The sequence below is a fragment of the Kitasatospora sp. NPDC047058 genome, from assembly GCF_040643935.1.
Taxonomy (GTDB): domain Bacteria; phylum Actinomycetota; class Actinomycetes; order Streptomycetales; family Streptomycetaceae; genus Kitasatospora.
Genome location: NZ_JBEYVJ010000018.1, coordinates 1 through 53,010 on the forward strand (window position 1 = coordinate 1; position 53,010 = coordinate 53,010).

The window sequence follows — 53,010 nt, forward strand, 5'->3', positions numbered from 1 at the left end:
GAGGACGCCCGGGCCGGCCGCTGGTCCGGCTCCGGCAAGACCGAGTGCGGCATCCACCTCTGACCCGCCCCGACCACCCTTCCGATCTCCAGGAGACCCCGTGACGACCACCACCCCGGCCGCCGGCGGAGCCGCAGAGGCGGCCCCCGCGGCCGCCCCCTGCGAGCGCGGCGCCACCGTGTGGCTGACCGGGCTGCCGAGCGCCGGCAAGACCACGCTCGCCTTCGCCCTGGCCGAGCGGCTGCGCGCCGAGGGCCACAAGGTCGAGGTCCTGGACGGCGACGAGATCCGCGAGTTCCTCTCCAAGGGCCTCGGCTTCACCCGCGAGGACCGGCACACCAACGTCACCCGGATCGGCTTCGTCGCCGAGAAGCTCGCCGCCAACGGCGTCAAGGTGCTCGCCCCGGTGATCGCCCCCTACGCGGACTCCCGCGCCGCCGTGCGCGAGCGGCACGACGCCCGCGGCACCGGGTTCCTGGAGATCCACGTCGCCACCCCCGTCGAGCTCTGCGCCGAGCGCGACGTCAAGGGCCTCTACGCCAAGCAGGCGGCCGGTCAACTCTCCGGCCTGACCGGCGTCGACGACCCGTACGAGGCCCCCGCCGACCCGGAGCTGCGCCTGCAGACCCAGGGCCGCGAGGTGGCCGAGAGCGCCGCCGAACTGCACGCCTTCCTGACCGAGAGGGGCCTCGCGTGACCACCGCGACCGACAACCTGGTCGACACCGACGACCCCGGCCAGAACCCGGGGGGACCCTTCGCGCTGTCCCACCTGGACGCGCTGGAGGCCGAGTCGGTGCACATCTTCCGCGAGGTCGCGGGGGAGTTCGAGCGCCCGGTGATCCTGTTCTCCGGCGGCAAGGACTCCATCGTCATGCTGCACCTGGCGCTGAAGGCCTTCGCCCCGGCGCCGGTCCCGTTCTCGCTGCTGCACGTCGACACCGGCCACAACTTCCCCGAGGTCATCGCCTACCGCGACCGCGTCGTGGCCGAGCACAACCTGCGCCTGCACGTCGCCCACGTCCAGGACTTCATCGACGACGGCCGGCTGCGCGAGCGCCCCGACGGCACCCGCAACCCGCTGCAGACCGTCCCGCTGCTGGACGCCATCGAGACCAACCGCTTCGACGCCGTCTTCGGCGGCGGCCGCCGCGACGAGGAGAAGGCCCGCGCCAAGGAGCGCGTCTTCTCCCTGCGCGACGAGTTCGGCGCCTGGGACCCGCGCCGCCAGCGCCCCGAGCTGTGGTCGCTGTACAACGGCCGGCACGCCGTCGGCGAGCACGTGCGCGTCTTCCCGCTCTCCAACTGGACCGAGCTGGACGTCTGGCAGTACATCGAGCGCGAGGGCATCGAGCTCCCCGGGATCTACTACGCGCACGAGCGCGACGTCTTCTCCCGCAACGGCATGTGGCTGACCGCCGGCGAGTGGGGCGGCCCCAAGGACAACGAGCCGGTCCAGCGCCGCCTGATCCGCTACCGCACGGTCGGCGACATGTCCTGCACCGGTGCCGTCGACTCCGACGCCACCGACATCCGGGCCGTCATCGCCGAGATCGCCGCCAGCCGCCTCACCGAGCGCGGCGCCACCCGCGCCGACGACAAGCTCTCCGAGGCCGCGATGGAAGACCGCAAGCGCGAGGGATACTTCTAAATGAGCACCACCACCGAGACCAGCGCCACCTCCCTGCTGCGCTTCGCCACCGCCGGCTCCGTCGACGACGGCAAGTCCACCCTGGTCGGCCGCCTGCTGCACGACTCCAAGTCCGTGCTGGCCGACCAGCTGGAGGCCGTCGAGCACGCCTCCCGCAGCCGCGGCCAGGACGCGCCCGACCTCGCGCTGCTCACCGACGGCCTGCGCGCCGAGCGCGAGCAGGGCATCACCATCGACGTCGCGTACCGCTACTTCGCCACCCCGCGGCGGCGGTTCATCCTCGCCGACACCCCCGGGCACGTGCAGTACACCCGGAACATGGTCACCGGCGCCTCCACCGCCGAGCTCGCCGTCGTCCTGGTCGACGCCCGCAACGGCGTGGTCGAGCAGACCCGCCGGCACGCCGCGGTCGCCGCACTGCTGCGCGTCCCGCACGTGGTGCTGGCCGTCAACAAGATGGACCTGGTCGACTACGCCGAGCCCGTCTTCGCCGCCATCGCCGAGGAGTTCACCGCCTACGCCGCCTCACTCGGCGTGGGCGACGTGGTGGCCGTCCCGATCTCCGCGCTGGCCGGCGACAACGTCGTCGAGCCGTCCGCGCACATGGACTGGTACGGCGGCCCCACCCTGCTGGAGCACCTGGAGACGGTGCCGGTCGGCAGCGACCCGAGCGCCGAGCCGACCCGCTTCCCGGTCCAGTACGTGATCCGCCCGCAGACCGAGGAGCACCCCGACTACCGCGGCTACGCCGGCCAGCTGGCCTCCGGCGTACTGCGGGTCGGCGACCCCGTCACGGTGCTGCCCTCCGGCCACACCAGCACCGTCGCCGGCATCGACGCACTCGGCCGGGAGACGGACATCGCCTGGGCCCCCCAGTCCGTCACCGTCCGCCTCGCCGACGACATCGACATCTCCCGCGGCGACCTGATCGCGGCCGGCCCGGCCCCGGCGCCCACCAAGGACATCGAGGCCACCGTCAGCCACCTCAACGAGCGCCCGCTGCGCGCCGGCGACAAGGTGCTGCTCAAGCACACCACCCGCACCGTGCGCGCGCTGGTCAAGGAGATCTCCTACCGGATCGACATCACCGCGCCGGTCGGCGGGGGCGGCCTCGTCCAGCGCCCCGCCCCCGAGGGCCTGGCCGTCAACGACATCGGCCACGTGGTGCTGCGCACCGCCGAGCCGCTGGCGCTCGACGCCTACACCGACAACCGCCGGACCGGCTCGTTCCTGCTGATCGACCCGGCCGACGGCACCACCCTCACCGCCGGCATGGCGGGCGAGGCCTTCGACACCGTACGCACCACCGACGCTTCCGCAGAGGAGGACTGGGTCTGATGCCCAGCGAGGCGTTCTCGGGCATGGACAAGGAAGGCGGCCGCATCGGCAGCGGCGCCCTCGGTAGCGGCCAGGGCGGCCTGACCCGATGTGGAGGCTGACAGGAGCACCGTCTCCTGTCACCGGGCCGTCCCTCCCCCGACAGCCCGGCCTGCCCGGCAGTCCGATGCCGCGAGCACCACTTCCGCACTTCCTTCCCATGAACAGGACGACTCCATGGCGGTCAACCCCGGGTTCCCCCATACCTCCGAGCGCCCCGACGGCGGCCGGATCAGACGCGCGGCCGCCGCGGCCGCCGCCGTGATCACCGCCGCCGGGCTGCTCTCGGCCTGCGGCTACGGCTCGAAGGCCAACGACAGCGCCCCGGCCGCTCCGGCCGGCGGCACGGCCGCGGGCTCCTCCGGCGCCTCCGGCGCGAAGCTCTCCGCCGACACGGTCAGGATCGGCTACTTCGCCAACCTGACCCACGGCACCCCGCTGGTCGGGCTCCAGGAGGGCATCTTCCAGAAGGAGCTGGGCGCCACCCAGGTCAAGACCCAGGTCTTCAACGCGGGCCCGGCCGAGATCGAGGCGCTGAACGCGGGCTCCATCGACATCGGCTGGATCGGTCCCTCCCCCGCGATCAACGGCTACACCAAGTCCGAGGGCAAGTCGCTGAAGATCATCGGCGGTTCGGCCTCCGGCGGCGTCAAGCTGGTGGTCAACCCGGACAAGGTCGCCTCGCTGGACGACCTCAAGGGCAAGAAGATCGCCACCCCGCAGCTGGGCAACACCCAGGACGTGGCGCTGCTCAACTACCTGGCGGGCAAGGGCTACAAGGTCGACGCCCAGTCCGGCGCCGGCGACGTGAGCGTGGTCCGCACGGACAACAAGGTCACCCCGGACGCCTACAAGCAGGGTTCCGTCGACGGCGCCTGGGTGCCCGAGCCGACCGCCTCCAAGCTGGTCACCCTCGGCGCGAAGGTCCTGCTCAACGAGAAGGACCTCTGGCCGGACAAGAAGTTCGTGATCACCAACATCATCGTCTCGCAGAAGTTCCTCAAGGAGCACCCGGACGTGGTGGAGGCCGTGCTGCGCGGCTCGGTGAACACCAACGCCTTCATCAAGGCCAACCCGGACAAGGCCAAGGCCGACGCCAACGAGGCCATCAAGAAGGAGGCCGGCAACGCGCTGGAGCCGGCCGTCCTCGACCCGGCCTGGCAGGACATCGACTTCCTGGACGACCCGCTGGCCACCACCCTGCAGGCCGAGGCCGACCACGCCGTCACCGCGGGTCTGCTCAAGAAGCCGAACCTCAACGGCATCTACGACCTGACCCTGCTCGACAAGGTGCTCGCGGCCCAGGGCCAGGGCGCCGTGGCGGACGCCGGACTCGGCACCAAGTAGCGCCCGGCAGCCACCCCGCAGCGCCCCCAGGCTCCGCGGTCCGGATCCCCGCCCGCCCCGTCGATGCCCCCAGCACAGGACGGGCGGGGCCGGACCCCGGCTCCCACGTCGCTCTCATCCCTCCTCGCCCACCGACGGGCGGGAGGGGCCCATGACCGCCTTCCCGGCCCCGGCCGGGAAGTGCCCCCAGAAGCAGGAGGTGCCCGATGACGCCGGCACTGACCACCTCGGCGGACGCCACCGGTGCCGCCGCCGACGGCACCGCGCCCGCCGTCCGGATCTCGCACGTGCACAAGTCCTTCGGCCGCCCCGGCGCGCAGACGCACGTCCTGGACGACATCACCCTCGACGTCGCGCCCGGCGAGTTCGTCACGCTGCTCGGCGCCTCGGGCTGCGGCAAGTCCACCCTGCTCAACCTGGTCGCCGACCTCGACAAGCCCACCCGCGGCACGATCGAGGTGACCGGCGGCCGCCCCGCGCTGATGTTCCAGGAGCACGCGCTGTTCCCCTGGCTCACCGCCGGCAAGAACATCGAACTCGCCCTCAAGCTCGCCGGCGTCCCCCGCCCCGAGCGCACCGCCGAAGCCGAGCGGCTGCTCGAACTGGTCCGCCTCCGGGGCTCGTACGGCAAGCGCGTGCACGAGCTGTCCGGCGGCATGCGCCAGCGCGTCGCGATGGCCCGCGCGCTCGCCCAGGGCGGCTCGGTGCTGCTCATGGACGAGCCGTTCGCCGCCCTCGACGCCATCACCCGGGACGTCCTGCACGACGAGATCACCCGGATCTGGGCCGAGCGCAAGCTCTCCGTCCTGTTCGTCACGCACAACGTGCGCGAGGCCGTCCGGCTCGCCCAGCGCGTCGTGCTGCTCTCCTCCCGCCCCGGCCGGGTCGCCCGCGAGTGGCGGATCGACCTGCCGCAGCCGCGCCGGATCGAGTCCGCCGGCGTCGCCGACCTGTCCATCGAGATCACCGAAGAACTGCGTGGGGAGATCCGTCGCCATGGCCAGCACTGACACCGCCCCGATCCTGGACAAGGCGCCCGCCTCCGACACCGCCGACGTCGGCGCCGGGCTGGACGCCCTGGACTCGGTCGCCGCACAGCGCAGTTCGCTCGGCGAGACGCTCCGTCAGAAGGCGCTGCCGCCGCTGCTCGGCGTCGTCCTGGTGCTCGCCCTCTGGCAGGGCGCCTACAGCCTGCACCTCACCAGCGCGTACAAGCTGCCCAGCCCCGCCGACGTCTGGAACGCCGCCGGCGACCTCTGGACGGCCGGCACGCTGTTCTCGATCATCTGGACCAGCGTCTGGCGCGGCCTCTCCGGCTTCCTGGTCGCGCTCGCCATCGGCACCCCGATCGGCCTGCTGGTCGCCCGGGTCAAGCCGGTGCGGGCCGCACTCGGCCCCGTCCTGTCCGGCCTCCAGTCGCTGCCCTCGGTCGCCTGGGTCCCGGCCGCGGTCATCTGGCTCGGCATCAACGACTCGATGATGTACGCGGTCATCCTGCTCGGCGCCGTCCCCTCCATCGCCAACGGCCTGGTGGCCGGCATCGACCAGGTGCCGCCGCTGTTCCTGCGGGCCGGGCGCACCATCGGCGCCACCGGCCTCGCCGGCGCCCGGCACATCCTGCTGCCGGCCGCGCTGCCCGGCTACCTGGCCGGCCTCAAGCAGGGCTGGGCGTTCTCCTGGCGCTCCCTGATGGCCGCCGAACTGGTCGCCTCCTCCCCCGACCTGGGCCTCGGCCTCGGCCGGTACCTGGAGAACCAGCGCGAGTTCTCCGACATGGCGGGCGTGCTGCTCGGCATCATCCTCATCCTCTTCGTCGGCATCGCCATCGAGCTGCTGGTGTTCACCCCGGTCGAGCGCCGGGTGCTGCGCAACCGCGGCCTGCTGGCCACCGTCAAGTAAGGCGCCCCCCATGCACGAAGGCCGGCCGTCCGCCGCCCCCGCCACCCCGGTGGCGGCGGGCGGCCCCGCCCTGCTGCTGATCGCCCACGGCAGCCGCGACCCCCGGCACGCCGCGACCGTCGCCGCACTGGTCGAGGAGGCCCGGGCGCTGCGCCCCGGACTGGAGGTCGCCACCGCCTACCTGGACCACTGCGCGCCGCGGATCCCGCAGGTCGTCTCCCGGCTCGACGCGGCCGTGGCCGTCCCGCTGCTGCTCAACCGGGCCTTCCACGCCAAGCACGACATCCCCGCGGCCCTGCGCGCCGCGGGCGGCGACCTGCCGGTCGCGGACGTGCTCGGGCCCTCCCCGCTGCTGCTCGACGCCCTCGACCGGCGGCTGGCCGAGGCCGCGCCCGAGCTCGGCTCCCCCGCCGTGCGGGCCCGCACCGGCGTCGTCCTGGCCGCCGCCGGCTCCTCCGACCCGGCCGCCGACGCCGCGACCCGGGCCGTCGCCGCCGAGTGGCGCCGCACCCGCGGCTGGGCCGCGGTCGAGGTCGCCTACGCCTCCGCCGCCGGCCCGCGCGTCCCCGACGCCGTCGCGGCCCTGCGCGCCGCCGGCGCCGACCGCATCGCCGTCGCCCCCTACCTGCTCGCCCCCGGCCGCCTCCCCGACCGCATCGCCGAGGCCGCCGCCGGCGCCGACCTGCTCGCCGACGTCCTCGGCCCGGCCCCGGAACTCGCCGCCCTGCTGCTGGAGCGCTACGACGCGGCGCGGTCCGCGGCGGCGCGGACCGTCACGGCGCTCACCGCCTGAGGCCGGAGCCCCGCGGGCCGCTCAGGCGTGGTCCAGGATGCTGTACTCGCTGAGATCGGGGGCGTGGCGGGCCACGGTCCGGTAGTCCGCGTCGTCGTGAAGAACGGTGAGCCCGTGGTGGGCGGCCGTCGCCGCGATCATGAGATCGACCGCGGAGGCGCTCCGGTGCTGACCGGCCAGGGCCATCCGCCGCTGCACCGTGTCGATCCACCGCCCCGCGCTCTTGGGCGGCGAGACATCGGGGTAGAGCTCGGCGAACATCTCGGAGATCTCGTCATACTCCCGGCCGTCGCGCGCGCTGTAGAGGAACTCGGCGCGCTGCGGATAGCACGACGCGATCGACCCCGCGTCGATCGCGTCGTACCAGGCGCTCTGCAACTTCGGATCGCGAAGCAGCCGGACCAGCGCGGAGGTGTCGAGCAGATAGATCACCGGGCGTCCTTCTCCGACCGGTGCATCCGCTCGGCGTGCTCGACGGCCCCCCAGCGCTGCGCCCGCTCGAAGTGGCGGCTAATCCGGGCGGCCCGTTCCTGCTGCTCGGCATAGAAGCGCAGGGCCAGGTTGACGGCCTCCTTCTTGGTCCTCACACCGGCCAGTGCCATCGCACGCGCCAGCGTCTCCTCATCGATGTCGATCTGCGTAACGGTCATCCGGCGCCTCCGTCGATCGATGTTGGTGATGTACATAGCAGCGTATCCGACCAACATGAGCCGACGCCCGGGAGCGGGTTTGTGATCGGCGGCTCGCGCCGGTCGCCGTCGGCCTGTTCACCCGGTATGCAGTGCCCGGCCGGGGGTGCCCCCGAACGGCGGACGGCCCGGCTCCCCACCTGCGGGGAACCGGGCCGTCCGTTCGTCACGGGCCGTCAGTCGGCCTTGCGGCGCTGGCGGCCGGTGCCGTAGTTGGAGCCGGACTTGGAGCCCGAGCCGGGCTGGGGCCGGCCGGAGGAACGGCCGATGAAGCCGGCCGCCTGGCGGCGCCCGCCGCTCTCGCCGCCACCGGCGCCGAGACGCTGCTTGGGGCGGGGGCGGCGCGGGTTGCCGTTCATGTCGACGTCGGTGGGCAGCCCGGAGCGCTTGCCGGGGCGGCGGCGCGAGGAGGAGCCGGCGGGCTTGGCGTCGCTCCTGGCCTCGGCGGCCGGGGCCGCCACCGGCACGGCGAGCGTGACGGGCACGCCGCTGGGGGTGCGGGCGCCGGTGATCCGGGCCAGCTCGGCGTCGCCCGGGCGGATCTTGGTGGTGGTCGGGCGGATGCCGGCCACCGTCATCAGCCGGTTGACCTCGCGTCGCTGCTCGGGCAGGACCAGGGTGACCACGGTGCCGGACTCGCCGGCCCGGGCGGTGCGGCCGCCGCGGTGCAGGTAGTCCTTGTGGTCGATCGGCGGGTCGACGTTGACGACCAGGTCGAGGCCGTCGATGTGGATGCCGCGGGCGGCGACGTTGGTGGCGATCAGCGCGGTCACGTGGCCGTCGCGGAACTGGTCGAGCACCCGGTTGCGCTGCGGCTGGGACTTGCCGCCGTGCAGCGCGGCCGCCTTCACGCCGTTGGCGAGCAGCTGCTTGGCGAGGCGGTCGGCACCGTGCTTGGTGTGCACGAACATGATCAGCCGGCCGTCGCGGGAGGCGATGTGCGCGGTGGCGGACGCCTTGTCGGCGGGCTCCAGCTGGAGCAGGTGGTGGTCCATGGTGGTGACCGCGCCGGCCGAGGGGTCGACCGAGTGGGTCACCGGGTCGGACAGGAAGCGCTTGACCAGCCGGTCGACGTTGCGGTCCAGGGTGGCGGAGAACAGCATCCGCTGCCCGCCCTCGGCGACCTGCTCCAGCAGCTTGGTGACCTGCGGCAGGAAGCCCATGTCGGCCATCTGGTCGGCCTCGTCCAGGACGGTGACGGCCACGTCCGAGAGCACGACGTCGCCCCGGTTGATCAGGTCGTCCAGTCGGCCCGGGGTGGCCACCAGCACCTCGGCCCCACGGCGCACCGCGTTGGCCTGCCGGGTGATGGACATGCCGCCGACGACGGTGGCGATCCGCAGGTTGACGGCGGTCGCGTAGGGCGTGAGCGCCTCGGTGACCTGCTGGGCCAGCTCGCGGGTGGGCGTCAGGATGAGCGCCAGCGGGTGCCGGGAGTCGGCGCGCTTGCCGGCGGTGCGGGCGAGCACCGACAGGCCGAAGGCGAGCGTCTTGCCGGAGCCGGTGCGGCCGCGGCCGAGCACGTCGCGGCCGGCGATGGAGTCCGGCAGGGTGGCGGCCTGGATCGGGAACGGCTCGGTGACGCCCTCGCGGGTGAGCGCGCTCAGGATGCCCTTGGGCAGCTCCAGCTCGGCGAAGCTGGCCGCCGGGGGCCGGGCCGGGGTGCCCTCGACGACGGTGAAGTCGGCGGGCGCCTGGGTCGCGGCGCGCGGGGCGTTGCGGCGCTGGCCGCGGGGGCCGTCGGTACGGGCGCCACCGGTGGAACGGGCGGCGCCGCCGTTGCGGCTGCGGGGCTTGCGGGTGCGGTCACCGTCGCGCGGCGAGCGGGCAGGGGTGGTCACGGAGTCTCCGTCCGGTGGGAGGCACAGCCCGTGCGGGGCTGGTCGGCCGTAGGGAAGGAGTTCGCCGCCCCGGCCGTTCGGCGGCATGGGCGAGGGCCCGCACCGTGCGGTACGGGCCCTCGCTACGCGAGATCGCGAGTCAGCTGGAGGCTGACGTCAGATGACGCGGATGTTCTCGGCCTGCGGGCCCTTCTGGCCCTGGGTGACGTCGAACTCGACCTTCTGGCCCTCGATGAGCTCACGGAAGCCCTGAGCGCTGATGTTCGAGTAGTGGGCGAACACGTCAGCGCCGCCACCGTCCTGCTCGATGAAGCCGAAGCCCTTTTCGCTGTTGAACCACTTCACGGTGCCGGTAGCCATAACCGTCTCCTCATAAAACTGGGGCATCAGGGCCCACACGTCGTGGACCCCAAGTAGCCGCGATCCCCATCCGGAGACTGAAACACCGGACAAAACAAATGCGCCTGTTGAGTGGAACCAGCAGGCGCACACAAACGTTCATGGGAACCAAAACTGCAACTGCTTCGACTGTAGCACGGCGGCACCCCGACTGACCGGGGACTTTTTGCCCAGCACGTCACGTTTGGCGCCGCATGCCGAAGGGCAGACGGACGGCGCCCGCCGGAGCGGACGCCGCCTGCCTGCCGTGGAACGGGGACGGTCAGTGCCGTCCGGCCGGCTCCGGCACGCCGTGCGAGCCGGCCACCGGGGCCGGGCCGTCGCTGTGGCCGGCGGTGTCCCCGTGACCGGGCCACCAGGCGGCACGGCCGACCAGCGCGGTGAGCGCCGGGGTGAAGAACATCGCCATCACGAAGGCCGCCAGGAAGATGCCGAAGGCCATCGCGAAGCCGAACTCCAGCATGAAGATGTTGCCCGCGAGCATGAAGGTCGCGAACGACACCGCCAGGATGAAGCCGGCCGCGGCGACGGTCGGACCGCCGTGGCGCACGGCCTCGCGGGCCGCCTCACGCGGGTTGCGGCCCGCGCGGGCCTCCTCGCGCAGACGGGCGATGATCAGGATGTTGTAGTCGGTGCCGATCGCCACCACGAAGAGGTAGATGAGGATCGGCAGCATGAACATCATGCCGTGCTCGCCCTTGATGTTCTGGAACAGCAGGGTCGAGGAGCCGAGGGTGGCGCTGAAGCCGAGGCCGACCGAGGCCATCAGGTACCAGGGGGCGACCACGCTGCGCAGCTGGAGGCCCAGGATGAGCAGGATCAGCAGACCTGCGACCGGGAACACCAGCTTGTAGTCGTGGCTCATCGCCAGGTTGATGTCCTTGTAGATCGCGGTCAGACCGCCGACCTTGGCCTCGGTACCGGCCGGCGCCTGCGCGTGGGCGACCTCGCGCAGCTCGGTGACGGTGTCGATGGCGTCGTTGCTGGACGGCTCGTTCTTGAGCAGGACGGTGAAGTCGGCGGTCGAGCCGTCCTGGCTGACCTGCGGCTTCGGCGCCGCGCTGGCCACGCCGGGGACGGCGCCGAGCTTGGCGACGAAACCGTCGAACTTGCCCTCGTCGAGCTTGCCGCCGCCGGTGGCGGACAGGTAGACGTGCGTCGGGTCGGCGGCGCCCGCGGAGAAGCCGTTGACCAGCCTGTCCTGGACGACCATCGACTCCTTGTCCTTGGGCATGGAGCTGCCCGCGAGGTCGAAGGTGCCGTTGTAGCCGAGCGCGCCGGCGGTCAGGGCGACCAGCACACCGCCGGAGGCGATGGCGACCATGGCGGGGCGCTTCTGGACCATGCGGCCGAGCGCGCCGAAGCGGGCGTTGTCGGGCTCCCTCATCCACTTCTTGCCGGGCCAGAAGACGCCGCGCGCCGGGATGACCGCGAGGACGGCCGGGGCCAGGGTGACCGAGGCGAACGCCGTGACGACGACCGCGATGGCCAGCGCCGGGCCGAGCGCCTTGAACATGCCGAGGCTGGAGAGGATCAGCGCCGCGAAGGCGACGGTGACCGCGCCGGCGGCGGAGGCGATCGCCTCGCCGACCCGGCCGACCGCGTTGGCCACGGCCTCCTTGCGGTCGTCACCCGCGCGCAGCCGCTCGCGGTAGCGGAACGCCAGGAAGAGGAAGTAGTCGGTGCCGACACCGAGCACGACGACGATCAGGATGGCCGACAGGATCGGCGTGCTCTCCAGGTCGAAGGCCTTGGTGGCGTAGGCGATCAGGCCGTTGGACGTCGGCATGGCGACGACCAGCGAGAGCAGGACCGGCAGGAGGCCGGCGAGGACGCTCCTGAAGATGATGCCGACGATGATCGCGACCAGCAGCACGCTGCTGAGCGCGATGATGGCGTCGGCCGCGCCGGAGGCCTCCTTCTGGTCCAGCGCCTGGGCGGCGGCGCCACCGAGCTGGAACTTCAGGTCGGTGCCCGAGGTGAGCGCCTTGCCCTCCTCGCGGAGGTGCTTGGCGGTCTCGCCGAAGGCGTCGGACTGCTGGGTCGTCTTGTCGATGGCGATCGGCGCCAGCGCGTACTTGCCGTCCTTGGACGTCGTCTGCTCGCCAACCGGAATGATCTTCTCGACGTGCTCGATCTTCTTGTCCGTGAGGCCCTGGACGATCTTGGCCATCGCGGTCTTGTCGGCGTCGCTCATCGGCGCGCCGTCGTTGCGCTCGAACAGGGCGAGCGCCGAGGGCGTGAAGCTGGCCGGGAAGGCCTTCTCCTGGACCTGCGCGGCCTGGATCGACTCGTAGTGCTTGGGAAGGAAGGCGGCCTCGTCGGTCTGCGCGGCGATCTTCGGCGCGCTCGCGGCGATCGCGATCATCGCGACGACCCACGCCGCGATCACCCACCAGGCGCGGCGGACGACGAAGTGTCCTAGTCGGTGGAACATGCTCGTGATGCCTCCTGGGCATGGTTCACCGCAGCCCTTGGGGGACGGGACATCGGGCGACGGAGGACCGGCAGGGCATGGCGAAGAAGCCCGCCCCTAGCCGGTCGGCAGGTAAGTGTTCAGAGGACATCATCCTACGAGAACTTGCTAGCCGACCGGCAAGCAGCCCCCGTGATCGAACCCCCTCCAAGGGACACCGCGAGGTGGCCCCGCACCATCTTGACCCGCCGACAGGCCGATTGACCTCGTGCTCCGGGTGGAGACCGCTCCCCCTCAGGGTGGAGTTCGCACCCGCCGCAGGGAGGAGAAATCAGGGTTCCCCGGTAGGGAAAACCCCACCCCCGCCCCCGAGGAAGACCCCCGGGGCAACTCCCCCGCCAGCCGGATACCCCGTCAACCTGCCGTTTTCTACTGTCGGTTGGGACGCCGGGCACGCGACCGGCACCCGGCGCCGGCGGCCGGCCGCCGCCCGCTCCCGCACCTCCCACCGCCACCTCTCACCCGGCGACGACCGCCGCTCTCCCAGGGGGACATCCGTGAAGACCAAGCTCGGCACCGCTGCCGCCATGGGCGCCTGGAGCGCCCGGCACAGAAAGACCGCCGTCTTCGGCTGGCTGGTCTTCGTCGTCCTCGCCGCCTTCCTCGGCGGCCTGCACGGCAGCACCGAGGTCAAACCGTCCGAGGCGATGCCCGGCCAGGTCTCCCGGGCGGCCCGGATCCTGGACGACGCCGGGCTGAAGACCCCCTCCAGCGAGACCGTCCTGGTCCAGAGCGCCACGCTCGCCGCCGACGCCCCGGCCTTCCGGGCCGCCGTCGACCAGGTGATCGCCGGCGTCAACGCCACCGGCAAGGCCACCGACGTCCGCTCCCCCTACGACACCAGGGCGGTCTCGGCGGACGGCCACTCCGCCCTGGTCCTGCTGAACGTCAAGGGCGACGACAAGGAGGCGCTGGAGAACGTCCCCGCCGTACTGGACGCGGTCGCCGCCGTGCAGCAGCGGCACCCCGAGCTGACCGTGGTCGAGCTCGGCGACGCCAGCTCCGGCAAGTGGATCGAGGACCAGTTCTCGGACGACTTCACCCGCGCCGAGTGGACCGCCGTCCCGCTCGCCCTCGGCATCCTGCTGGTCGCCTTCGGCGCACTGGTCGCCGCGGTCCTCCCGGTGGTGCTCGCCGTCACCGCCTTCGTCGCGGCCGGCGGACTGGTCGCGCTCAGCAGCGGCTTCCTGCACACCAGCAACAGCGCGAGCTCGGTGATGCTGCTGGTCGGCCTCGCCGTCGGCGTCGACTACTGCCTCTTCTACCTGCGCCGCGAGCGCGAGGAGCGGGCCGCCGGGCACGACGCGGACACCGCGCTGCGGATCGCCGCCGCCACCAGCGGCCGGGCCGTGCTGGTCTCCGGCGTCACCGTGGTGGTCGCCATGGCCGGCATGTTCCTCACCGGCATCGCCGAGTTCCAGGCGATGTCCTACGCCACCATCGTCGTCGTGATCACCGCCGTGCTCGGCTCGCTCACCGTGCTGCCCGCGCTGCTGTCGATGCTCGGCGACAAGGTCGGGAAGGGCCGCGTCCCGTTCCTGGCCCGGCGCCGCCGCCCCGACGCCGCCGCCACCGGCGGCCGGGTCTGGAACGCCGTCCTCACCCCGGTGCTGCGCCGCCCGCTCGCCGCCACCGTGCTCGCCGGCGCCCTGCTGGTCGGGCTGGCCGCGCCGCTGGTCACCATGCACACCGCCAACCTGACCTTCCGGCAGCAGCTGCCGGAGGGCAACCGGCTGGTCGCCGTCTCGCAGAAGATCGAGGCGGCCTTCCCCGGCAGCCCCGCCCCGGCCAGCGTGGTGATCAAGGCCGTCGACATCGACTCCCCGGCGATGACCGCCGCCATCGCCGACCTCAAGGCGAGGGCGCTGGCCAGCGGCCGGATGCACGGACCGGTGGACGTCACCGTCCACCCGGACAAGAACGTCGCCACCGTCGACATCCCGCTCAACGGCACCGGCAACGACTCCGTCAGCAACGACGCGCTCAGGACCCTGCGCACCGAGCTCGTCCCGGCCACCGTGCTCAAGGTGCCCGGCACCGAGGCCCCGGTCACCGGGCGCACCGCCGGGTCGTACGACTTCAACCAGAAGATGACCGGCTCGATGCCGCTGGTCTTCGGCTTCGTGGTGGCCTTCGCCTTCGTGCTGATGCTCACGTCGTTCCGCTCGCTGGCCGTCGCCGCCACCGCCGTGGTGCTCAACCTGCTCTCGGTCGGCGCCGCGTACGGGGTGCTGACGCTGGTCTTCCAGCACGGCGTGGGCGCCTCGCTGCTGGGCACCGCCGGGGTCGGCGCGGTCGAGTCCTGGGTGCCGCTCTTCCTCTTCGTGATCCTCTTCGGCCTCTCGATGGACTACCACGTCTTCGTGGTCTCCCGGATCAAGGAGGGCCGGGACCGGGGCCTGCCGACCCGGGCCGCCATCGCGCACGGCATCCGCTCCACGGCCGGGGTGGTCACCAGCGCCGCGGTGATCATGGTGGCGGTGTTCGCGGTCTTCGGCACCCTCTCGATGCAGGCGATGAAGCAGATGGGCGTCGGCCTCGCGGTCGCGGTGCTGATCGACGCGACGGTCATCCGCGCGGTGCTGCTGCCCTCGGTGATGACCCTGCTCGGTGAGCGCAACTGGTACCTGCCGTCCTGGCTGCGCTGGCTGCCCGACCTCTCGCACGGCGAGTCCTTCCCGCCGGCCGCCGCCCCCGGCCCGGTGGCCGCCCTTGCCCCGGCCCCGGCCCCCGACGGCGCCCGGCACCGCCGGATCGGGGTCTGACGCCCCGGCAGTCCCGCACACACCCGCCGGGCCCCGCATCGCGCGGGGCCCGGCCCGCGTGCGCCATGATGATCACCGTCCCGGTCGCCGCACGGAACGGACTCCCCCATGATCCCCTTCGACGAGGGCCGCGCCCGGCTGCTGCTCGCCCACGCCTGCGAGTCCGCCGGCCTGCCCGGCCCCGGCGACGCCCGGCTGCTCGCACTCGGCGAGAACGCCGTCTTCGACCTCGGCGACCCGGCCGTGGTCGCCAAGGTCGGCCGCGGCCCCGAGCTGTACGACCGGGCGCACCGCGAACTCACCGTCGCCCACTGGCTGGCCGCCCGCGGCGTCCCGGCCGTCCGCGCCTACGACGGCGTGCCGCCCGAGCCGCAGCTCGCCCACGGACACCCCGTCACCTTCTGGCACCGGCTCGCGCCCGCCGTCCGCCCGGCCCGGCCCGCCGACCTCGCCCCGCTGCTGCGCGCCCTGCACCGGCTGCCGCTGCCGCCGTTCCCGCTCGACCGGCGTGACCTGCTCGCCCCGGTCGAGCGCTGGCTCGCCTCCGCCGAGGGGTACGTCGACCCGGCCGACGTCGCCTTCCTGCGGCACCGGCGGGACGCCTTCGCCGCCGCGCTGCCCGACCTCACCCCGCACCTGCCGGCCGGGGTCATCCACGGCGACGCGCTGCCGCGCAACGTCCACGTCGGCCCGGACGGGCCCGTCCTGCTCGACCTGGAGAACGTCTCGCACGACCTGCGCGAGCACGACCTGGTGGTGCTGGCGCTCAGCCACGACCGGTACGGCGTCCCGGCCGAGGAGTACCGGGCGTTCACCGACGCCTACGGCTGGGACGTGCGGGACTGGCCCGGCTTCGCGGTGCTGCGCGGGGCCCGGGAGACGGCCAGCGCCTCCTGGGTCGCGCAGCAGGCGGCGGGGAATCCGGCCGCGCCGGCCGAGTTCCGCCGCCGGGTGGAGTCGCTGCGCGCCGGCGCGACCGACGTGCGCTGGTACCCGTTCTGAGGCCTGTTCGGCTCTTGGCCCCGCGCAACCGGATGTGGTCGGATCGGCGTCCTATCCGACAGTCGGACTGAACTCGGCCCGGGCTCAGTCCGCTTCAAGGACCGGCACCCACCTCCGCACCCGAGGAGCCGCAGCCATGTCCGTGCACGCCGCCTCGCAGCGCACCTCGCAGCTCCCCCCGCCGCCGCCCGCCCGGCGCCGCCGACGCGCTCTGGCCGCGGGCTGCGCCGCGGTGGTCGCCGCGCTGGGCCTGGCCGCCTGCGGCACCGCCAACGGTGCGCTCCAGCCGCAGCCGAGCGTCACCACCGCCACCCCGGCCACCCCCGACAGCCCGGCGCCGTCGGCCGCTTCGCCGTCCTCGCCCGCGCCGTCCTCGCCGTCCTCGGCGGCCGCGTCGCCCGGCACGCCCTCCCCGCCCGGCCCCGCCACCACGGCGGCGCCCGGCACCACGACGCCGGCCGGACCGAAGCCCGCCACGCCCAAGCCCCCGCCGCCGAGCGCCACGAAGCCCCCGGCACACCCGCCCGGCACCCCGCCGGCCACCCCGCCGCCCACGGCGACTCCGGCCCCGGCCCCGCCACCCCCGCCGCCCGCCGGCGGGGTGTCCACCGCGATCGTCCGCTCCACCGCCTCCGGTGGCCGCACGGTGGCGCTGACCTTCGACGACGGCCCCGGCCCGGCGACCGGCCAGGTGCTCGACCTGCTCGCCCAGTACGGCGTCAAGGCGACGTTCTGCCAGATCGGCAACCAGGCCGCCGCCAACCCGGCGATGGTCCGGCGGATCGTCGCGGCCGGCCACCGGCTCTGCGACCACAGCGTGGACCACCCGCAGCCGTTCGCCGCGCTCTCGCACGACCGGGCGGCGTACGAGATCTCCCACGCCGAGGACCAGATCGTCCAAGCCGGCGGGCCGGGCACCAAGGTGACCTGGTTCCGCGCCCCCGGCGGCGGGTTCACCGCCGACAACCAGCGGACGGCCGCCGGCCTCGGCCTGCGCCCGCTCGGCTGGTCGGTCGACCCGCGCGACTGGTCCCGCCCCGGCGTCGCGTCCATCGTGTCCACCGTGCAGAGCCAGCTCAGGCCCGGCGGCGTGGTGCTGCTGCACGACGGCGGGGGCGACCGCAGCCAGACCGTCGCCGCGCTGAAGCAGCTGCTGCCCTGGCTGGCCGCCCAGGGCTACCGCGTCGACTTCCCCGCGGCCTGAGCTCAGCCCGTCCGGACCCGGCCGAGCCGGCGGTAGGTGAGGTACGCCTGCACGACGGCCGCCGGTGCCAGGGCCGGCAGGAAGCCCCCCGGCACGCCCCGGAAGATGAGCAGGGCCGAGAGCAGGACGGGAAGGACGGCGCACAGGGAGACGGCGATGCGGATGCGGCTGGTCACGGGAACTCCTCGGGAGGGCGGTTGCTGGTAACGGGCGGTCACGCGCCGGCGCGGGCACGGTCGAGGTAGGCGGTCAGGTCGTGCCAGGCGTCGGCCGGGGCCGCCGGATCGCCGGACATCGCGGCCGGATCGTCGTGCCAGGCCGCCCGCACCCCGGCGGAGAGGGTCGTGTCACCCCCGCTGAACTGCCGGCTCAGCTCGTCCATCCGCGCCACCAGCCGCCGCACCTCCGGGGCCGTCGGCTCCACGCCGGCGGCCCGCAGCGCCTCGGCCCTGCGGTAGAGCTCGGGCCACTCGACCTCCAGCAGGTAGTGGGCGGCCGGGCCGAGCGCCGCCGCCCGCTCCTGCAAGGCCTGGAGCTGCTCGTCGTCGAGGTGGCGGCGCAGCGCCTGTTCGCCCTCCGGGCCGGTGCCGCCCATGGCCTGCAGCACGCCGATCAACGTGGCCGTTCCGGGCGCCCGTTCGGCGGCCAGCTCGTCGTGGACGTGGGCCAGCCGCCGCCGCAGCGCCTCCAGCGAGGCGATGGCGGTCTCCACGCCGGCCAGGTGCTCGCCCACCAGCCGGACCGGGTCGACCCCGACGTCCAGGCAGGTGGCGATGGTCTCCAGGCCCAGTCCGAGCCGCCGCAGCGCGAGGATCTGGTAGAGGCGGACGACGTCCTGCCCGGTGTACTCGCGGTGTCCGGCGGCGGTGCGCCGGGACGGGCCGAGCAGCCCGATCTGGTCCCAGTGGTGCAGTGTGCGGACGGTCAGGCCGCTCGTCGCCGCGAGCGCCCCGACCTTCCAGGTCCGGTCGTTGGTCATGACACCGATGGTGCGCCCTGACGTCGCGTGAGGTGCAAGTCCGGGGGCCCGGCCGCCTGGCGGGGGCGGCTGCCGGGGTTCAGCGGAGCGGCCAGCGCGGGTCGATGACGGCCTGCGGGTCCTTGCCGCGGCGCAGCCAGGCCTGGAGGCCCTCGGCCCAGTCGCGGTACCAGCCGACCTGGCGGGCGTGCAGGTCGGCGAGCGGGACGGCGCCGACCTCGGCGGGGTAGCGCTCGGCGAGGGCGACGGCGACCCGGACGGCGGCCAGGGCGTCGCTGCCGGCCTCGTGGGCGTCGGTCAGCTCGACGCCGTAGACCTCGCAGACCCGCTGGAGCGTCCGCGACCCCTTGCGGTACTTGTCGACGGCCCGGTCGATGACGAGGGCGTCGAGCACCGGGGCGACCGGCCCGCCGAGCCGCTCGGCGAGCGGGGCCAGGCCGTGCCGGTGCAGCTCGGCGTCGAGCAGCGAGAGGTCGAAGGGGGCGTTGAAGGCGACGACGGGCCGGCCGGCGGCGAGCCGCTCGCAGAGGGCGGCGGCTATCTCGTCCACCGCCTCCTTGGCCGGGCGGCCCTTGCTGCGGGCGAGGTCGTCACCGATGCCGTGGATCGCGGCGGCCTCGGCGGGGATCGGGACGCCCGGGTCGAGGAGCCAGCCGGTGACGCCCAGCCGGCGGGCTCCGACGGTGTCCACGAGGGCGGCCGTGACGATGCGGTCCACGGCCGGGTCGGTGCCCGTGGTCTCCAGGTCGAAGCCGACCAGTGGCTGCTGCCACCAGCTCATAGGGGTGTGTCCTTCCGTCCTGCTGGTCGAAACAGCCCCTATCATCACCCGCCCCACCGACAACCCCGGCCGGTGGGGCGTTGCGGGCCCCCGGGGAGGCCCGGGCCCGGGGCGGCGGTCCCGCTGCGGCGGCCGGGCGCGGCGCCGTCCCGTCCGGCTACCCGCCGGGTGCCGTCCGTTGTGCCGCGGGCGGCCCGGCCGGGCGGACCATGACCACGTCGATCCGATCCTCGGACTCCCGGACGAAACCGTGCCGCTCGTAGAGGCGGCGGGCCGCGCTGCCCTGGACGACGACCAGCCGGACCGGCTCGCCCGCCGCGTCCGCCTCCGCCAGCACCTGCCGCAGCACGGCCGAGCCGAGGCCGCGGCCCTGCTGCCCGGCGGCGAGGTAGAAGTGCTCCAGCAGCCGGCCGCCCCGCCCGTCGGGCCGGACGGTGACGGAGCCGGCGAGGGCGCCGTCGACCTCGACCACCGAGGTGTACCGGCCGGAGCAGGTGTCCCGGAACCGCTGCCGGACCCGGTGCTCGTCGTAGCGGCCGAGCCGGACGAGGTCGGGGCGCATCACCTCGGCGCGCAGCTCGGCGATCGGCTCGACGTCGGCGGCCCCGACGGGCCGCAAAGTCCAGGTGGGGCTGGTCATCCGGGCAGTCTGTCAATCCGTCCGGCGGGCGGACCAGTGGATTTCCCGGACCGGCGGGGGTCAGGAGACCGGCCGGGAGTCCCCCCAGACCCCCTCGAACTCCTCGCGGTAGACCTCCAGCAGCCCGGCCTCGGTGCCGCCCGGCTGCTGGCCGGCGCCGCCGCGCAGCACCAGGGCGGGCGACTCCATGCCGCGGGAGCGGCGCAGGTAGGGCTGGACGACGCCGAGGTCGCGGGTCTGCCGGCGGGGGCCGCCGGTCTGGCCCGCCGGGCGCGGGCCCTCGACCAGGTAGGCGGTGAAGCGCGGGGTCTCGTCGAAGACGCGGATCTCGAAGCCGCCCTGGTCGCGCAGCCGGGCCCGGACCCGCCGCACGTGCATGATGTTCATCTCGATCGAGCGGGCCAGTTCACCGCGGCCGAGGCCGAGTTCGCGTTCGCGGCGGCGGACGGCGCTGCTGGCCGGGTTGAGGAAGAGCAGGCGGACCCGGCAGCCGTCGCCGGCGAGCCGGACGAGCCGCTTGCCGGTGTAGTTCTGGCAGAGCATGCCGAGGCCGATGCCGAGCGCGTCGAGCCGCCGGGCGCCGTCGAGGAGGTCCTCGACCGGCAGGTCGCGCTGGAGCCGGACCCGGTCGGCGTGCACGGCGACCACGTCGGCGTACCGGCCGGCCACCAGGGACTCAACCACGTCGGCGGGGACGCCGCCGCTGCCGCCGTCGAGCAGGGCGAGCAGCCGGGCGGCGGCGCGCTCGGTCTGGGCGAGGACGGTCTGGGTGAGGACGCGGTTGCGGGAGACGACGTGCCGGGCGACCTCCAGCTCGTCGAGGGCCAGCTCGATGTCCCGCCGGTCGGCCAGGTAGGGCTCGAAGCACGGCCAGTGCTGGACCATCAGCTCGCGCAGCTGGGGCAGGGTGAGGAAGACCAGCGGGTCGTCGTCGGCGGGGTCGAGCAGGTAGCCCTTGCGGCGGCTGACCTCGCGGACGGCGCCGGCCCGGTGGGCCCACTCCTCGCCGGCCGGGCCGGCCGCGGCGGTGACCCAGTCCTCGCCGTGCGCGGGCGCGTAGATGGGGTGCAGGACCTCGTCGACGAGGGAGCGCAGCCGCTGCTCGACCAGGTTGAGCCAGACGTACGCCCGCCCGGTGAGCCGGACCCGCTGGTAGGCGTCCTCCCATTCGGCGCCGGACCAGGCGAGGGCCGGTACCTCGACCGGGCCGCCCTGGGCGGGCACCAGCGCCCCGCGACCGGTCAGGGTGGGGCGCATGACGACCGTCGGGGCCTCGCTGCGGGCGCCGCCCCGGTCGGGGCCGCCGGGCCCTCCGCCACGGCCGCCGGCGGGGAACACCATGCGCCACCTCACCTGGTTCCTGATGGAGCTCTTGCTGTCTTGTCTTCTGATGGATCGCCACGAGCGCGGGGGCGGCCGGACGATCAAGGGTACTGCCCGCCGCGAGCAACCCGCAGCCGGTTGACCGAGGGGACGTGCGCATCGCCCCTCGTACCCCGGGTGTCCCGCCCGTCCCGGGAGACCCGCCGGACACCCGTTCGGGCGAACACACGCCGAATGGCCCCGCTGTCGGGGAAAGCGTCGGGGAGTATGCGGACTGTGCCGTGCATCACGGCGCGCGACCGCCGCACATGCCCGGCCGCCCCGCCGGGAAGAGAGCGTCGGGGTCCGGGCTGATTGTCGGACTACCTGTCAGTTTCCCTTCTAGCCAAGGAAGTTGAGAACCCATGCAGGTATGGCCAGGGACGCCCTACCCCCTCGGTGCCACCTACGACGGGGCCGGCACCAACTTCGCGGTGTTCTCGGAGAGCGCCGACCGGATCGAACTCTGCCTGCTCGACGAGGACGGTTCGGAGACCGCCGTCGAACTCCGCGAGACGGACGCCTTCGTCCGGCACGCCTACCTGCCCGGCATCCAGCCCGGCCAGCGGTACGGCTTCCGCGTCCACGGCCCGCACAACCCGGGCCTCGGCCAGCGGCACAACAGCGCCAAACTGCTGCTGGACCCGTACGCCAAGGCGATGAGCGGCCACATCGACTGGGACGAGTCCGTCTACGGCTACCACTTCGGCGCCCCCGAGCGCCGCAACGACCTGGACTCCGCCCCGCACACCATGCACTCGGTGGTGATCAACCCGTACTTCGACTGGGGCACCGACCGGCCGCCGCGCACCGACTACCACCGCACCGTGGTCTACGAGGCCCACGTGAAGGGCCTGACCAGACTCCACCCGGGCATCCCCGAGGAGATCCGGGGCACGTACGCGGGCCTGGCCCACCCGGCCGTGATCGAGCACCTGGCCAAGCTCGGCGTCACCGCGATCGAGCTGATGCCGGTCCACCAGTTCGTCCGCGACCACCGGCTGCGCGACCTCGGCCTCGCCAACTACTGGGGCTACAACACCATCGGCTTCTTCGCCCCGCACTCCTCCTACTCCTCCACCGGCGACCGGGGCCAGCAGGTGCAGGAGTTCAAGTCGATGGTGAAGGCGCTGCACGCGGCCGGCATCGAGGTGATCCTGGACGTCGTCTACAACCACACCGCCGAGGGCAACCACCTGGGCCCCACGCTCTCGCTGCGCGGCCTGGACAACGTCTCCTACTACCGGCTCGCCCAGGACCAGCGGTTCTACGAGGACACCACCGGCACCGGCAACAGCCTGCTGATGCGCAGCCCGCACGTGCTCCAGCTGATCATGGACTCGCTGCGCTACTGGGTCACCGAGATGCACGTGGACGGCTTCCGCTTCGACCTCGCCGCCACCCTGGCCCGGCAGTTCCACGAGGTGGACCGGCTCTCGTCCTTCTTCGACCTGGTCCAGCAGGACCCGGTGGTCTCCCAGGCCAAGCTGATCGCCGAGCCCTGGGACCTCGGCGAGGGCGGCTACCAGGTGGGCAACTTCCCGCCGCTGTGGACGGAGTGGAACGGCATGTACCGGGACACCGTCCGCGACCTGTGGCGCGGCGAGAACGCCACCCTCGCCGAGTTCGGCTCCCGGCTCACCGGCTCCTCCGACCTCTACCAGGACGACGGCCGCCGGCCGATCGCCTCGATCAACTTCGTCACCTGCCACGACGGTTTCACCCTGCGCGACCTGGTGTCGTACAACGAGAAGCGCAACGCGGCCAACGGCGAGGACAACCGCGACGGCGAATCGTTCAACCGCTCCTGGAACTGCGGCGCCGAGGGCCCCACCGACGACCCGGCCGTCGAGGAGCTCCGGGCCCGCCAGCAGCGGAACCTCATCGCCACCCTGATGCTCTCCCAGGGCGTGCCGATGCTGTCGCACGGCGACGAACTCGGCCGCAGCCAGCAGGGCAACAACAACTCCTACTGCCAGGACAACGAACTCACCTGGGTGCACTGGCCCGAGGAGGACGGCCCGGCGGCCCGGCTGCTGGAGTTCACCCAGGGCATGATCTGGCTCCGCCGCGACCACCCCGTCTTCCGGCGCCGCCGCTTCTTCCACGGCCGCCCGGTCTCCGGCCGTCCCGCCGGCCCGCACGCATCCGCCGGCGGCTACGAGGACCTCACCGACATCGCCTGGTTCACCCCCGGCGGGGAGGAGATGACCAAGCGCAACTGGGGCGCCAGCTACGCCAAGTCGCTCACCGTCTTCCTCAACGGCTACGCCATCTCGGAACCGGACCGGCGCGGCGGGCGGATCGTCGACGACTCCTTCCTGCTGATGTTCAACGCGCACTTCGAGCCGCTGGAGTTCATGGTCCCGGCCGGCCACGGGCAGGAGTGGCAGGTCGTCGTCGACACCGTCCTGCCCCGGCTGCCCGCCCCCGGCACCGGCACCCGGGTCAAGGCCGGCGACGCGCTCTGGCTCGCCGACCGCTCCCTGATGGTGCTGCAACGGCCGGCGTAGGCCGCGGCGGCCCGCCCCCGCCGCCCCGGTCACCTGTTCGGATCAGCAACGGGTCTTGGCGGCGGGCTCGCGCGGGTACTCATGGACACATGACCTCCGCCGCCGAGCCCGCGCTGCCCCGCCCGGCCGCTACCACCTCCACACCCGCCCCCGCGTCCGCCCCCGGGTCCGCCCCCGCGTCCCTCCCCACCGCCAGCTACCGGCTCCAGCTCCAGCCCGGCTTCACCCTCCGCGACGCCACCGCCGCCGTGCCCTACCTCGCCGCCCTCGGCGTCTCGCACCTGCACCTCTCGCCGCTGCTGGAGGCCGCCCCCGGCTCCACCCACGGGTACGACACCGTCGACCACGCCCGGATCAGCGAACAGCTCGGCGGCGAACCCGCGCTGCGCGCACTGGCCGCCGAGGCCCGCCGGCACGGCCTGCGGCTGATCGCCGACGTGGTGCCCAACCACATGGCCGTCCCCGTCCCCGAACAGCTCAACCAGCCGCTCTGGAACGTGCTGCGGGACGGCCCCGACTCGCCGTACGCGCGCTGGTTCGACATCGACTGGACCGCCCAGCCGGGGCCCGCCGACGACCCCGGGCGCGGCCGGGTGCTGCTGCCGCTGCTCGGCGACCGGCTCGGCGCCGAACTCGGGCGGCTCGTCGTGGACGGCGAGGTGCTGCGCTACCACGACCACGCCCTGCCGCTGCGCCCCGGCACCGCCGGCATGCCGCTGCCCGAGCTGCTCGCCCGGCAGTGGTACCGGCTCGCCTGGTGGCGGCTGGCCCGGACCGAGCTCAACTACCGCCGGTTCTTCACCGTCAACGAGCTGATCGCCGTCCGGGTCGAGATCCCCGAGGTCTTCGAGGCCACCCACGGCGTGCTGCTGCGGCTGCACCGGGACGGCGTGCTCGACGGCTTCCGGATCGACCACCCCGACGGCCTCGCCGACCCGCGCGGCTACCTGCAGCGGCTCGCCGACGCCACCGGCGGCGCCTACACGGTGGTCGAGAAGATCCTCACCGGCGAGGAACGGCTGCCCGCCGACTGGCCCTGCGCCGGCACCACCGGGTACGACGCGCTGCGCCGGATCGACGGCGTGCTCACCGACCAGGCGGGCGCCCGGCGGCTGGCGGAGCGCTACGAGCACTTCGTCGGCGCGCCCGCCGGCCCGGACCCGGTCGGCACGGCCGCCCGGCGCGGGCGGGCCGACATGACCGGGCCGCGCGGCGAGCTGGCCGCCGAGGTCGCGCGGCTGGTCCGGCTCGCCCTCCGGATCGGCGCCGCCGAACCCGCGCACGCCGACCACGCGCCCTGGCAGCTGCGCGACGCCCTGCAGCGGCTGCTCACCGGCTACCCCGCGTACCGCCCCTACGCCCGGGCCGGCGAGCCGGTGCCGGCGGTCTCCGCGGAGCAGCTGCGGGCCGCGCTCGGCGACGGCTCCGCCGACCCCACCGAGCGGCTGGTCGCCGAACTGGCCCTCGGCCGCCTCGGCCGCAGCCCCGAGAAGGACGAGTTCTGCGTGCGGTTCGCCCAGACCGCCGCCGCCGTCGCCGCCAAGGGCGTCGAGGACACCGCCTTCTACCGCTGGAACGCCCTGCTGAGCCTGAACGAGGTCGGCGGCGAACCGGCCCGGCCGGGCCTGCACCCGGAGGAGTTCCACGCCTGGTGCCGGTACGCCGAGGCGCACTGGCCGGCCGGCATGACCGTGCTCTCCACCCACGACACCAAGCGCAGCGCCGACGCCCGCGCCCGCCTCGCCGTCCTCGCCGAGCAGCCGGACGTCTGGGCGGCGGTGGCCGCCGCCTGGTCCGCCGCCGGCCCCGGCGACGACCCGGACGGCGACTGGGCGCTCTGGCAGACCCTGGTCGCCGCCTGGCCGATCACCCCGGACCGGCTGGTCACCGCCCTGCTGAAGGCCGCCCGCGAGGCCAAGCTGCGCACCTCGTGGACCTCCCCGGACGCGGCGTACGAGCAGGCCCTCGCCGACCGCGCCCGCGCCGTGTACGACGACCCCGCGCTGCTCTCCCGGGTCGAGGAGTACGTGCGGGCGCTCGCGCCGTACGCCCGGGCCAACACCCTCGCGGCCGCCCTGCTGCACCTCACCGTGCCCGGCGTGCCCGACCTCTACCAGGGCAGCGAGGAGCCGCTCCACACCCTCGTGGACCCGGACAACCGCGGCGTGGTGGACCTCGGCGCGCTCGCCGTCCGGCTCACCGACGCGGCGACGCCCCGGCCGGACGACCTCGCCCGGGAGAAGCTCCACCTCACCGCCACCGCCCTGCACCTGCGCCGGGACCGCCCGCTGGGCGCCTACCGGCCGCTGACCGTGACCGACCGCGCCGCCGAGCACCTGCTCGCCTTCGCGCGCGGGGACGACGTGGTCACCGCGGTCACCCGGCTGCCGTACGGCCTGGAGCGGGCCGGCGGCTGGCGGGACACCGTGGTCGAGCTGCCCTCCGGCCGCGAGTGGCGGGACGAACTGACCGGGCGCCGGTTCGCGGCGGGCCTCGTGCCGGCGGCCGAGCTGCTGGCCGCCTCCCCGGTGGCACTGCTGACCAGGAGGGGCGGGGCATGACGGGCCACGAGGTGCGGACGTACGAGGTCTGGGCCCCGGCGGCCGCCGAGCGGGTCGAGGTGGAGGTCGACGGCAACCGCCACCGGCTGGCCCGGGACACCGCGCGGCCCGGCTGGTGGCACGGGCAGGCGCCCGCCGGGGACTACGCGTTCCGGCTGGACGGCGGCCCGCCGCTGCCGGACCCGCGCTCGGCCCGGCAGCCGCACGGCCCGGACGGGCCCAGCCGCCCGGTCGACCACGCCGCGTTCCGCTGGTCGCAGAGCGGCTGGCGGGGCCGCCCGCTGCCCGGCGCCGTCCTGTACGAGCTGCACATCGGCACCTTCACCGCCGCCGGCACCTTCGAGGCCGCCGCCGAACACCTCGACCACCTGGTCGGGCTGGGCGTGGACTTCGTCGAGCTGATGCCGGTCTGCCCGTTCCCCGGCCGGCACGGCTGGGGGTACGACGGGGTCTCGCCGTGGGCCGTGCACGAGCCCTACGGCGGCCCGGAGGGGCTGAAGCGCTTCGTGGACGCCGCGCACCGCAAGGGCCTCGGCGTCGTGCTCGACGTGGTGCACAACCACCTCGGGCCGTCCGGCAACCACCTTCCGGCGTACGGCCCGTACTTCACCGACCGGCACCACACCCCGTGGGGTTCGGCGGTCAACCTGGACGCGCCCGGCTCGGACGAGGTGCGCGCCTACCTGATCGGCAGCGCCCTGGCCTGGCTGCGCGACTACCGGATCGACGGCCTGCGGCTGGACGCGGTGCACGCCCTCGCCGACGACCGCGCCGTCCACTTCCTGGAGGAACTCGCCGCAGAGGTCCGGACGTTGGCGGTCACCACCAACCGGCCGCTGTTCCTGGTCGCCGAGTCCGACCTCAACTCCCCCCGCACCACCGCCCCGGCCGAGGCCGGCGGCCAGGGCCTCGCCGCCCAGTGGAGCGACGACTTCCACCACGCCCTGCACACCGCGCTCACCCGCGAGTCCCGGGGCTACTACGGCGACTTCGCCCGGGCGCCGCTGGCCGCCGTGGCGAAGACGCTCACCCGGGGGTACTTCCACGACGGGACGTGGTCCTCCTTCCGCGGCCGCAGCCACGGCCGCCCGTTCCCGCCCGCCCACGGCCACCGGCTGCTCGGCTACCTGCAGACCCACGACCAGATCGGCAACCGGGCGCTCGGCGACCGGATCTCCGCCCACCTGTCGGCCGGCCGACTCGCCTGCGGTGCGGCACTGGTGCTCACCTCGCCGTTCACCCCGATGCTGTTCATGGGCGAGGAGTGGGGCGCCGCCACGCCGTGGCAGTACTTCACCGACCACACCGACCCCGGCCTGGCCGAGGCCGTCCGGCAGGGCCGGCGGCGGGAGTTCGCCGAGCACGGCTGGCAGGCCGAGGACGTCCCCGACCCGCAGGCGCCGGCCACCGTGCTGCGCTCCGTCCTCGACTGGACCGAGCCGAGGCGCGCCCCGCACAACGGGCTGCTCACCTGGTACCGGACGCTGCTCCGGCTGCGGCGCGAACGGCCGGAGCTCGCCGACCCGGACCTGGCGGCCGTCCGGGTCGCGTACGACGAGGCGGCGCGCTGGCTGGTGGTGCACCGGGGGCCGTACCGGGTGGCGGTCAACCTGTCCGACGCCGAGGCCGTGCTGCCGCTGGGGGCGACGGGGCACGAGGTGGTGGCGGCCTTCGGCCCGTGCGCGCTCGACCACACGGAGCTGCGGCTCGGGGAGCACGCGGCGGCGGTCGTCCGGGTGTGAACGGCCGCCGCCGCGGCCACCCCCTCCGCGGTCGCCGCCGCGGTCACCACAGGAAGGTGGCGATCCGCTCCCGCAGCGAGGCCGCGTCCAGGCCGTAGGCGGCGAGGTGCTCGGCGATCGAGCCGTAGTGCCGGTGCTCCTCGCGCGGCACGCCCAGGCCGAGCACCCGGTGCGGCCGGTCGTTCAGTGCGGCGTGCGCCTCGTTCGCGGAGGTCCCCGCCAGGTACGGCTCGACCAGCACGACGTCCGCCCGGGAGCCGACGGCCGCCCGCAGCCCGGCCGCGTCGAACGGCCGCACGGTGGCCGCGTACACCACGGTGACGTCCAGGCCCTCGGTGGCCGCCAGCACCGCGTCCAGCATCGGGCCGACCGCGAGCACCACGCCCTTGTCACCCCTGCGCAGGGTGGTGAACCGCCCGGCCTCGACCGGCGCCGCGGCGGCGTTGCGGTGCTCGGAGAGCCGCAGGTAGACGTTGCGGTCGCCGTCCGCCACGGCGTGGCGGAGCAACTGCTCGGCCTCGTCCGGATGGCCGGGCACGTGGACCGTCCAGTCCGGCAGGGTGTCCAGCAGTGCCACGTCGCCCGGGGACATGTGGGTGCGGCCGCCGGCCGGCCAGTCGTACGAGCCGGCCGCGCTCACCAGGACGGCGCCGACGCCCTGGTGCACCAGGTCCAACTTGACCTGCTCGAAGGGCCGTTCGACCAGGAAGCTGGCGAAGGTGTGGGCGATCGGCCGCATCCCGGTGAGCGCCAGGCCGCCGGCTGCGCCGATCAGCAGCTGTTCGCGGATCCCGACGTTGATCACCCGGTCCGGGTGGCGCTCCGCGGCGCCGGCGAAGCCGGCCGCGCTGATGTCGGCCAGCACCACGGCCAGCCGGGGGTCGTCGTCCAGCAGGCGGGTGGTCACGTCGAGGAAGCGCTCGCGCATCGTGTCCATCGGTGGGGTCCCTTGGCCTTTCGGGGGTTTGCTGCGGAGGATGGTCGGCTGCCGGCGGGCCGGCGGTCAGTGGGTCTTCGGCTCGACCCGGGCGACCACGACGTGCGGCCGGCCCGGGTGCACGGCGGTGAAGGCCGCGTACAGCGCCTCGTGGTCGCGCCCGTCCACGGTCGCGACCGACCAGCCCTCGGCGGCGAAGCGCGCCGCGATGCCGCCCTGCCAGCCGTGCGTGGCCGAGGAGTTGTCGATGACGACGGCGTGCAGCCGGTCCAGGCCGGTGGCGCCGGCGAAGGCGACCGCCTCGTGGTTGGAACCCTCGTCGAACTCGGCGTCCCCGAGCAGCACCCAGACCGCCGGGTCGGTGAGGCCCTGGGCGCGCAGCCCCAGCGCGGTGCCCACGCCGAGCGGCAGGCCGTGGCCGAGCGAGCCCGAGGCGATCTCCACCCCGGGGACGAGCGTCCGGTCCGGGTGGTGGCCGAGCGGCGAGTCGTACCCGCCGAAGCCGGGCAGCACCGCCGGGTCGAGGAAGCCCTTGGCGGCGAGCACCGCGTAGTACGCCATCGGGCCGTGCCCCTTGGAGAGCAGGAAGCGGTCGCGGTCCTGGTCCTCGACGGTGGCCGGGGTGACCCGCAGCACGCGGTCGTAGAGCACCCAGAGGGCGTCCAGGGTGGAGGTGGCGGCGGGCCCGTGCTTCTCGTCGCCGGTCATCAGGCTCATCAGGCCCGGGAGGTCCGCGAAACCGGTCGCGGCGGGGGCGGTCACCGTCTGCGTCGTCATGTCCACGATCCTGCAACTTCAAGTCGGCTTGAAGTCAAGCCGCTAGAGTGACCCCATGAGCGCACCCGAGCCCGCCGAAGCACCGGACCGGCACGACCTGCTGACCATCGGACGGCTCTCCGAGCGCAGCGGTCTCGCCACCTCGGCCCTGCGCTACTACGAGAAGCTCGGCCTGATCCACGCCACCCGCACCGCCGGCGGCCAGCGCCGCTACACCCGCAGCACGCTGCGCCGGGTCGCCTTCATCCGCGCCGCCCAGCGGGTCGGGCTCTCCCTGGAGGAGGCCAGGGCCGCCCTCGACCGCCTCCCCGAGCACCGCGCCCCCACCGGCGCCGAATGGGACGGCGTCGCCACGTCCTGGCAGAGCCGCATCGACGAGCAGATCGCCGAACTCGAACACCTGAAGGCCAAGCTCGGCGGCTGCATCGGCTGCGGCTGCCTCTCCCTCAGCCGCTGCGCCCTCTACAACGCCGGCGACCACGCCGCCGCCTCCGGCCCCGGCGCCCGCTACCTCCTCCCCGGGGCGGGCGTCTGAACCTCCTGCCGCGGGCGGGCGCGGGCCGTCGGCGACGGGCTCCGTCATTCGGGTGATCCTCCGTCCCGGCTGACCGGCGGGCGGCCCGACAGGCTCTAGCGTGGGCGGGTCGCCGCAGGTAGCGAGGCTGGAGCAGCTGATGACCGTCCGTTCTCCCCGTTCATGGCGGGCCACCCTCGCCGTCGGTGCGGCCGCCTGGCTGCTGCTCGGCGCCGCCGGCTGCTCCAGCGACGGCGGCGGGGCGTCGACAGCGTCCCCGTCCCCGGCGTCACCGTCCCCGACCGCCACCGGGACGGCCGCCACGACCGCCCCCGCGACCACGCTGACCGTGACGATCAAGGACTTCCTGTTCCACCCCGACACCCTCACCGTGGCACCCGGCGCGAAGATCACCGTCACCAACGAGGACAGCGCCGAGCACACCCTGACCGCCGTCACCCCCGGCAAGGAGTTCGACACCGGCCTGCTCGCCACCGGCAAGTCGGCGACGATCACCGCGCCGTCCGCGCCCGGCTCGTACCCGTTCCACTGCGAGGTCCACCCGAACATGAAGGGCACGCTCGTGGTCCAGTGACGCCGGCCGGCGGGGGCTCACTCCGGGCGGGGGTCCGAGCGGAGCAGGCTGTAGCGGACGATGTCGCGCCACGCGCCGTCACGGAAGACCAGACTGCGCTGCACGCCCTCGCGGCTGAAGCCGCACTTCCCCAGGGCGCGTTGCTCGGCGAGGTTGGCGGTCTCGGTGTCCGCCTCCAGCCGGACCACCGGCGAGTGCGCGAACAGGTAGTCCACCAGCAGGCGTTGGGCCCGCGTCCCGATGCCCCGGCCGCGCGCGTCCGGGGCCAGCTGGATGCCGATGTTCCAGTACGGCGCGGCCGGCACCACCGCCGCCCGCCGCCAGGCGACGAATCCGCGGAACCCGCCGCCGGCGACCACCGCCAGGTGGGACCGCTCCTCCCCCAGCAGCCCGTTCTCCGCCCACGCGCGCCGCAGCCGCCCGGGATCCGACCAGCCGTACCACTGCAGCGGCCCGATCGCCGCAGGGTCGAGGACGAGCTGTTCGAGAGCCGTCAGATCGGTCTCGGAGATCGGGCGGAGGATCACCTGTTCGTCGGTCATCAGCCCACCGTAGAGCGTCGGTTCGGCTGCGTCCGTGCCGTTCAGATCATCGCGGCGGCGGCCGCGGCGACGAAGACCGCCTGCAGGGCGGTGCGGGCCGGCAGCGGGGTCACGGGCCTTCCGGCGAGGGTGAGCCCGCTGCGGGCCGCGTGCACGTTGGCCGGGAACATCGCGAGCATGAGCAGCGCCAGGCCGGCGGCGGCGAACGGTGCGAGCGGGGGGACCAGCAGCCCGGCCGCGCCGGCCAGTTCGAGGACGCCGGTGAGGGTGACCAGCAGCGCGGGCCGCGGGAGCGCGGCCGGGACCATCGCGGTGAAGTCCCGCCGCCAGGACGGCAGGAAGTGCGGCACCCCGGTGGTGACGAACATCAGCGCGAGGCCGCCGCGCAGGGCGGGCTGCCAGGCGTCGAGGCCGTCGAGGGCGACCAGGCCGAGCACGCGCAGGACGCCGAAACCACCGAAGAGAGCCATGAGCGGGACCATTCCCGACCTCCGATCGAGTCATCTTGTCACTGGCAAGATTGCTGCAGGGGTCATAATCTTGTCAATGCCTAGATGCCGCGGGCCGGCATCCGACCGACGGGAGACAGCGATGGGACAGACCGACCTGCCGAGCTACCACCACGGGAACCTGCGCCGCGCCGTGCTGGACGCCGCCCTGGAGGCCATCACCGCGTCCGGCCCGTCCGGCTGGAGCCTGCGCGAACTGGCCAGGCGCGCAGGGGTGTCGCACGCGGCCCCGGCGCATCACTTCGGGGACAAGGCGGGCGTGCTCACGGCGGTGGCCGCCGAGGGCTTCGAGCTGTTCGCGGACAGCCTGGAGCGGGCCGCCGACGATCCGTTCGGCTCGGGCGTCGCCTACGTGCGCTTCGCCGTCGACCACCGCCCGTACTTCGAGGTGATGTTCCGTCCGGAGCTGTACCGGCCCGACGACCCCGCCCTGGCGGCGGCCCGGGAACGCGCGGGCGCGGTGCTGGCCGCCAGCTCGCGCAAGCTGTCCCCGGGCGGGGCCGCCGACCGCACGACGACCATCGCCGCCTGGTCCCTGGCCCACGGCTTCGCCGACCTGTGGCTGAGCGGCGCCCTCCCCGAGAGCGCCGACGGCGACGTCGAGGAGCTCGCCCGCGCCGTGCTCCAGGTGGTGTTCGGCCGGGACTGAGCACCGGCACGCGACGACCCCCGGAGCAGGAAGTCGGCCGGTCCGACTTCCTGCTCCGCTTCCCGCTCCGGGCCGAGGGCGGTCAGCGGGGATGGGAGCCGATGCGGCGGATCACCGGCCACCCTCCCCGGTGGTCCAGTGGATGCGCAGGTGGTGGGCGCTCTCGGGGAGGATGACCGGGAGGGAGAGCGGGCCGGTGCGGTCGAGGTACTCGGCGACGAAGCGGTCCGCGGACGGGCCGGTGAGGTAGCGCTCGAACCACTGCCACTGGGGTCTGCCGAGCGGGTGGAACTGGAGGGCGGCCCAGAGGGAGTCGAGGGCCGCACCGAGAAGCGGGTGGGTCGTCGGCGGCATGATCCCGGTGATCTCGACCGTGACGAGGCGGGCCTCCCTCACGCGGCACGCTCCCCGGAGGTGAGGTCGTCCGGGCCGATCTCCGCCCAGACGATCTTTCCGACGCCCACCCGGGGGCAGCAACCCCAGCGGCTGGCCAGGGACTTGACGAGGATCAGGCCACGTCCGCACTCGTCCTCGGCGCCGGCGGTGCGAAGGACGGGCTCGCGGTCCGCCCGGGCGTCGTGGACCTCGATCCGGAGCCGGACGAGGGTGAGGTCGAGCACCAGCAGCACCCTGTTCCCGGGCGGCGTGCCGTGCGTGATGGCGTTGGTCACCAGCTCGGAGACGAGCAACAGCCCGGTGTCGGCGAACCGTTGACCGTCCGGGGCGTCCGCGAGCAGCTTTTCGAGCCGGCGACGCGCCTCGACCGGCGAGCGGCGACTGCGCGGCAGCCAGCAGTCGGCCCGGGCGACGGGGGGCGGGGCGGTGATTTCGGACATGGCGGAGCCACCTTCCAGGCGCAGTGGAGTGAAGGCGAGTTGGCGTCGAGGAGCGAGCGGAGCGGGCACGGGGATGCCCGGCGACCGATCGCCATGATCACTCAGACGAACCGTCGAGCTACTCGCTGTAGCATGCTCCGCGATGGCGCCACTTCGCAAGCGCCAGTCCGCGCAATTGCGTGCCATCGCAAGACTCTTGTGATCGCAGAGGGAGGTGGCAGACTGTGACTCGACGTCAACCAAGAGGGAGCTTCGACAGTGGACAGTCCGACTGTGCTGCGGCGTAGGCTCGGCTCTGAGCTGCGACGACTACGCGAGCGCGCCGGACTCCAGGCCAAGATCGCAGCCGACACGCTGCAGTTCAGCGCGACGAAGGTCTCCCGAATCGAGTCCGGTCAGACGACGCTGAAGGAATCGGACGTTCGCGCCATGCTCGAACTGTATGGCGTCACTGACGAGGCGGAGTTGCGGCAGTTCATCTCGCTGACCCGCCGGAGCACGCAGCGGGGCTGGTGGCACGACTACGGCGACGCGCTGCCGGAGTGGTTCCAGACCTACGTCGGCATGGAGGCCGACGCTGCACGGATCCGCGCCTACGAGACCGAACTGATCCCGGGGCTCTTCCAGACGCCAGACTATGCGCGCGCCACATTTCGCGCGTCACTCTCGGGCCGCGACGAAGGCATCGAACCCATCGTCGAACGCCGGGCCAGGCTGCGGATGCAACGACAAGAGATCTTCACACGTTCCAGTCCACCAACAGTGTGGGCCATCCTCAACGAAGCAGTGCTACGCCGACCGGTAGGCGGCCCGGAGGTCATGCGTCAGCAGGTCTCACACCTCGTCGAACTCGCGCAGAGGCCTACCGTCACAATCCAGGTATTGCCGTTCAGCTCAGGCACCCACCCGGCGATGAGCATGGCGTTCCACATTCTCTCCTTCTCAGATGTTCCAGGCCAGATCGTCTACGTCGAAGCACTGACGAGCAGCCTGTACATCGAGAAGGAGTCGGATATCGCTCGCCACGAGTTTGTCTTTGAACAGCTTGCGGCAGCTGCGATGAGTCCGGAGGACTCACTGACTTGGATGCACAAGCTAGTAGCAGAAGGGTACGGAAGTGACAGCTGACCTGTCATGGCGCAAGAGCACATACAGCGGCGGCGAGGGCGGAAACTGCATCGAGGTCGCCGACGGCATCGCCAACACCGTCCCCGTCCGGGATAGCAAGGACCCCGGTGGGCCCGTCCTCAAGTTCACCGCCGACGCCTGGCGTGCCTTCATCGACGCCATCCACGCCGGCGAGCTCTGATTCGATTAACCCCAGCCCCCCGCGCCAGGCGCGGGCGCGGGGGCTGTAGTGAAAGCGTTATCCGGGCCCCTCGAAATCAGGTCGTCGCCGCGAACCCAGAAGCGCCCTTGACGGCCCTTCAGCGGGGCCGGGCAGAGCGCGCGGGGTGCCTCCAGGGAGACTGATCCGGCGCCGCGCAGGAGCGGCTTCTCGACCCTCCACAGGCACCCCCACCACTACCCCTGACCAGGGATTTCCCCCTCCCCGCTCACTAAAATTCACAGCAGCGGACCACCACTCGTCCGCCTTACGAGGGGGCTGTGAATGCATCGCGACATCCGTACCACCGAAGACGTCCTGCGCCTGCTCGACCGGCTCTTCCCGCCGGAGGCCGACCGGTGGACGGACGAGGCCGCCGGCTGGTGGGACACGTTCTACGCCGACCGTTCCGCCGGGCGGCCGTTCTTCGTCCCCAAGCCCGACGAGAACCTCGTCTCCTACCTCGACCGCGGCCTGCTCGCCGCCCCCGGCCGCGCCCTCGACCTCGGGGCGGGGCCGGGCCGGAACGCGATCCACCTGGCCTCGCTGGGCTTCGAGGTGGACGCGGTCGACCTCTCCCCCACCGCCGTCGCCTGGGCCGGGGAGCGGGCCCGCGAGGCGAAGGCCGACGTCCGCTTCCACTGCGGCAACATCTTCGACGTCGAACTCCCGCACTCCCAGTACGACCTGGTCTACGACTCGGGCTGTCTGCACCACCTGCCGCCGCACCGCCGGGTCAGCTACCTCGCCCTGCTGGACCGCGTCCTGGCCCCCGGCGGCCACCTCGTGGTGAACGCCTTCGCCGCCGGGGCGATGGGCTCCGAACTCCCCGACGAGGAGCTGTACCGCAACGGCCGGCTGGACGGCGGGCTCGCCTACACGCCGGACGAACTGCGCCACCTCTTCTCGGACTTCACCGAGGTCGAACTCCGCCCGATGGAACCGCAGCCCGCCGACTCGCCGCTGTTCGGCATCCCGGTGCTGCTCACCGCCCTGTTCCGGCGCCCCGCCGCCGGCTGATCCCGGACACCGGCGCGGGCGGATCGCGGAGCGGCCGATGGCCTACGGTGAACCCGAAAGGGGGCCGCCATGACGATCGAACAGATACCGAACCCCACCGGGCCCACCGGCAACTCCCTGCTCCTCGACCCCGCACTGCCGTTCCCCGCGCGGGTCGCCGCAGCGGCCCGCGCCTGGGCGGACGGCGGCCGCGGCCCGGCCGGGCTGGTGGACGGACGGGCCTTCTTCGCCCTCCGCTGCTGGCAGCTGGCCGGGGCGGACCGCGGCGAGGCGTTCGACGAGCCGACCCTGTCCTACCTGAGACACGCCTACGACGCCCTCGGCGGCCACTCCGGCTGGGACCTGATGCTGCGACAGCGGGCCGTCTGCGCCTGCCACGGCGACACCTGGCGGATGGAGAACATCGAGGTCTGCCTCGGCTGCCTGCGCTACCTCTGCTACCAGCTCGACGGCCCCTGCTGCGAGGGCGCCGAGATCGCCGGCTGACGACCGGCCGGCCGGGGCGCCTGACGGGGGCGGGCGCCGGGCGCCCGCCCCCGTCAGGCTGCCAGCAGCCGCGCCAGCAGCGCCGCCGGCCCCTCCGGCAGGCTGCCGTGCACCAGCTCCGTGCGGTGGACCAGCCTCGGCTCCCGGACCGGTACGGCCGCGACGCCCGCCGCACCGTCGAGCGCCGGCACGGGCAGCACCGCCAGCCCGTGTCCGGCCGCGACCAGGGCGAGCAGCCCCCGGACATCGGTGCCCAGGTAGCGGGCGGCGGGCCGGAAGCCGTCGACCGCGGTGGCCGCCCGCAGCCGGGCGGCGCTGGGGGCCAGGTCGGGGGCGTCCAGCCACCGGGCGGCGGAGAGGTCGGCCAGGGCCAGCCCCCGCCGCCCGGCCAGCGGATGGCCGGCCGGGAAGGCGACGGCGAGCGGCTGCTCGTCCACCGCGACCGTGCCGAGCGGGCCGACCTCCGGGAGCGGCAGCGGGTCGCTGGGGGCGGCGAGGCCGTCGACCAGGGCGAGGTCCACCTCGCCGGTGGCGACCAGGGCGGGCAGCTCCTGCTGCGCCACCACCCGGACCACGGGCTCCACCCGCGGGTACTCCCGGCGCACCTCCGCGAGCACGCGCCCGAGGTGCGCACCGACCGCCAGCGGGGTGGCGCCGAGCAGCAGGCGGGCGCTCGGGGCGCCGGCCAGGCGGGCGACGTCCGCGCGCGCCGCGTCCAGTCGCACCAGCAGCGGACCGGCGTGCTCCAGCAGCCGCGCGCCGGCCTCGGTCGGGCCGACCGGACGGCGGACCAGCAGGCTCGTCCCGAGGTCCGCCTCCAGCGCCGCGATCTGCTGCGAGACGGCGGACTGGGTGTAGCCGAGCTCGCGCGCCGCCTCGGAGAAGGAGCCGAGCCGGACCACGGAGACGAAGGTGCGCAGCTGCTGCGGATCCACGGGCTATCAGAACCTCTGATCGAAGGGTCAGAAATCATCGTTGGCGCTGATGTCCAGCGCGGGGCCAGGATAGCCGCATGACCTACCTGACCCCCCGGATCGCCCTCGTCGGCGACCGCTCCCCCGCCGTCCGCTCGCACACCCGCATCCCGGGCCTGCTCGACGTGCTCGCCACCCGCGACCAGCTCGTCCTGGACGCCTACTGGATCCCCACCGAGGACGCGGAGACACCCGGCGCCCTCGACGGCTTCGACGCGGTCTGGCTGCTCCCCGGCAGCCCGTACCGCAGCGAGGCGGGCGCGCTGGCCGCCGTCCGGACGGCCCGCGAGCGCGGAATCCCGTTCCTCGGCACCTGCGCCGGCTTCCAGCACGCGGTGGTGGAGTACGCGCGCAACGTCTGCGGGATCGGCGGCGCCGCGCACGGCGAGAACCAGCCCGGGGAGGAGGAGCTGGTGATCGTGCCGCTCAGCTGCTCGCTGGTCGGCCACGAGGGCGCGGTGGCGGTCACGCCGGGCACGCTCGCCGAGCGCGTGCTCGGGACGACCCGCACGCTGGAGCGGTACCACTGCGCGTACGGGCTGAACCCGGCGTACCTGGACCGGCTGCGCGAGGGCGGCCTGCGGTTCAGCGCCGCGGACGACGAGGGGGACCTGCGGGTGCTCGAACTCCCCGGGCACCCCTTCTTCCTCGCCTCGCTGTTCCAGCCCGAGCTGGCCGGGGACGGCACCCGCGTCCACCCCGTCATCCGCGCCCTCGCCGCCGCGGCGGTGGAGTACGCGGCCACCCGGCAGTCCGCCGGGGCCTGAGCGGAGAGGCCCTGGGCGGAGAGGCCGCCGGGGCCTGAGCGTAAAGGCCCTGGGCGGAGAGGCCGCCGGGCCGCCGCGGCCGTCGGCTCACATCGGCAGCGAGCGCAGCCGCACCGGCCCCCGGGGCCACTGGACGTCCGGGGCCAGCGGGGCCCACATGGTGCGCAGCGGCATGAGGGCGATCCGCCCGGCGGGCTGCTCCACGTGCACCTCGTCCGCGACCTCGCGCCAGCCGAGCCGCCGGTAGAGCGCGACCAGGGGCGGCCGGCAGAACAGCAGCGCGTACCGCGGGCCCAGCGTCCGGGCGTGCGCGACGGCCGCGCCGACCACCGCACGGGCCAGGCCGCGGCCCCGGACGTCCGGGGCGACGGCCACGCCGCCCACGCCCACCGCGTCCAGGTCCACGCCGCCGACGGTCAGCGGCAGCGGCAGCAGGCCCGCGTGCGCCACCAGGCGGCCGCCGGCCGCCCGGACACCGAAGTGGATCTCCTTCGGCAGGAAGGCCAGCCCGGTGTGCGCGACGCCGAACGGGTCCTCCCCGGTGCCGAGGATCTGTTCCAGGTCGTCCTTGGTGTACGTGGCCAGCGGCTCCACGGCGGATGGGGCGGTACTGAAGTGATCAACCATCAGACCATGATCCACTTTCGGACCGGATCCGGCCAGCCCCGGCCCGGGCCCGGATCTCCCCGCCCGGCCCCGGCCCCGGGCCCGCCTCAGGCGCGGGCGGCCAGCTGCTCCCAGACCTCGGCGACCTTGGGTGCGAGCCGCTCCAGCGGGCCGCTGTTGTCGATCACCACGTCGGCGATCGCCAGCCGGTCGGCCCGGGCGGCCTGGGCGGCCATCCGGGCCCGGGCCTCCTCCTCCGCCATGCCGCGCAGCCGGACCAGCCGGTCGATCCGGACGCCGTCCTCGGCGTCGACCACCACCACCAGGTCGTACAGCGGCGCGAGCCCGTTCTCGGCGAGCAGCGGGACGTCGTGCACCACGACCGCATCCGGGGCGGCCGCCTCCTCCAGTTCCGCGGAGCGGGCCCGGACCAGCGGGTGCACGATGGCGTTCAGTGCCGCGAGCCGCCCGGGGTCGGCGAAGACGATCGCGCCGAGCGCCGGGCGGTCCAGCGAGCCGTCAGCCCGGAGCACCTGCGGCCCGAACTCGGCGACCACCGCCTTCAGCCCGTCCGTCCCCGGGGCGACCACCTCGCGGGCGATCACGTCCGAGTCCACGATCACCGCGCCGTGGGCGGCGAGCAGCCGCGACACCTCGCTCTTGCCGGCGCCGATGCCGCCCGTCAGTCCGATCTTCAGCATGGCGTCAGGCTACCGGCGCCGCCCGTCCACGGTCAGCCCGCGCCCCCGGTCGCCGCGGACCCTCCCTTCCCCCTCCCTCCCGGTCAGCCCAGGTCGAGGCTCTCGCCCTCGCCCAGGGTCCGCAGCTCCGCGCCCGTCCCCGGGCCGCCCGGACCGACCAGCCGGGTGTGCACCGCCAGCCCGACCTCGCTGAGCACCGCGTCGTGCACCGGCACCGCCCGCCGCGGGCCGGCCTCCCGGACGTAGTCGATCAGCTCGGCGACCTTGGTCCACGGCGCGGCGATCGGCAGCAGCAGCGTCTCCACCGCGTGCGGCGGCACGGTCAGCGCGTCGCCGGGGTGGAAGAGCCGGCCGTCGAAGAGGAAGCCGACGTTGTGCACCAGCGGGATCTCCGGGTGAATCACGGCGTGCCACTCGCCGTGCACCGAGACCCCGATCCCGCCCACCTCGAAGGCGTCGCCCTCGCCGACCACCGTCACCCGCCGCGCCACCCCGTCCAGCTGGGCGGCGACCGCGCTGTTGGTCCAGACCCGCAGCGCCGGGTCCGCCGCCAGGGCCTCGCGCAGCCGGGCCTCCTCGAAGTGGTCGGCGTGCTCGTGGGTGATCAGCACCGCGTCCGCGCCGGCGAGGACGGCGGGGTCGGTGAACATTCCGGGGTCGACGACGACCGTGGTGCCGCCGTGCTCCAGGCGTACGCAGGCGTGTCCGTGCTTGGTGATTCGCATGCGGCAAAACATACAGCAGAACTGCACAGTTTTGCTGCACATCTTCGCGATAGGATTCTCCTGTGAACAGCCCGCCGAGCAGCCCCTCCCCGAACACGCCGCCGAACACGCCGCCGGCCACCTCGCCCAGCGCCGCGCCGGACCGCCCGCACCCCGAGACCCTCGAACTCGCCGCCGACCTGCGCAGCGCCGTCGGCGAGCTGGTCCGCGCCCTGCGCCCCGGCGACGAGCTGCCGCAGAACCAGGCCGGCGTCCTGGGCCTGCTGGTCCGCGACGACCGGGCGTACACCGTCGCCGAACTCGCCGCCCGCCAGCACGTCCGGCACCAGTCGATGGCCCGCACGGTCGCCCTGCTCACCGACGCCGGCCTGGTCACCCAGCAGCCGCACGCCACCGACCGCCGCAAGCTGCTGGTCACCGCCACCGCGGCCGGCCGCACCGCCCTCCACGAGCAGCGCGCCCGCCGCGAGGCGCAGATCGCCGCCGCGATCGAGGCCCGCCTCACCCCCGAGGACCGCGCAACCCTGCGCGCCGCCGTCACCCTGCTCCACCGCCTGGCCTGAGCAGCACCTGGCCTGACCACCGCCCGGCAAGACCACCGCCCGGGCCGGCCACCACCCGCCCGGCCGCAGCCGGACGAACGACGCGTCGCCCCGGCGGACTCCCGCCGGGGCGACGCACGATCTCTCCGGACGTCCCTACGACGCCGCGGTCACCAGGTCCGCCGCCGGACGCTGCGCCGGCAGGACGGCCGGCTCGATGGTCGGCAGCTCGACGTGCTCGCTCAGGCCGAACCGCTTGTGCAGGCGGCGCAGCGGGCCCGGGGCCCACCAGTTGAACTCGCCGAAGAAGCTCATCGTGGCCGGGACGAGCAGACAGCGGACCAGCGTGGCGTCGACGGCCACGGCGACGGCCAGCGCGATGCCCATCTGCTTGACCATCAGCATGTCCCCGAGGGCGAACCCGGCGAAGACGATCACCATCAGCAGCGCCGCCGAGGTGATGATCCTCCCGCTGCGCTGGACGCCCAGCTCCACCGAGCGGGCATTGCTGTAGCCGCGGTCGCGCAGTTCCTTGATCCGGGCGAGCAGGAAGACCTCGTAGTCCATCGACAGCCCGAACGCGAAGGCGAAGACCAGCACCGGGATGAAGGTCTCCAGCCCGCCGGCGGGGCTGAAGCCGAGCATTCCGCTGAACCACCCGTCCTGGAAGACGAGGGTGAGCGCGCCGAGCGAGGCGCCCAGCGAGAGCAGGTTCATCAGCAGGGCCTTGACCGGCATCACCACCGAGCCGGTCATCAGGAAGAGCAGCACCAGTGTGCCGAGCGCGACCAGGCCGAGCGCGATCGGGCCCCGGGTGAGCAGCTCGTGCTGGAAGTCGACCACCGAGGCCGCACCGCCGGTGACGTGGGTGGTGAGCCCGCCGCGGTCGGCGCGCAGCTCCTTCACCACCTGCTTGGCCTGCCCGCCCTGCGGGTCGCCGTGCACCAGCACGTCGACGGTGGAGACCGTGTCGCTCACCGGGGTCACCGCCCGGACGCCGCTGACGCCGGGGAGCTTGGCGACCACCTCGTCCGCGTACGCCTGGGCGGCGGGGGCGCCGCCCTCGACCACCACGGTGATCGGGGCCGCCGAGGCCTGCGGGAAGCGCTGGTCGATGGTGTCGGCGACCTGCCGGCCGGCCGAGGTGGCGGGCAGGACGGCGGCGCCCGAGCTGCGCATGTCGGCGTGCAGGAACGGCGCGCCGGCGGCCATCAGCAGGGCGACGCAGGCGAGCGCGACGGGTACCGCACGCTTGCGCACCCGGCGGACGGTACGGCTGAAGAAGCCCTCGTCGGGGACGGGCGCGGTGGGGGTCTTGATCCGGCTGCCGGCGAAGCCGAGCAGGGCCGGGACGAGCGTGATCGCGGCGGCGACGGCGATGACCACCACGCTGACGCCGGCGGCGGCCACCGCGCCGAGCACGGGGTTGGTGAAGACGAAGAGGCCGGAGAGTGCGACGGCGACGGTCAGCCCGGAGAAGGCGACGGTCCGGCCGGCGGTGGCGGCGGTCCGTTCGACGGCCGCGGCGATGCCCGCGCCGTGCCCGCGTTCCTCGCGGAAACGATTCACCATGAGCAGCGCGTAGTCGATCGAGAGGCCGAGCCCGAGCACGGTGGCGATCGGCAGCACGCTGGTGTCGATGTCCATGATCTTGCTGAAGCCGAACATGGCCAGCAGCGCGCCGCCGACCGAGGCGACCGCGCCGATCACCGGCAGGCTGGCCGCGGCGAGGCCGCCGAAGACCAGCACCATGACGATCAGGGTGAGCGGCAGGGTGACGATCTCGCCGAAACGGGTGTCCTTCTCGGTCTGCTTCTTGACCTCGTCCTGGAGGACCAGGTCGCCGCCGACCTTCACCTGGGCGCCGTCGGCCTTGATGTCGGCGAGGCGCTGGGTGACCGCCGCGGTCTGGGCGTCGGTGCTGGTGTCGGCCATCCGGACCGAGACCAGGCTGGCGTTGCCGTCGGCGGAGCGCAGCGCGGCGGCGCCCGGGCCGGGCTCGTAGGCGTCGGTGGCCGAGGAGACCCCCGGCAGCGCGGCGATCTCGGCGGTGGCCCGGGTGACGGCGTCCCGGACGGCCGGGTCGTCGACGGGCTTGCCGTCCACCACGGCGGTGACGGTGCCGCGGGACGGGTCGGCGGCGGTGACCACCGCGCTCCCCCGGTCTGCCTCGGAGCTCGCCGAGGAGGCGCCGGCCACCGAGCCGGCGAAGACCCGCCCGCCGATCAGCACTCCTATGACGAGGACGACCGCCCAGAAGCCCAGCACCCAGCGCCGGTGCCGGAAGCAGAACCGGCCGATGGCGGCAAGGCGTCCGTCGACCTTCGGTTCGGCGGACGTGCGGGACGGGGAGGTCACTGCGGTGCTACGGAGCATATGCAGGGGGGTGCCTAGCGTGCGGGGCCGGGTGAGCGACCCATCGGGCAACTCCCCCCAAGGTAGGGCCTTGGTCCCGAAACGCCCATACCTATCCGATGAGCCCCTAATCACAAAATTCCTTCCCATAAGGAACGAATAAGTGAAGGGGAAAAACAATGAACCCCACCCGGAATACCGGGTGGGGTTCATCGGTGACGCTATGCGCTTTCCAGCACGCTAGGCACTTTCCAGTGCCCGGGCGCTGTGAGCACCAGCGGGGTCAGAGCCTCAGCTCTGGCCGCCGGCCAGCTTCTCGCGCAGGGCGGCCAGGGCCTCGTCCGAAGCGAGAGCGCCGGAGCCCTCGTCGCTGCTGGAGGAGTACGAGCCACCGGCGGCAGCGGCGACGGCGTCGCCACCCTCGGCAGCGGCCTCGGCGTCGGCCTCGCGGCTCTTGATGACCTGGGCCTGGTGCTGCTCGAAGCGGGACTGCGCCTCGGCGTACTGGCGCTCCCACTCCTCACGCTGCTTCTCGAAGCCGGGCAGCCAGTCGTTCGCCTCGGGGTCGAAGCCCTCCGGGTAGATGTAGTTGCCCTGGTCGTCGTACGAAGCGGCCATGCCGTACAGGGTCGGGTCGAACTCGACCTCGGCCGGGTTGGCACCGAGGGCCTCGTTGGCCTGCTTCAGCGAGAGGCTGATGCGACGACGCTCGAGGTCGATGTCGATGACCTTGACGAAGATCTCGTCGCCGACCTGGACGACCTGCTCCGGGATCTCGACGTGGCGCTCGGCCAGCTCGGAGATGTGGACCAGACCCTCGATGCCCTCGTCCACGCGGACGAACGCACCGAACGGAACCAGCTTGGTGACCTTACCCGGAACGACCTGGCCGATCTGGTGGGTACGGGCGAACTGCTGCCACGGGTCCTCCTGGGTCGCCTTCAGCGACAGGGAGACGCGCTCGCGGTCCATGTCAACGTCGAGAACCTCGACGGTGACCTCCTGGCCGACCTCGACAACCTCGGACGGGTGGTCGATGTGCTTCCAGGACAGCTCGGAAACGTGCACCAGGCCGTCCACGCCACCCAGGTCCACGAAGGCACCGAAGTTGACGATGGAGGAGACGACGCCGGAGCGCACCTGGCCCTTCTGCAGGGTGGTGAGGAAGGTCTGGCGGACCTCGCTCTGGGTCTGCTCCAGCCAGGCACGGCGGGACAGGACCACGTTGTTGCGGTTCTTGTCCAGCTCGATGATCTTGGCCTCGAGCTCCTTGCCCACGTAGGGCTGGAGGTCGCGGACACGACGCATCTCGACGAGCGAGGCCGGCAGGAAGCCACGGAGGCCGATGTCGAGGATGAGACCACCCTTGACGACCTCGATGACGGTACCGGTGACGATGCCGTCCTCTTCCTTGATCTTCTCGATCGTGCCCCAGGCACGCTCGTACTGAGCGCGCTTCTTGGACAGGATGAGACGACCCTCCTTGTCCTCCTTCTGGAGAACCAGGGCCTCGATGTTGTCACCGACGGAGACGACCTCGTGCGGGTCAACGTCGTGCTTGATCGAGAGCTCACGGGACGGGATGACGCCCTCGGTCTTGTAACCGATGTCGAGGAGCACCTCGTCACGGTCGACCTTCACGATGACGCCCTCGACGATGTCGCCATCGTTGAAGTACTTGATGGTCTCGTCGATGGCGGCGAGGAAGGCCTCAGCGTCGCCGATGTCGTTGACCGCGACCTGCGGGGTGGTGCTGGTGGAGGAGTCGGTGGGGCTCGTCATTAGGAAAAGGGCTCCGGTACGGACATGAAGTCGTAGGTAATGCCACGCGGAGGGCCCGTATCGCTCCCACCGAAAGCCGGACAGCCAAGAACACGGCGCACCGTCCGTTCCCGAGTACCGGGAACCGGCGTCCGTCTTGCGACCGTGGGGTCTTCGACAGATGCGAGCGCGACCTGCTCCGTCCGAGGCGCGCAGGCCCGCAGCGCAACTTGTAGCATACGGGGACGGCCAGGCACGGTCAACGCCAAGAGAGGCAAGCCGGTGGAGGCCGGTATGGATCAGGCCATATCCTCCGATTGCGCACCTCACGGTGGCGGCCGCAGGGGCCCTTCCCCGGATGCCACCGCCCGATCCGTGCCCTCACGGGCCGGTTCGCGGCAGCGGCGCTTCCGCAGACGACACCCTACGCGATGGGCATTATCACCGTGGCCACCACCCCCCTCCCCGACGCCCACGATCTTGACGACGACGGCGACGACGCGGTAAGGCGCGGCGCCGGGGCCGGCGAGAGCAGCCGGGCCAGCCGGCACTGGTGGGACCGCAACGCCGACGAATACCAGGACGAGCACGGCGCGTTCCTCGGCGACGACCGGTTCACCTGGTGCCCCGAGGGCCTGGACGAGGCCGACGCCCGGCTGCTCGGCGACGTCGCGGGCCGGACCGTGCTGGAGATCGGCGCCGGCGCCGCACAGTGCTCGCGCTGGCTCGCCCGGCAGGGCGCCCGCCCGGTGGCCCTGGACATCTCCTTCCGCCAGCTCCAGCACTCCCGCCGGATCGACCTCGCCCGCGACACCCCGCCGGTCCCGGTGGTCCAGGCCGACGCGGCCGTCCTCCCCTTCGCCGACGGCTCCTTCGACCTGGCCTGCTCCGCCTACGGCGCGGTGCCGTTCAGCGCCGACACCGCCGCGCTGATGCGCGAGGTGCACCGGGTGCTGCGGCCCGGCGGGCGCTGGGTCTTCTCGGTGACCCACCCGATCCGGTGGGCCTTCCCCGACGAGCCGGGCGTCGAGGGCCTGACCGCCGTCGCCTCCTACTTCGACCGCACCCCGTACGTCGAGGAGGACGAACAGGGCCGGGCCACCTACGTCGAGCACCACCGCACGGTCGGGGACCGGGTGCGCGAGCTGGTCGGCGCCGGGTTCCGGCTGCTCGACCTGGTCGAGCCGGAGTGGCCGGAGGGGCACGAGCAGGAGTGGGGCGGCTGGTCGCCGCTGCGCGGGCGGCTGATCCCGGGGACGGCGGTCTTCGTCGCCGAGCGGGGCTGAGGGGGGCTGAGCCAGGGGGCTGAGGCGGGGGCGCGGCCGGGGCTGAGGCGGGGCGCGGCCGGGGAGCGCAGCCGGGGGCCGGGCCGCCGGATCGGGGAGACTGTCCCGGTGAACCCCGCCTGGCGCGACCTTCCCGTCCGCACCGCCCTGCCCGCCCTGCACCGCGCGCTCGACTCGGACGGCGTCGCCGTGCTGGCCGCCCCGCCCGGCACCGGCAAGACCACGCTGGTGCCGCTCGCCCTGGCGGGCCTGCTCGGCGACGGCCGCCCGGTGCGCCGCGTCCTGGTCGCCGAGCCGCGCCGGCTGGCCGTGCGCGCGGCGGCCCGGCGGATGGCCTGGCTGCTCGGCTCGGCGGTCGGGGGCGAGGTCGGCTTCACCGTGCGCGGCGAGCGGCGCGCCGGGCGGGACACCGTGGTCGAGGTGGTCACCACCGGCGTGCTGCTCCAGCGGCTCCAGCGTGACCAGGAGCTGACCGGCGTGGACGTGGTCGTGCTGGACGAGTGCCACGAACGGCACCTCGACGCCGACACCGCGCTCGCCTTCCTGCTGGACGTCCGGGCCGCGCTGCGGCCGGAGCTCGGCGTCGTCTGCGCCTCGGCGACCTCCGACACCGCGGCCTGGGCCGAGCTGCTCGGCGGCGCGCCCGTCGTGGAGGCGCACGGCATCGCGCACCCGGTGGAGACGGTCTGGGCGCCGCCGCCGCGCGCCGTCCGGCCCGCCCACGGCACCCGGGTCGACCCGGCGCTGCTGGAACACGTCGCCGCCACCGTCCGGCGGGCGCTCGGCGAACGGGACGGGGACGTGCTCTGCTTCCTGCCCGGCGTCGGCGAGATCGCCCGGGTGGCCGGGCCGCTCGACGGCGTCCCCGCAGACGTCCTGCAGCTGCACGGCCGGGCCCCGCAGACCGTGCAGGACGCGGCGCTCGCCGCCGGGGACCGCCGCCGGGTGGTGCTGGCCACCGCCGTCGCCGAGTCCTCGCTCACCGTGCCCGGCGTGCGGGTCGTGGTCGACGCCGGGCTGGCCCGCGAGCCGCGCACCGACCACGCCCGCGGCCTGGCCGGGCTGGTCACCGTCCGCGCCTCACTGGCCGCCGCCCGCCAGCGGGCCGGCCGGGCCGGGCGCGAGGCCCCCGGCACGGTGTACCGCTGCTGGGCGGAGGCCGAGGACGCCCTCGCCGCCCGCTACCCGACGCCCGAGATCGCGCTCGCCGACCTCACCCCGTTCGCCCTCCAGGCCGCCTGCTGGGGCGACCCGGACGCGACCGGCCTCGCGCTGCCGGACCGGCCCCCGGCCGGGGCGATGGCCGCCGCCCGGCAGACGCTGCAGGCCCTCGGGGCCGTTTCCTCCGACGGCCGGGCGACCGAGCGCGGTGTGCGACTCGCCCGCACCGGGCTCCACCCCCGGCTGGGGCGCGCGCTCGTCGACGGCGCGGCGGCGGTCGGTGCGCGGCGGGCGGCCGAGGTGGTGGCACTGCTGTCGGAGGAGCCGCCGCGTGCGTTGGGGGACGACCTGGGTGCGGTGTGGCGGACGGTCCGTTCGAGCAACGACCCCTACGCCGGGCGCTGGCGCGAGGAGGTCCGGCGGTTGCAGCGGGCCGCGGGTGACGCGCCCGCTACCGCGCTGCCGGACGCGACCACCGTCGGGCTGGTCGTGGCGCTCGCCTTCCCGGAGCGGATCGCCCGCGCCCGGGTGGAGCGGCCCGCGCCGGGTGAGCGCAGCCCGTACCTGATGGCGTCCGGGACGGCCGCCGAACTCGCGCCGGGTACGGCGCTCGGCGCTCTGCCGTGGCTGGCTGTGGCGGTCGCCGACCGCCCGGCCGGCTCGCACTCCGCCCGGGTGCTGCACGCGGCCGCGCTGGACGAGGACACCGCCGTTCTCGCCGGAGCGGCTCTGCTCGGTGCGCGCGAGGAGGTCCACTGGGAGACGCGGCGGGGTGAGGTCGTCTCCCGGCAGGTGGAATCGCTCGGCGCCATCGAACTGTCGGAGAAGCCGCTGGCCCGCCCGGACTCCGCACTTGTCCGAGCCGCCCTGCTGGAGGGCCTGACCCGCGAGGGCGTCAGCGAGCTGCTGACCTTTCCGTCCAACCTGCGCGAACGCCTCGCGTTCCTCCACGCCGCCATCGGCGATCCCTGGCCGGATGTCGCCGATGCCGCCCTGCTGGAACGCGCCGACGAGTGGCTGGAACCCGAGCTTTCGCGCGCCCGCCGCCGCAGCGATCTGGCGAGGATCGATACGACGGCAGCCCTACAGCGCCTGCTCCCCTGGGCCACCGGCGAGGCGGGCCGGCTGGACGAGTTGGCCCCCGAGCGCATCACGGTGCCGTCCGGCTCGAAGATACGAGTCGACTACAGCACCGAACGCCCGGTGCTGGCCGTCAAGTTGCAGGAACTCTTCGGCTGGACCAGGACTCCCACCCTGGCCGCCGGCCGCATCCCGCTGACCATCCACATGCTGTCGCCCGCAGGCCGCCCCGCTGCCGTCACGGGCGATTTGGAGAGCTTCTGGCGCAACGGCTACCACGCCGTCCGCGCCGAGCTCAGGGGCCGCTACCCCCGCCACCCCTGGCCCGAAGACCCGACGACGGCGGAGCCCACGAAGCGCACCAACGCCCGGAAGTAACAGGAGAAGGGCCCCGCTCCCCCGTCGACGGGTAGCGGTGCCCCGGGCAGCATGCAGGATCTGTCAGACGTCACCGAACTCGCCGGAGCGGACGGCCGTCACGAACGACTGCCATGCATCCACCGGGAAGGCGAGCGCGGGGCCGTGAGGGTCCTTGGAGTCACGGACTGGCACGGCCCGGGGGGACCCAATTGCCACCTCGACGCATTGGCCCTGCTGAGCGCTGTAGGAGCTCTTGCGCCAAACGGCGCTGCGCAGGTCATCCATGATCAAAACCCTTCCGCACTTCGCGAATGAACTCGATGCTCGCTACCCGGGACAATGCTTCGACCTGGAGGTGATCGTACTCACTGGCCCACTCGGCCAATGTCTCCGGATCGCGTTCGAGGAAGCCCCGCTTCTGAGTCTCCCCGTAGCCAACCATGGCCCTGTGCGGCGTGGTCAGCAACGTAATTGGATGCGCGAACGGCCTGAGTTCACCCAGCGAGAACGGGCTGACCTGAAGGAGCACGCGGGGCCGAGCCGCGAGAACCTCCAGGTGCTTCAGCTGCTCGACCATGACGTCACAGCTTCCGATTGACCGCCGCAGCGCTCCTTCGTCGATGACCGCGTGGATGAGCGGGGCAGGATCGCGAGAGAGTACCTGCTGCCTGTGGAGCAGGAGTTCGGTCCGCTCGTCGGCCTGCTGCTGGGTCGAGACGCCCCGACCCACCAGCGCCCCCTGATACGCCCGAACATACGCGGGGGTCTGCAGGAGGCTCGGGATGATGTTGATCTCGAAGAGGCGCATCGCCACAGCCTTCGACTCGTCGCGGAGATACTCCTCGAAGCCCTCGAAGAGGATGCGTTGTCCCGACTTGCCCCACTCCGCCAAAAACTGCTCACCCGGGCCAAACGCCCTGTCAAGTTCAGTTGCAATACGGCGAGTTGCTTTTCTTCGACCATTTTCGAGGGCCGAGATGTGCGACGACGTGCACCCGATCAGCTCCGCAAGGTACTCCTGCGTCCAGCCTCGCTCCTCGCGCAACGTGCGGAGGAGCGCACCGAACTCGGCCGCCGGGGACGCCTGTGGGTCAAGTTCCCTCTTGTTCAAGGCGATTCGCCCTACCAATCAAACGGCATGGACAACTTGAGCAGTTCTGAAGTCTAGACGACAGTGGAAGCGCTCGGTAGTCGAAGAACTACATTCCGCAGCACTCCGTTGTAGCGCCCTCAACTCCCTCCCCATTCCACTCCCGTCGAGGTGCCCCCATGCCTGTCTCCCACCGTCCCCGCACGTTCGCCGCCCGGCTCGACTCCCGTACCGCCTCCACCCCCGTCGCCCGCCACCTCCTCCGGGCCTACCTCGCCGCTCTCCCCTCCGGCCACCGCTACACCGACGTCGCCGAACTCCTCCTCGGTGAGCTCTTCGCCAATGCCGTCCAGCACTCCGACGCTCCGCCCGACCGCCTCATCGAGGTCCGCTTCGCCGTCGTCTGCGACCGCCTCCGACTCGAAGTCCACGACGCCGGCGCCGGCCGCCCCTCCCTCCGGACCACCACGCCCGACGACGAGCACGGGCGCGGCCTCCTCCTCGTCCACGAGCTCGCCGAGCGCTGGGGCTGCTGCCCCCGCTCCGGCGGCGTCGGCAAGTTCGTCTGGGCGCTGATCGCCCCCTCCCCCGCCCTCTCCCTCGTCACCGCCAAAGCGCGCCCCCGATGCAGCCACCCCCCGACACCCTCGCCCGGCACGCCCTCGCCCGCGGCTCCACCCCAGCCGAGGCCTACGCCCTCCTCGCCCGCCGCAGCGGCGAACGCCTGCTCTCCGCCCGCGCCGTCTGCCTCGCCCTCTCCATCCCCCTCGTCGAGACGACCCGCCGCCTCGCCGACTGCGCCCTCCTCGCCGACCCCCGCCCGGGATCCGAGGCCGACACCGGCGAACTCCTCGAAGCCCTCGGCGTCTTCGACGTCCCCGTCCCCCTCGACACCACCGGCCTCGCCGTCGTCGACCTCTTCCTCACCGCGATCGACGCGATGGGCGGCATCCGCGCCGGGCACCGGCACGGCCTGGACCGCTGGTTCACCACCGGCAACCTCACCGCCGGTACCTGTCCCTGGCCGCTGCCCGCCCCCTCCCCCGCACCGGCGACCCGGCCCACTACTGGACCGCCCTCGTCACCGCCGGCGAACTCCTCACCACCGGTCCCACCCCGGACCCCCGCATCAAACCCGCCCTCACCCACTGCCGCACCCGAGCCGCCACCCACACCTGAACCCCCCGCGCAGGAAGTCGGCCCCACCGACTTCCTGCACAGGCGCCGGCCAATGCGGCCCGTCGCGGATGGCCGGCAACTCCGCCCAGCAGACCAGTTGAAGTGACCCGAACCACCGAGACGAGAAGGAAGAATGACGCGGCCGCCCAAGCCGTGGGGCACCGGCAGGATGGGACCGCACGCGGCCAATGCCACGCTCCCGGCGAGCCCCGGCGATGGGGCCACGCCGGGCAGGGCCACGGACAGCGTGGTGACCGAGTCCTACGGCCAGGACCAGAGCCCCAGCTGATGGACGGCCGAAGCAGGCTGGTGCTGGCACTGACCAATGTCTCCGACATGACATCGGATGCGGTGCTGCGGGTGCCTGCCGAGTCCTCGACCAGCTCCTGCACCACGCGAATTGATCTCCGTCAACGGCCCCGGCTACCGGCTCATGAACCGCCTCGCCGCGATCGAACGCGCCGCCGACGCGGCCTGAACCGAAGACTTCGCGCCGACCCTATTCGTCGAGGAAGTGATACGCCCCGCTCGGGGATCCGATCAAAACGGTGCCGTCCCGGACCTGCCACTCGCTCATGCCGTCGGACTCGTGGCTGACAAGGAAGAGTCCGGTGATCAGGTCGTTGTCGCTGTCGGAAGCCGGGATCCCCGCCACACGGCGCAGTTGTTCCAGGAGCTGGTCAGCGGACTGCGCGCGCATCTCGGCCCCGAAGAAGACCCAATTGGTGAAGTTGTACTGCCTCGCGGGGAAGGCCCAGCCGCCGGCATAGGTCTGGTCTGGATCGTCCGCGCCGACGATCTCCTCGACCTGGATGAGCTGCCTGTCATCACACTCCAGCCAGCCCCTGATCCGGACAAACACACCCACGACGACCACCCCCACATCCCAAGCGCCGTTCGCCCGGCGCCAGCGCACCATAGGCGTGGTCGGATGATCCAGCAAAGCGCTTTACGGACCCCCATGCAGCGGTCAGCTCCCCCGCCCATCCGCGAACGCCACCGCGCTGTCCAGGAACTCCTCGCCCAGGGCCGGTCCCTTCGCGGGATCAGCCGCGACCTGCTGGATCATGAACCGCCGCGAGCACAGCACGATCTGCCCGCCCTGCGGCAGTTCGCGGACGGACTCCTCCACCACCGGGACGCCGAACACCCCGACTAGCGCGAAGAGTGGCGACCCCAGACACCTGAGCCGGCCCGGCGAAGCCACCGGCCGGTTCCTGCCGATCTGACCAGGTACGACACCTCGGCACCCGTACCGACACACGGGAAGTCGGCTCCACCGACTTCCCGTGCGGCACGAGCTCGGGTCAGGAGGAGGCCCACCAGGTCGCGGGCGTCGCGACCGTGTAGCCCAGCGACTCGTACAGCGGCCGGCCGAGCTTCGAGGCGGTGAGCGTGGCCGGCAGGTCCGCCAGGTGGGCGAGGGCGCCGAGCATGACGGCCCGGCCCACGCCGCGCGACCGGAACGCCGACGACGTGCTGATCCAGTAGTGGCTGCCGACGCCGTCGGCGAGGACGCTGACGCCGGCGCCTGCGGTCTCGCCGTCGATCGTGGCGATGAACACGTCCACGCCCGGCTGTTCGATCAGCGCCGCCGGGAAGAGTTCGCCGGGGCGGTAGGGCTCGAACCCGTCCAGTTCGAAGCCCTCGATCACGACCCGCTCGGCCGTCCGGAGGTCCTCGGACCCCCGTACCCGGGTCACCTCCAGGGCCGGTTCCGCGACGGGCCCGGGCAGGCGCAGCATGACCGGCATCTGCCAGTTGCGCATGCCCAGGTGGCTCAGGTCGGCCGAGCTGAACGGGTCCTCGACGGTGGCCGACCCCGCGGCCCCGCGGACCAGCTCGCTCACCTCGGCCAGTTCACCCGGGTCGAGGTCGGGCTCCTGGATCAGGATCCGCAGCCCCGCGCGCTCGTCGCCGTCGACGGCGACGAATCCGCGGCGCCGGATCACCTCGTGTCCCCGGCTTCGGCCGGTCGCGGTCCAGAAGGCGGCGGAGTTCCGGGCCTGGCGCAGCGGCGCCTCGGCCAGGGACATGGGGGGCTGTTCGGTCGGCGTGGTTCCGGTTGTCATTGTGCCTACGCTAGTACGGAATTGATCAACTACACGGGCCAATTCCGCAGGAAGCCGACCGGGCCGCGTCCGGGTCGGGACCCGTGCCGTGGACCGGCGGAGCGCAGCGGCGGGCCCGGACGCCGAAGCGCCCGGGCCC

At 73.4% G+C, this 53,010-nt stretch carries 52 protein-coding genes and 1 pseudogene; 26 read left to right on the forward strand and 27 right to left on the reverse strand.

What is annotated here, in order from left to right; all coding sequences use genetic code 11:
- Positions 1-100: 100 nt before the first annotated feature.
- From cysC to ABZ885_RS04545, 7 genes are all read left to right on the forward strand, one after another.
- Positions 101-697, forward strand: coding sequence for an adenylyl-sulfate kinase (cysC, locus tag ABZ885_RS04515; RefSeq protein WP_360183282.1), 597 nt, complete (start codon positions 101-103; stop codon positions 695-697).
- Between the two features lie 17 nt (positions 698-714).
- Positions 715-1,650, forward strand: a complete 936-nt coding sequence (cysD, locus tag ABZ885_RS04520; protein ID WP_360183378.1) for a sulfate adenylyltransferase subunit CysD — start codon at positions 715-717, stop codon at positions 1,648-1,650.
- Positions 1,651-2,988 carry a GTP-binding protein gene (locus tag ABZ885_RS04525; RefSeq protein WP_360183284.1) on the forward strand — a complete coding sequence of 446 codons (1,338 nt, stop codon included), beginning with the start codon at positions 1,651-1,653 and terminating at the stop codon, positions 2,986-2,988. It abuts the gene before it with no gap.
- Positions 2,989-3,204: 216 nt separating this feature from the next.
- Positions 3,205-4,374, forward strand: a complete 1,170-nt coding sequence (locus ABZ885_RS04530; RefSeq protein ID WP_360183286.1) for an aliphatic sulfonate ABC transporter substrate-binding protein — start codon at positions 3,205-3,207, stop codon at positions 4,372-4,374.
- A 206-nt stretch (positions 4,375-4,580) separates the two neighbouring features.
- Positions 4,581-5,384 (forward strand): ABC transporter ATP-binding protein, encoded by an 804-nt coding sequence (locus ABZ885_RS04535; protein ID WP_360183288.1) that lies wholly within the window; start codon positions 4,581-4,583, stop codon positions 5,382-5,384.
- On the forward strand, positions 5,371-6,273 hold the full coding sequence (locus tag ABZ885_RS04540) for an ABC transporter permease (protein WP_360183290.1): 903 nt from the start codon (positions 5,371-5,373) through the stop codon (positions 6,271-6,273). Before ABZ885_RS04535 ends, ABZ885_RS04540 begins: the two co-directional genes overlap by 14 nt.
- 10 nt (positions 6,274-6,283) lie before the next feature.
- Positions 6,284-7,066 carry a sirohydrochlorin chelatase gene (locus ABZ885_RS04545; RefSeq protein ID WP_360183292.1) on the forward strand — a complete coding sequence of 261 codons (783 nt, stop codon included), beginning with the start codon at positions 6,284-6,286 and terminating at the stop codon, positions 7,064-7,066.
- A gap of 21 nt (positions 7,067-7,087) precedes the next feature.
- Here ABZ885_RS04545 and ABZ885_RS04550 read toward each other — a convergent pair whose 3' ends face one another.
- The 5 genes from ABZ885_RS04550 to ABZ885_RS04570 form a co-directional block, all read right to left on the reverse strand.
- Positions 7,088-7,498 (reverse strand): PIN domain-containing protein, encoded by a 411-nt coding sequence (locus tag ABZ885_RS04550; protein ID WP_360183294.1) that lies wholly within the window; start codon positions 7,496-7,498, stop codon positions 7,088-7,090.
- Positions 7,495-7,716 (reverse strand): type II toxin-antitoxin system VapB family antitoxin, encoded by a 222-nt coding sequence (locus ABZ885_RS04555; protein WP_360183296.1) that lies wholly within the window; start codon positions 7,714-7,716, stop codon positions 7,495-7,497. The genes ABZ885_RS04550 and ABZ885_RS04555 overlap by 4 nt, the downstream gene beginning before the upstream one ends.
- Positions 7,717-7,931: 215 nt before the next feature.
- Positions 7,932-9,596: a DEAD/DEAH box helicase gene (locus tag ABZ885_RS04560; RefSeq protein WP_360183298.1), complete on the reverse strand. Its 1,665-nt coding sequence runs from the start codon at positions 9,594-9,596 to the stop codon at positions 7,932-7,934.
- A 156-nt stretch (positions 9,597-9,752) separates the two neighbouring features.
- Positions 9,753-9,956 (reverse strand): cold-shock protein, encoded by a 204-nt coding sequence (locus ABZ885_RS04565; RefSeq protein ID WP_360183300.1) that lies wholly within the window; start codon positions 9,954-9,956, stop codon positions 9,753-9,755.
- A gap of 301 nt (positions 9,957-10,257) precedes the next feature.
- Positions 10,258-12,432, reverse strand: a complete 2,175-nt coding sequence (locus tag ABZ885_RS04570) for an MMPL family transporter (RefSeq protein WP_360183302.1) — start codon at positions 12,430-12,432, stop codon at positions 10,258-10,260.
- A 566-nt stretch (positions 12,433-12,998) separates the two neighbouring features.
- Between ABZ885_RS04570 and ABZ885_RS04575 the strand changes: the two genes are divergently transcribed.
- The 3 genes from ABZ885_RS04575 (at position 12,999) to ABZ885_RS04585 (ending at position 17,442) form a co-directional block, all read left to right on the forward strand.
- Positions 12,999-15,236, forward strand: a complete 2,238-nt coding sequence (locus tag ABZ885_RS04575) for an MMPL family transporter (protein WP_360183380.1) — start codon at positions 12,999-13,001, stop codon at positions 15,234-15,236.
- 108 nt (positions 15,237-15,344) lie between these two features.
- Complete coding sequence (locus ABZ885_RS04580; RefSeq protein ID WP_360183304.1) at positions 15,345-16,238, forward strand: aminoglycoside phosphotransferase family protein; 894 nt, start codon at positions 15,345-15,347, stop codon at positions 16,236-16,238.
- A gap of 136 nt (positions 16,239-16,374) precedes the next feature.
- Positions 16,375-17,442 (forward strand): polysaccharide deacetylase family protein, encoded by a 1,068-nt coding sequence (locus tag ABZ885_RS04585; protein ID WP_360183306.1) that lies wholly within the window; start codon positions 16,375-16,377, stop codon positions 17,440-17,442.
- A gap of 2 nt (positions 17,443-17,444) precedes the next feature.
- On the opposite strand, the gene ABZ885_RS04590 is transcribed toward ABZ885_RS04585, so the two are convergent.
- The 5 genes from ABZ885_RS04590 to ABZ885_RS04610 form a co-directional block, all read right to left on the reverse strand.
- Complete coding sequence (locus ABZ885_RS04590) at positions 17,445-17,618, reverse strand: hypothetical protein (RefSeq protein WP_360183308.1); 174 nt, start codon at positions 17,616-17,618, stop codon at positions 17,445-17,447.
- 38 nt (positions 17,619-17,656) lie between these two features.
- A complete protein-coding gene (locus ABZ885_RS04595; RefSeq protein WP_360183310.1) occupies positions 17,657-18,421 on the reverse strand; it encodes a MerR family transcriptional regulator in 765 nt (254 codons plus the stop codon).
- Positions 18,422-18,500: 79 nt separating this feature from the next.
- Positions 18,501-19,202, reverse strand: coding sequence for an exonuclease domain-containing protein (locus ABZ885_RS04600; protein ID WP_360183312.1), 702 nt, complete (start codon positions 19,200-19,202; stop codon positions 18,501-18,503).
- Positions 19,203-19,359: 157 nt separating this feature from the next.
- Positions 19,360-19,842: a GNAT family N-acetyltransferase gene (locus ABZ885_RS04605; protein WP_360183314.1), complete on the reverse strand. Its 483-nt coding sequence runs from the start codon at positions 19,840-19,842 to the stop codon at positions 19,360-19,362.
- Positions 19,843-19,902: 60 nt separating this feature from the next.
- Positions 19,903-21,099 (reverse strand): SAV2148 family HEPN domain-containing protein, encoded by a 1,197-nt coding sequence (locus tag ABZ885_RS04610; protein WP_360183382.1) that lies wholly within the window; start codon positions 21,097-21,099, stop codon positions 19,903-19,905.
- Positions 21,100-21,569: 470 nt separating this feature from the next.
- On the opposite strand from ABZ885_RS04610, the gene glgX reads away from it, so the two are divergent.
- From glgX to treZ, 3 genes are all read left to right on the forward strand, one after another.
- Positions 21,570-23,717, forward strand: coding sequence for a glycogen debranching protein GlgX (glgX, locus tag ABZ885_RS04615; RefSeq protein ID WP_360183316.1), 2,148 nt, complete (start codon positions 21,570-21,572; stop codon positions 23,715-23,717).
- 89 nt (positions 23,718-23,806) lie between these two features.
- Entirely contained in the window at positions 23,807-26,278 is a 2,472-nt protein-coding gene (treY, locus tag ABZ885_RS04620) for a malto-oligosyltrehalose synthase (protein WP_360183318.1), read from the forward strand.
- Positions 26,275-28,020 carry a malto-oligosyltrehalose trehalohydrolase gene (treZ, locus tag ABZ885_RS04625; protein ID WP_360183320.1) on the forward strand — a complete coding sequence of 582 codons (1,746 nt, stop codon included), beginning with the start codon at positions 26,275-26,277 and terminating at the stop codon, positions 28,018-28,020. Before treY ends, treZ begins: the two co-directional genes overlap by 4 nt.
- Before the next feature lie 43 nt (positions 28,021-28,063).
- Here treZ and ABZ885_RS04630 read toward each other — a convergent pair whose 3' ends face one another.
- Both ABZ885_RS04630 and ABZ885_RS04635 read right to left on the reverse strand, forming a co-directional pair.
- Positions 28,064-28,957, reverse strand: coding sequence for a transketolase C-terminal domain-containing protein (locus ABZ885_RS04630; RefSeq protein ID WP_360183322.1), 894 nt, complete (start codon positions 28,955-28,957; stop codon positions 28,064-28,066).
- 66 nt (positions 28,958-29,023) lie between these two features.
- Complete coding sequence (locus ABZ885_RS04635) at positions 29,024-29,734, reverse strand: transketolase (protein ID WP_360183324.1); 711 nt, start codon at positions 29,732-29,734, stop codon at positions 29,024-29,026.
- A 55-nt stretch (positions 29,735-29,789) separates the two neighbouring features.
- On the opposite strand from ABZ885_RS04635, the gene soxR reads away from it, so the two are divergent.
- Positions 29,790-30,269, forward strand: a complete 480-nt coding sequence (gene soxR, locus ABZ885_RS04640; protein ID WP_360183326.1) for a redox-sensitive transcriptional activator SoxR — start codon at positions 29,790-29,792, stop codon at positions 30,267-30,269.
- 139 nt (positions 30,270-30,408) lie between these two features.
- Complete coding sequence (locus ABZ885_RS04645) at positions 30,409-30,843, forward strand: cupredoxin domain-containing protein (protein WP_360183328.1); 435 nt, start codon at positions 30,409-30,411, stop codon at positions 30,841-30,843.
- 17 nt (positions 30,844-30,860) lie between these two features.
- On the opposite strand, the gene ABZ885_RS04650 is transcribed toward ABZ885_RS04645, so the two are convergent.
- Together ABZ885_RS04650 and ABZ885_RS04655 are read right to left on the reverse strand one after the other, a co-directional pair.
- Positions 30,861-31,385, reverse strand: coding sequence for a GNAT family protein (locus tag ABZ885_RS04650; RefSeq protein ID WP_360183330.1), 525 nt, complete (start codon positions 31,383-31,385; stop codon positions 30,861-30,863).
- A gap of 41 nt (positions 31,386-31,426) precedes the next feature.
- Positions 31,427-31,855 (reverse strand): DoxX family membrane protein, encoded by a 429-nt coding sequence (locus tag ABZ885_RS04655; protein ID WP_360183332.1) that lies wholly within the window; start codon positions 31,853-31,855, stop codon positions 31,427-31,429.
- Between the two features lie 121 nt (positions 31,856-31,976).
- Between ABZ885_RS04655 and ABZ885_RS04660 the strand changes: the two genes are divergently transcribed.
- Complete coding sequence (locus ABZ885_RS04660; RefSeq protein WP_360183334.1) at positions 31,977-32,543, forward strand: TetR/AcrR family transcriptional regulator; 567 nt, start codon at positions 31,977-31,979, stop codon at positions 32,541-32,543.
- Positions 32,544-32,654: 111 nt separating this feature from the next.
- Here ABZ885_RS04660 and ABZ885_RS04665 read toward each other — a convergent pair whose 3' ends face one another.
- Both ABZ885_RS04665 and ABZ885_RS04670 read right to left on the reverse strand, forming a co-directional pair.
- The gene (locus ABZ885_RS04665; protein WP_360183336.1) at positions 32,655-32,939 is read right to left on the reverse strand and encodes a hypothetical protein; all 285 of its coding nucleotides are present in this window, start codon (positions 32,937-32,939) and stop codon (positions 32,655-32,657) included.
- Positions 32,936-33,379 carry an ATP-binding protein gene (locus ABZ885_RS04670; protein ID WP_360183338.1) on the reverse strand — a complete coding sequence of 148 codons (444 nt, stop codon included), beginning with the start codon at positions 33,377-33,379 and terminating at the stop codon, positions 32,936-32,938. Before ABZ885_RS04670 ends, ABZ885_RS04665 begins: the two co-directional genes overlap by 4 nt.
- Positions 33,380-33,637: 258 nt before the next feature.
- Between ABZ885_RS04670 and ABZ885_RS04675 the strand changes: the two genes are divergently transcribed.
- From ABZ885_RS04675 to ABZ885_RS04690, 4 genes are all read left to right on the forward strand, one after another.
- Complete coding sequence (locus ABZ885_RS04675) at positions 33,638-34,507, forward strand: helix-turn-helix transcriptional regulator (RefSeq protein ID WP_360183340.1); 870 nt, start codon at positions 33,638-33,640, stop codon at positions 34,505-34,507.
- A complete protein-coding gene (locus tag ABZ885_RS04680; RefSeq protein ID WP_360183342.1) occupies positions 34,497-34,688 on the forward strand; it encodes a DUF397 domain-containing protein in 192 nt (63 codons plus the stop codon). Before ABZ885_RS04675 ends, ABZ885_RS04680 begins: the two co-directional genes overlap by 11 nt.
- 303 nt (positions 34,689-34,991) lie before the next feature.
- Complete coding sequence (locus tag ABZ885_RS04685) at positions 34,992-35,726, forward strand: class I SAM-dependent methyltransferase (protein WP_360183344.1); 735 nt, start codon at positions 34,992-34,994, stop codon at positions 35,724-35,726.
- 69 nt (positions 35,727-35,795) lie between these two features.
- A complete protein-coding gene (locus ABZ885_RS04690; RefSeq protein ID WP_360183346.1) occupies positions 35,796-36,212 on the forward strand; it encodes a hypothetical protein in 417 nt (138 codons plus the stop codon).
- A gap of 53 nt (positions 36,213-36,265) precedes the next feature.
- Here the strand turns inward: ABZ885_RS04690 and ABZ885_RS04695 are convergent, their stop codons facing one another.
- Entirely contained in the window at positions 36,266-37,147 is an 882-nt protein-coding gene (locus ABZ885_RS04695; protein ID WP_360183348.1) for a LysR family transcriptional regulator, read from the reverse strand.
- Between the two features lie 77 nt (positions 37,148-37,224).
- Here ABZ885_RS04695 and ABZ885_RS04700 point away from each other — a divergent pair, with 77 nt between their 5' ends.
- The gene (locus ABZ885_RS04700) at positions 37,225-37,953 is read left to right on the forward strand and encodes a hypothetical protein (RefSeq protein WP_360183350.1); all 729 of its coding nucleotides are present in this window, start codon (positions 37,225-37,227) and stop codon (positions 37,951-37,953) included.
- Positions 37,954-38,040: 87 nt separating this feature from the next.
- Here the strand turns inward: ABZ885_RS04700 and ABZ885_RS04705 are convergent, their stop codons facing one another.
- From ABZ885_RS04705 to ABZ885_RS04715, 3 genes are all read right to left on the reverse strand, one after another.
- On the reverse strand, positions 38,041-38,580 hold the full coding sequence (locus tag ABZ885_RS04705; RefSeq protein ID WP_360183352.1) for a GNAT family N-acetyltransferase: 540 nt from the start codon (positions 38,578-38,580) through the stop codon (positions 38,041-38,043).
- 86 nt (positions 38,581-38,666) lie between these two features.
- Entirely contained in the window at positions 38,667-39,260 is a 594-nt protein-coding gene (gene coaE, locus ABZ885_RS04710; protein WP_360183354.1) for a dephospho-CoA kinase, read from the reverse strand.
- A gap of 83 nt (positions 39,261-39,343) precedes the next feature.
- Positions 39,344-39,985 (reverse strand): MBL fold metallo-hydrolase, encoded by a 642-nt coding sequence (locus ABZ885_RS04715; RefSeq protein ID WP_360183356.1) that lies wholly within the window; start codon positions 39,983-39,985, stop codon positions 39,344-39,346.
- Positions 39,986-40,047: 62 nt separating this feature from the next.
- On the opposite strand from ABZ885_RS04715, the gene ABZ885_RS04720 reads away from it, so the two are divergent.
- Positions 40,048-40,548, forward strand: coding sequence for a MarR family transcriptional regulator (locus ABZ885_RS04720; RefSeq protein WP_360183358.1), 501 nt, complete (start codon positions 40,048-40,050; stop codon positions 40,546-40,548).
- Positions 40,549-40,683: 135 nt separating this feature from the next.
- Here the strand turns inward: ABZ885_RS04720 and ABZ885_RS04725 are convergent, their stop codons facing one another.
- Entirely contained in the window at positions 40,684-42,903 is a 2,220-nt protein-coding gene (locus ABZ885_RS04725) for an MMPL family transporter (RefSeq protein ID WP_360183360.1), read from the reverse strand.
- A 270-nt stretch (positions 42,904-43,173) separates the two neighbouring features.
- Positions 43,174-44,664 carry a 30S ribosomal protein S1 gene (gene rpsA / locus ABZ885_RS04730; protein WP_360183362.1) on the reverse strand — a complete coding sequence of 497 codons (1,491 nt, stop codon included), beginning with the start codon at positions 44,662-44,664 and terminating at the stop codon, positions 43,174-43,176.
- A 410-nt stretch (positions 44,665-45,074) separates the two neighbouring features.
- Between rpsA and ABZ885_RS04735 the strand changes: the two genes are divergently transcribed.
- Positions 45,075-45,929, forward strand: coding sequence for a class I SAM-dependent methyltransferase (locus ABZ885_RS04735; RefSeq protein ID WP_360183364.1), 855 nt, complete (start codon positions 45,075-45,077; stop codon positions 45,927-45,929).
- Between the two features lie 108 nt (positions 45,930-46,037).
- Positions 46,038-48,548: an ATP-dependent helicase HrpB gene (gene hrpB, locus ABZ885_RS04740; protein WP_360183366.1), complete on the forward strand. Its 2,511-nt coding sequence runs from the start codon at positions 46,038-46,040 to the stop codon at positions 48,546-48,548.
- Between the two features lie 63 nt (positions 48,549-48,611).
- On the opposite strand, the gene ABZ885_RS04745 is transcribed toward hrpB, so the two are convergent.
- A complete protein-coding gene (locus tag ABZ885_RS04745; protein WP_360183368.1) occupies positions 48,612-48,815 on the reverse strand; it encodes a DUF397 domain-containing protein in 204 nt (67 codons plus the stop codon).
- The gene (locus ABZ885_RS04750) at positions 48,808-49,641 is read right to left on the reverse strand and encodes a helix-turn-helix transcriptional regulator (protein ID WP_360183370.1); all 834 of its coding nucleotides are present in this window, start codon (positions 49,639-49,641) and stop codon (positions 48,808-48,810) included. Before ABZ885_RS04750 ends, ABZ885_RS04745 begins: the two co-directional genes overlap by 8 nt.
- Positions 49,642-49,799: 158 nt before the next feature.
- Between ABZ885_RS04750 and ABZ885_RS04755 the strand changes: the two are divergent.
- A pseudogene (locus tag ABZ885_RS04755) lies at positions 49,800-50,087 on the forward strand (ATP-binding protein); the annotation flags it as partial.
- 158 nt (positions 50,088-50,245) lie between these two features.
- Positions 50,246-50,905 carry a hypothetical protein gene (locus ABZ885_RS04760; RefSeq protein WP_360183384.1) on the forward strand — a complete coding sequence of 220 codons (660 nt, stop codon included), beginning with the start codon at positions 50,246-50,248 and terminating at the stop codon, positions 50,903-50,905.
- A 393-nt stretch (positions 50,906-51,298) separates the two neighbouring features.
- On the opposite strand, the gene ABZ885_RS04765 is transcribed toward ABZ885_RS04760, so the two are convergent.
- From ABZ885_RS04765 to ABZ885_RS04775, 3 genes are all read right to left on the reverse strand, one after another.
- Positions 51,299-51,718: a hypothetical protein gene (locus ABZ885_RS04765; RefSeq protein ID WP_360183372.1), complete on the reverse strand. Its 420-nt coding sequence runs from the start codon at positions 51,716-51,718 to the stop codon at positions 51,299-51,301.
- A gap of 51 nt (positions 51,719-51,769) precedes the next feature.
- Positions 51,770-51,949 (reverse strand): hypothetical protein, encoded by a 180-nt coding sequence (locus ABZ885_RS04770; RefSeq protein WP_360183374.1) that lies wholly within the window; start codon positions 51,947-51,949, stop codon positions 51,770-51,772.
- A 157-nt stretch (positions 51,950-52,106) separates the two neighbouring features.
- Positions 52,107-52,871 carry a GNAT family N-acetyltransferase gene (locus ABZ885_RS04775; protein WP_360183376.1) on the reverse strand — a complete coding sequence of 255 codons (765 nt, stop codon included), beginning with the start codon at positions 52,869-52,871 and terminating at the stop codon, positions 52,107-52,109.
- Positions 52,872-53,010: the final 139 nt, after the last annotated feature.

Bases quoted from the DNA above. Each gene is read 5' to 3' on its own strand.
- ABZ885_RS04570 (WP_360183302.1), bottom strand. From the start codon at position 12,432: ATGTTCCACCGACTAGGACACTTCGTCGTCCGCCGCGCCTGGTGGGTG.
- ABZ885_RS04705 (WP_360183352.1), bottom strand. From the start codon at position 38,580: ATGGTTGATCACTTCAGTACCGCCCCATCCGCCGTGGAGCCGCTGGCC.
- ABZ885_RS04545 (WP_360183292.1), top strand. From the start codon at position 6,284: ATGCACGAAGGCCGGCCGTCCGCCGCCCCCGCCACCCCGGTGGCGGCG.
- glgX (WP_360183316.1), top strand. From the start codon at position 21,570: ATGCAGGTATGGCCAGGGACGCCCTACCCCCTCGGTGCCACCTACGAC.
- ABZ885_RS04600 (WP_360183312.1), bottom strand. From the start codon at position 19,202: ATGAGCTGGTGGCAGCAGCCACTGGTCGGCTTCGACCTGGAGACCACG.
- treZ (WP_360183320.1), top strand. From the start codon at position 26,275: ATGACGGGCCACGAGGTGCGGACGTACGAGGTCTGGGCCCCGGCGGCC.
- ABZ885_RS04575 (WP_360183380.1), top strand. From the start codon at position 12,999: ATGGGCGCCTGGAGCGCCCGGCACAGAAAGACCGCCGTCTTCGGCTGG.
- ABZ885_RS04735 (WP_360183364.1), top strand. From the start codon at position 45,075: ATGGGCATTATCACCGTGGCCACCACCCCCCTCCCCGACGCCCACGAT.
- ABZ885_RS04555 (WP_360183296.1), bottom strand. From the start codon at position 7,716: ATGACCGTTACGCAGATCGACATCGATGAGGAGACGCTGGCGCGTGCG.
- ABZ885_RS04525 (WP_360183284.1), top strand. From the start codon at position 1,651: ATGAGCACCACCACCGAGACCAGCGCCACCTCCCTGCTGCGCTTCGCC.
- ABZ885_RS04645 (WP_360183328.1), top strand. From the start codon at position 30,409: ATGACCGTCCGTTCTCCCCGTTCATGGCGGGCCACCCTCGCCGTCGGT.
- soxR (WP_360183326.1), top strand. From the start codon at position 29,790: ATGAGCGCACCCGAGCCCGCCGAAGCACCGGACCGGCACGACCTGCTG.
- ABZ885_RS04685 (WP_360183344.1), top strand. From the start codon at position 34,992: ATGCATCGCGACATCCGTACCACCGAAGACGTCCTGCGCCTGCTCGAC.
- ABZ885_RS04540 (WP_360183290.1), top strand. From the start codon at position 5,371: ATGGCCAGCACTGACACCGCCCCGATCCTGGACAAGGCGCCCGCCTCC.
- ABZ885_RS04745 (WP_360183368.1), bottom strand. From the start codon at position 48,815: ATGGATGACCTGCGCAGCGCCGTTTGGCGCAAGAGCTCCTACAGCGCT.
- ABZ885_RS04650 (WP_360183330.1), bottom strand. From the start codon at position 31,385: ATGACCGACGAACAGGTGATCCTCCGCCCGATCTCCGAGACCGATCTG.
- ABZ885_RS04715 (WP_360183356.1), bottom strand. From the start codon at position 39,985: ATGCGAATCACCAAGCACGGACACGCCTGCGTACGCCTGGAGCACGGC.
- treY (WP_360183318.1), top strand. From the start codon at position 23,807: ATGACCTCCGCCGCCGAGCCCGCGCTGCCCCGCCCGGCCGCTACCACC.
- ABZ885_RS04690 (WP_360183346.1), top strand. From the start codon at position 35,796: ATGACGATCGAACAGATACCGAACCCCACCGGGCCCACCGGCAACTCC.
- ABZ885_RS04630 (WP_360183322.1), bottom strand. From the start codon at position 28,957: ATGGACACGATGCGCGAGCGCTTCCTCGACGTGACCACCCGCCTGCTG.
- ABZ885_RS04595 (WP_360183310.1), bottom strand. From the start codon at position 18,421: ATGACCAACGACCGGACCTGGAAGGTCGGGGCGCTCGCGGCGACGAGC.
- rpsA (WP_360183362.1), bottom strand. From the start codon at position 44,664: ATGACGAGCCCCACCGACTCCTCCACCAGCACCACCCCGCAGGTCGCG.
- ABZ885_RS04655 (WP_360183332.1), bottom strand. From the start codon at position 31,855: ATGGCTCTCTTCGGTGGTTTCGGCGTCCTGCGCGTGCTCGGCCTGGTC.
- ABZ885_RS04605 (WP_360183314.1), bottom strand. From the start codon at position 19,842: ATGACCAGCCCCACCTGGACTTTGCGGCCCGTCGGGGCCGCCGACGTC.
- ABZ885_RS04585 (WP_360183306.1), top strand. From the start codon at position 16,375: ATGTCCGTGCACGCCGCCTCGCAGCGCACCTCGCAGCTCCCCCCGCCG.
- ABZ885_RS04530 (WP_360183286.1), top strand. From the start codon at position 3,205: ATGGCGGTCAACCCCGGGTTCCCCCATACCTCCGAGCGCCCCGACGGC.
- ABZ885_RS04700 (WP_360183350.1), top strand. From the start codon at position 37,225: ATGACCTACCTGACCCCCCGGATCGCCCTCGTCGGCGACCGCTCCCCC.
- ABZ885_RS04725 (WP_360183360.1), bottom strand. From the start codon at position 42,903: ATGCTCCGTAGCACCGCAGTGACCTCCCCGTCCCGCACGTCCGCCGAA.
- ABZ885_RS04775 (WP_360183376.1), bottom strand. From the start codon at position 52,871: ATGACAACCGGAACCACGCCGACCGAACAGCCCCCCATGTCCCTGGCC.
- ABZ885_RS04765 (WP_360183372.1), bottom strand. From the start codon at position 51,718: ATGGTGCGCTGGCGCCGGGCGAACGGCGCTTGGGATGTGGGGGTGGTC.
- ABZ885_RS04660 (WP_360183334.1), top strand. From the start codon at position 31,977: ATGGGACAGACCGACCTGCCGAGCTACCACCACGGGAACCTGCGCCGC.
- ABZ885_RS04760 (WP_360183384.1), top strand. From the start codon at position 50,246: ATGCAGCCACCCCCCGACACCCTCGCCCGGCACGCCCTCGCCCGCGGC.
- ABZ885_RS04670 (WP_360183338.1), bottom strand. From the start codon at position 33,379: ATGTCCGAAATCACCGCCCCGCCCCCCGTCGCCCGGGCCGACTGCTGG.
- ABZ885_RS04610 (WP_360183382.1), bottom strand. From the start codon at position 21,099: ATGCGCCCCACCCTGACCGGTCGCGGGGCGCTGGTGCCCGCCCAGGGC.
- ABZ885_RS04580 (WP_360183304.1), top strand. From the start codon at position 15,345: ATGATCCCCTTCGACGAGGGCCGCGCCCGGCTGCTGCTCGCCCACGCC.
- ABZ885_RS04565 (WP_360183300.1), bottom strand. From the start codon at position 9,956: ATGGCTACCGGCACCGTGAAGTGGTTCAACAGCGAAAAGGGCTTCGGC.
- ABZ885_RS04535 (WP_360183288.1), top strand. From the start codon at position 4,581: ATGACGCCGGCACTGACCACCTCGGCGGACGCCACCGGTGCCGCCGCC.
- ABZ885_RS04635 (WP_360183324.1), bottom strand. From the start codon at position 29,734: ATGACGACGCAGACGGTGACCGCCCCCGCCGCGACCGGTTTCGCGGAC.
- coaE (WP_360183354.1), bottom strand. From the start codon at position 39,260: ATGCTGAAGATCGGACTGACGGGCGGCATCGGCGCCGGCAAGAGCGAG.